Source organism: Pseudomonas sp. 31 R 17 (genome assembly GCF_900004915.1).
GTDB lineage: Bacteria > Pseudomonadota > Gammaproteobacteria > Pseudomonadales > Pseudomonadaceae > Aquipseudomonas > Aquipseudomonas orientalis_A.
Genome location: NZ_CVTN01000065.1, coordinates 230865 through 282934, shown reverse-complemented (window position 1 = coordinate 282934; position 52070 = coordinate 230865). Strand labels below are relative to the sequence as shown.

General features: G+C 61.9%; 27 protein-coding genes. 10 read left to right on the top strand and 17 right to left on the bottom strand.

What is annotated here, in order from left to right:
- Positions 1–289: 289 nt before the first annotated feature.
- Positions 290–1702 carry an amino acid permease gene (locus BFP89_RS13460; RefSeq protein ID WP_065885963.1) on the bottom strand — a complete coding sequence of 471 codons (1413 nt, stop codon included), beginning with the start codon at positions 1700–1702 and terminating at the stop codon, positions 290–292.
- A gap of 415 nt (positions 1703–2117) precedes the next feature.
- Between BFP89_RS13460 and BFP89_RS13455 the strand changes: the two genes are divergently transcribed.
- Positions 2118–5219, top strand: a complete 3102-nt coding sequence (locus tag BFP89_RS13455) for a transglycosylase domain-containing protein (protein ID WP_065885962.1) — start codon at positions 2118–2120, stop codon at positions 5217–5219.
- Here BFP89_RS13455 and BFP89_RS13450 read toward each other — a convergent pair.
- A complete protein-coding gene (locus BFP89_RS13450) occupies positions 5206–9852 on the bottom strand; it encodes a hypothetical protein (RefSeq protein WP_065885961.1) in 4647 nt (1548 codons plus the stop codon). The two genes, BFP89_RS13455 and BFP89_RS13450, sit on opposite strands and share 14 nt — an antisense overlap.
- Before the next feature lie 133 nt (positions 9853–9985).
- Here BFP89_RS13450 and BFP89_RS13445 point away from each other — a divergent pair, with 133 nt between their 5' ends.
- From BFP89_RS13445 to BFP89_RS13435, 3 genes are all read left to right on the top strand, one after another.
- The gene (locus tag BFP89_RS13445) at positions 9986–15064 is read left to right on the top strand and encodes a dermonecrotic toxin domain-containing protein (RefSeq protein WP_065885960.1); all 5079 of its coding nucleotides are present in this window, start codon (positions 9986–9988) and stop codon (positions 15062–15064) included.
- A gap of 216 nt (positions 15065–15280) precedes the next feature.
- Positions 15281–21064, top strand: a complete 5784-nt coding sequence (locus BFP89_RS13440; protein ID WP_065885959.1) for a membrane-targeted effector domain-containing toxin — start codon at positions 15281–15283, stop codon at positions 21062–21064.
- 115 nt (positions 21065–21179) lie between these two features.
- The gene (locus tag BFP89_RS13435; protein WP_065885958.1) at positions 21180–26360 is read left to right on the top strand and encodes an NEL-type E3 ubiquitin ligase domain-containing protein; all 5181 of its coding nucleotides are present in this window, start codon (positions 21180–21182) and stop codon (positions 26358–26360) included.
- Positions 26361–26373: 13 nt separating this feature from the next.
- Here BFP89_RS13435 and BFP89_RS13430 read toward each other — a convergent pair whose 3' ends face one another.
- The 5 genes from BFP89_RS13430 to BFP89_RS13410 all read right to left on the bottom strand — a co-directional run bounded on the left by BFP89_RS13430 (position 26374) and on the right by BFP89_RS13410 (position 32086).
- Positions 26374–26856 (bottom strand): CS1 type fimbrial major subunit, encoded by a 483-nt coding sequence (locus tag BFP89_RS13430; RefSeq protein WP_065885957.1) that lies wholly within the window; start codon positions 26854–26856, stop codon positions 26374–26376.
- A 5-nt stretch (positions 26857–26861) separates the two neighbouring features.
- Positions 26862–27620: a pilus assembly protein gene (locus BFP89_RS13425; protein ID WP_065885956.1), complete on the bottom strand. Its 759-nt coding sequence runs from the start codon at positions 27618–27620 to the stop codon at positions 26862–26864.
- A 72-nt stretch (positions 27621–27692) separates the two neighbouring features.
- Positions 27693–28937: a hypothetical protein gene (locus BFP89_RS13420; RefSeq protein ID WP_065885955.1), complete on the bottom strand. Its 1245-nt coding sequence runs from the start codon at positions 28935–28937 to the stop codon at positions 27693–27695.
- A 21-nt stretch (positions 28938–28958) separates the two neighbouring features.
- Entirely contained in the window at positions 28959–31481 is a 2523-nt protein-coding gene (locus BFP89_RS13415; protein ID WP_065885954.1) for a CS1-pili formation C-terminal domain-containing protein, read from the bottom strand.
- Between the two features lie 107 nt (positions 31482–31588).
- Positions 31589–32086, bottom strand: coding sequence for a CS1 type fimbrial major subunit (locus BFP89_RS13410; RefSeq protein ID WP_065885953.1), 498 nt, complete (start codon positions 32084–32086; stop codon positions 31589–31591).
- A gap of 506 nt (positions 32087–32592) precedes the next feature.
- On the opposite strand from BFP89_RS13410, the gene BFP89_RS13405 reads away from it, so the two are divergent.
- On the top strand, positions 32593–33102 hold the full coding sequence (locus BFP89_RS13405) for a PadR family transcriptional regulator (RefSeq protein ID WP_065885952.1): 510 nt from the start codon (positions 32593–32595) through the stop codon (positions 33100–33102).
- Positions 33099–33866: a siderophore-interacting protein gene (locus tag BFP89_RS13400; protein ID WP_065885951.1), complete on the top strand. Its 768-nt coding sequence runs from the start codon at positions 33099–33101 to the stop codon at positions 33864–33866. The genes BFP89_RS13405 and BFP89_RS13400 overlap by 4 nt, the downstream gene beginning before the upstream one ends.
- A gap of 122 nt (positions 33867–33988) precedes the next feature.
- Here the strand turns inward: BFP89_RS13400 and BFP89_RS13395 are convergent, their stop codons facing one another.
- Entirely contained in the window at positions 33989–34615 is a 627-nt protein-coding gene (locus BFP89_RS13395) for a Pr6Pr family membrane protein (RefSeq protein ID WP_065885950.1), read from the bottom strand.
- 4 nt (positions 34616–34619) lie between these two features.
- Complete coding sequence (locus BFP89_RS13390; protein ID WP_065885949.1) at positions 34620–34853, bottom strand: VF530 family protein; 234 nt, start codon at positions 34851–34853, stop codon at positions 34620–34622.
- A gap of 169 nt (positions 34854–35022) precedes the next feature.
- Here BFP89_RS13390 and BFP89_RS13385 point away from each other — a divergent pair, with 169 nt between their 5' ends.
- Both BFP89_RS13385 and BFP89_RS13380 read left to right on the top strand, forming a co-directional pair.
- Positions 35023–37041 carry a TonB-dependent receptor gene (locus BFP89_RS13385; protein WP_065885948.1) on the top strand — a complete coding sequence of 673 codons (2019 nt, stop codon included), beginning with the start codon at positions 35023–35025 and terminating at the stop codon, positions 37039–37041.
- A gap of 454 nt (positions 37042–37495) precedes the next feature.
- Complete coding sequence (locus BFP89_RS13380; RefSeq protein ID WP_065885947.1) at positions 37496–39913, top strand: glucose/quinate/shikimate family membrane-bound PQQ-dependent dehydrogenase; 2418 nt, start codon at positions 37496–37498, stop codon at positions 39911–39913.
- 116 nt (positions 39914–40029) lie between these two features.
- Here the strand turns inward: BFP89_RS13380 and BFP89_RS13375 are convergent, their stop codons facing one another.
- From BFP89_RS13375 to BFP89_RS13340, 8 genes are all read right to left on the bottom strand, one after another.
- On the bottom strand, positions 40030–41205 hold the full coding sequence (locus BFP89_RS13375) for an ABC transporter substrate-binding protein (RefSeq protein ID WP_065885946.1): 1176 nt from the start codon (positions 41203–41205) through the stop codon (positions 40030–40032).
- Positions 41202–42176, bottom strand: a complete 975-nt coding sequence (locus BFP89_RS13370; RefSeq protein WP_065885945.1) for a CobW family GTP-binding protein — start codon at positions 42174–42176, stop codon at positions 41202–41204. The genes BFP89_RS13375 and BFP89_RS13370 overlap by 4 nt, the downstream gene beginning before the upstream one ends.
- Before the next feature lie 114 nt (positions 42177–42290).
- Positions 42291–42593, bottom strand: coding sequence for a hypothetical protein (locus tag BFP89_RS13365; RefSeq protein WP_065885944.1), 303 nt, complete (start codon positions 42591–42593; stop codon positions 42291–42293).
- A gap of 13 nt (positions 42594–42606) precedes the next feature.
- Positions 42607–43356, bottom strand: a complete 750-nt coding sequence (locus tag BFP89_RS13360; protein WP_065885943.1) for an SDR family NAD(P)-dependent oxidoreductase — start codon at positions 43354–43356, stop codon at positions 42607–42609.
- Positions 43357–43493: 137 nt separating this feature from the next.
- Positions 43494–44255 (bottom strand): SDR family NAD(P)-dependent oxidoreductase, encoded by a 762-nt coding sequence (locus BFP89_RS13355; RefSeq protein WP_065885942.1) that lies wholly within the window; start codon positions 44253–44255, stop codon positions 43494–43496.
- A gap of 10 nt (positions 44256–44265) precedes the next feature.
- Positions 44266–45606: an MFS transporter gene (locus BFP89_RS13350; RefSeq protein WP_065885941.1), complete on the bottom strand. Its 1341-nt coding sequence runs from the start codon at positions 45604–45606 to the stop codon at positions 44266–44268.
- 143 nt (positions 45607–45749) lie between these two features.
- Complete coding sequence (locus BFP89_RS13345) at positions 45750–46628, bottom strand: polysaccharide deacetylase family protein (protein WP_003210406.1); 879 nt, start codon at positions 46626–46628, stop codon at positions 45750–45752.
- An 11-nt stretch (positions 46629–46639) separates the two neighbouring features.
- Positions 46640–47962, bottom strand: coding sequence for an amidase (locus BFP89_RS13340; protein ID WP_065885940.1), 1323 nt, complete (start codon positions 47960–47962; stop codon positions 46640–46642).
- A 334-nt stretch (positions 47963–48296) separates the two neighbouring features.
- On the opposite strand from BFP89_RS13340, the gene BFP89_RS13335 reads away from it, so the two are divergent.
- A complete protein-coding gene (locus BFP89_RS13335) occupies positions 48297–49286 on the top strand; it encodes a GntR family transcriptional regulator (protein WP_065885939.1) in 990 nt (329 codons plus the stop codon).
- A 118-nt stretch (positions 49287–49404) separates the two neighbouring features.
- Entirely contained in the window at positions 49405–51822 is a 2418-nt protein-coding gene (lon, locus tag BFP89_RS13330) for an endopeptidase La (protein ID WP_065885938.1), read from the top strand.
- Positions 51823–52070 lie beyond the last annotated feature (248 nt).

Here is a 52070-nt window from a genome sequence, read left to right as displayed (position 1 = left end):
GCTTACTTTTGCGCTTTTCAAAAGTGAGCCGCTGTAAAAGCGGAACCATTAGCAGCCGTTACCGCAGAAACGGATATGTACTCAACCCAATCCAGCATCCTGGTCGGCCCAGAGGCCGCCATCGGGAGCAAGCCCCCTCCCACAGTTGGGCCCGGATCGACCCAACATCCTGGTCGGTCCTGAGGCCGCCATCGGGGGCAAGCCCCCTCCCACAGGGGATCTGCGCTAACTGATTGGCATCAGGGCAAGCCTGCTCCCCTATTTCCCGGCTCCGGTTCAGCCTAAGGGTTCAGGCTGCGGAACGCGCCGCCGCATTGGTCGGCTGCAACTTGAACACGTAATACAGCACCGTCAACAGCACCAGAAACGCAGGCCCCACATACAACGCCACCCGTGTGTCCGGGAAGTACGCCATCAAGCCCACCACCAACAGCAAAAACGCCAGCGCCAGGTAGGAACTGACCGGGTACAGCCACATGCGGTACTGCAGACCGGCCCGCTCGGCAGGGCTCAGGCCCTTACGGAATTTGAGCTGCGCCAGCAGGATCATCAGCCAGGTCCAGATCGCGCCGAAGGTGGCGATGGAGGTCACCCAGACGAACACCTGGTCCGGCACCAGGTAGTTGAGCAGCACGCCCAACAGCAAGGCGAAAATCGACAGCAGCAACGCCTTGCGTGGCACGCCATTACTGGATGTGGTGCCGAACGCGGCCGGGGCCTGGCCATTCTGCGCCAGGCTGTAGAGCATGCGCCCGGTACTGAAGATGCCGCCGTTGCAGGACGACAATGCGGCGGTAATCACCACGAAGTTGATGATACCTGCGGCGGTCTTGATGCCCAGGCGTTCAAAGGTCATCACGAACGGGCTGCCCTGGGTGCCGATTTCATTCCACGGGTAGATCGACAGGATCACGAACAGCGCGCCCACGTAGAACAGCAGGATGCGCCAGAACACCGAACCGATGGCGCTGGGGATGGTTTTCTGCGGGTTGCGCGCTTCACCGGCGGTAAGGCCGATCATCTCCACCCCCAGGTAGGCGAACATCACCATCTGCAACGACATCAAGACGCCCTGTACGCCGTTGGGCATGAAGCCGCCATGGGCCCACAGGTTGGAAATGCCCACCGCCACGCCGTCATTGCCGAAGCCGAAGGCAATAATGCCGACGCCGCCGATCACCATGGCAATGATGGTGACGATCTTGATCAAGGCGAACCAGAACTCGAACTCACCGAACGCCTTGACCGCGATCAGGTTGATGGTGCCCATGCTGATCAGCGCCGCCAGGGCCCAGATCCAGCGCGGTGTGTCGGGAAACCAGACGCCCATGTACACCGCCACGGCAGTGATTTCCGCGACGCAGGTCACCAGCCACAGGAACCAATAGTTCCACCCGGTGAGAAAGCCCGCCAATGGGCCCAGATAATCCTGGGCATAACGGCTGAACGAACCGGCCACCGGGTTGTGCACGGCCATTTCGCCGAGGGCGCGCATGATCACCAGGATTGCCAGGCCGCCAATGATGTAGGACAGCATGATCGCCGGGCCGGCCATTTCGATGGCCTTGGCCGAGCCGAGAAACAGGCCGACGCCGATGCAGGCGCCGAGCGCCATCAGGCGAATATGCCGTTCACCGAGTTCGCGTTTGAGCGGGCCGCCTTGGACGGTCTCGCCAGGGGGCAGGGGTTTGCCGACAGGCATAGGGATACAACCTCATTTTGTTATTGGATTTGACCACCGAGCGTCGGCGTATCTGCAGGTAGGCAAATACACCGCCTTGACCGGGCCTGCCTCGTGGGCAAACCCGCCTGGCATGTGTCAGCGGCCAGGTCAGCGGGCATGCAGTATAAAAAGCGCGCGCCAGGGTATTTCACTCTATAAACAGGCAAATTTGGCGATATACCCCGAGAAAAAGCGCTTGGACGGAGCAAGCACCAAGCGTCTGGGACGGCCTTCTGCGCGCGAAACGGCGCAGAGTATTGCATAACGGGCCGGGGTCCAGACACCTCGGACAAACCCGTGGCATGCGGGCCCATCGACAAACTTCGTAGATCAGACAATTCGCGTCTACGCTTCAGACAAGTCCGATCAATCTGTAGGAATGGATCAATCGACTATGGGCGCACTGTGGCAGACCGACTCGCATCAGGCTGAAGCCGACAGCCCGTCACCCGCCCCATTGCCGAAAAAATCCAGACCGCCTCGGCCATGGCGTCGACTGTTCTGGCTGATCCTGCTGCTGGCGCTGGCCGCCCTGGGGTTCGCCGCGTTACGCGAGATGCACAGCGCCCGCTGGCAGGCGCGCATGCTCAGCCAATGGGCGTCACAATTGACCTATCGCGTGGAGCCCGGTGCCAGCGATGCCATCGTGTATCCCGGTGCCGGGCCGTTCGACCGGCGCCTGGGCTACAGCGCCCTGGGCGAATTCCTGCCGCGCCTGCTCAAGCGCAACTACGTGATCCAGTCTCAGGCGCGCTTCTCCACGGCATTGATGAACTACAGCGGTCACGGCCTGTTTATCCCCTATGCAGAAAAAATCCAGGCCGGGCTGAACATCACCGATTGCCGTGCCGCGCCGTTGTACCAATTCAACTACCCGACGCAGCTTTACGCGCAGTTCAGCGATGTGCCGCCGTTGATGGTGCGCAGCCTGTTGTTCATCGAAAACCGGGCGCTGCTCGACCCCGAACCGGCCCAGGCCAACCCGGCGGTGGACTGGCCGCGTTTTGCCAAGGCCGCCTGGTCGCAGGTGGCGCGCCAGTTGCACCTGCCGGGGCAGACCGCAGGGGGCAGCACCCTGGCGACGCAGCTGGAGAAGTACCGCCATTCACCGGACGGCCTGACCCTGTCGGGCAGCGAAAAACTGCGCCAGATGCTGTCGGCCAGCGTGCGCGCCTATCAACACGGTACCGACACGCTGCCGGCCCGGCAAAATATAGTGCGCGACTACCTCAACAGCGTGCCGCTGTCGGCAGTGCCGGGCCACGGTGAAGTGCACGGCATGGCCGAGGGGTTGCGGGTGTGGTACGGCGCAGACTTCGCCCAGGTCAACCAGGCCCTGGCCGACACCACGAACACCCCGGCCGGTCTGGCGTCACGGGGTCTGGCGTTGCGCCAAGTGCTGTCGCTGATGATCGCCCAGCGTCGTCCTTCGCATTACCTGAGCAAGGGCCGCGACGAGCTCGCGCAATTGACCGACAGTCACCTGCGGCTGCTGGCGCAGGAGGGGCTGCTGGAACCTGGTTTATTGAAAGCGGCGCTGGCCAGCCAGGTCAGCTATCGCGACTGGCAGCAGCAACCGACCACGCAGAAAATCGAGGCCAACAAAGGCATCGGCATGGCCCGCAGCCGCCTGGGCGCACTGCTCGATCGCCCGCTGTACGACCTTGATCGCCTGGACCTGTCAGCCACCAGCACGCTGCAGGGCGACTTGCAGGAACAAGTCACCGCCTACCTCAAGCAACTGGCGGACCCCGCCTACGCCCAACAGATCGGGCTGTTGGGCGAACGCCTGCTCACCCCTGCCAGCACGCCGCAGGTGCGCTACAGCTTCACCCTGTTCGAGCGCACCCGCGACAGCGCCCGCGTGCGCGTGCAGACCGACAACACCGACCAACCGTTCGACATCAATGAGGGCAGCAAGCTGGAATTGGGCTCCACCGCCAAGCTGCGAGTGCTGACCACCTACCTGCAAATCATCGCCGAGCTGCATGAGCGCTATGTCAACGTCGCGCCCGCGGCCTTGAGAAAAGTCGAGATCGCCGAACAAGACCGCCTCAGTCGCTGGGCCGTGGACTACCTGCTGCAAAATCCCGGCAAACCCTTGGCGCAGATGCTCGACGCCGCCCTTGACCGCACCTATTCCGCCAGCCCCGGCGAACGCTTTTTCACCGGCGGCGGCCTGCACCGCTTCCACAACTTTCGCAACGAAGACAACGGCCGCAACCCGACCCTGCGCGACGCCCTGCGTGAGTCGATCAACCTGCCGTTTATTCGCCTGATGCGCGATCTGGTGCGCTACACCACCTACACCGGCGCCGACAACAGCGCGCAACTGCTCAAGGACGACAACGAGCCCCGTCGCCAGGAATACCTGGCGCAATTTGCCGACCGTGAAGGCACCACGTTCCTGCTCAAGTTCTGGAAGAAATACCAGAAGAAAGACACCCAGGCGCGCCTGGAAACCTTTCTCGACAGCCTGCACCCCACGGCGATCCGCCTGAGCGCCGTGCACCGCTACCTGTTTCCCGAGGCTGACCAGGACACGTTCAACCGTTTTGTGCGCTCACGCCTGGGCGATGCCAAAACCCGTGACAAACTGACCGAAGAGCGCCTGCGGCGCCTGTACACAGACTACGGCCCCGGCGCCTATGATTTGCCCGACCAGGGCTATATTGCCAAGGTCCACCCGCTGGACCTGTGGTTGCTCGGTTACTTGCTCAACCATCCCGAGGCGACCTTCGGCGAGGTGGTCAACGCCAGCCAGTTCGAACGCCAGGAGGTGTACAGCTGGCTCTTCAAGAGCCGCCATCAGCGCGCGCGCGACAGCCGTATCCGCACCATGCTGGAGATCGAAGCGTTCCTGGAGATCCATCAGCGCTGGAAGGCCGTGGGTTATCCCTTCGATCATCTGGTGCCGTCCCTGGCGACCGCCATCGGCAGCTCCGGCGACCGCCCCGCCGCCCTGGCCGAGTTGATGGGCATCATCCTCAACGACGGCGTGCGCCTGCGGGCAGTACGCATCGACAGCCTGCATTTTGCCGCCGATACGCCTTATGAAACCCGAGTGATCAACGACCCGGCCGAGGGCAAGCGGGTGATGCCTATAGAAGTGGCGCGGGCCCTGCGGGGCGCTTTGTCCCAAGTGGTGGATGCCGGTACCGCGAAACGCCTGGCCGGCAGTTTCAAGCTGGACGACGGCACACCACTGGCCATGGGCGGCAAGACCGGAACCGGCGACAACCGCATCGAAGCCATCGGCGCCGGCGGCCGAGTGCTAAGCTCCAGGGCGATCAACCGCACCGCCACCTTTGTGTTCTATATCGGTGATCGCCACTTCGGCACGCTCACCGCCTTCGTCCCGGGCAATTCGGCTCAAAACTTTACGTTCACCTCGGCGCTGCCCGTGCAAGTGCTCAAAGGCATGGCGCCGATTTTGCTGCCTTACTTGAAGCCGGGCAGCCAGACCCTGTGTCGGCCCGTGGCTAGTCCACACTAAAAAACAGGCTTCGGGCAAAAGGCCGCGTAATCTTCGCCCGGTCAATTTCCAGGGTCTGGCGCACACGTCCGGTCTGGCCACTGCGCATACGTATGAACGCCTCGGCCTCGACCCGAGCCTGGGCCTGGCGTCCCAGTCGCTCCTGCTCGGGGCTCTTGAGGTGGGGATCGCCCTCGTAATGATCATCCGGCCCGTGGAGCCTTTTGTAGTGGAAGTGGGCATAGCACAAAACCCGGTCGGTATTGCTCGCGTCAACAACCACATACACCTGCAGGTAATCATCAGCCGTGTCCTTGAGGAGTACGCGCTGCCCCTTGCGGTAAATGAGCACTTCATTGTGGCGCTTGAGAAAGTCGACGTGATCCTGAGTGGTGGGTCGCAGTCGGGTCGCTTTAATCCGTGCCGCCAACCCGGCGGCCTTCAGTCGGGCCTCAGCCAGCCGTAGGTCACGCGCCATCGCCAGCGCCTTGGCTTGCTGCACAGCCACCAGTCGAACGGTTTCCATGCCCTGACGCCTGCGGTCAATCGCCTCGGCGGTCCAGCGTCGGGTATTGGCCTGCGCCTCAAGCAGGTACTCCAGGGAAGACGGATCGTTTGCCCGCTCGATCAACGCCTCCACCTGCTGGATCGCTCTACGTTCATCATCCAGCAGCGCCTGGCCCTTTTTCAGCAAGCTACCCAGCTGCGCATCAGGCTTGGGCGTCGACCTCACCGGTTCCCAAACCCCGTCCCGGGCCTCGGTAAACGTGCCGATCAGCTCGCCGCCAGCCTCGTGCAGCTCTGCGGTGGCGGGCGCCACTGCCGTGGCTTCATTGATCTGCGCCACATACATATCGTGATTACGCGTACGGATAATTTTTTTACGCCGGGTGCCCTGGGGCACTGGGGCGGGTGCAGCAGGCCGTTCTGTCCGGGGTTCAGGTTGCAAGAGGCTCACCAGTTCTTTTTCGACCTGTTGGTGCAGGCTGGCAAGCAGCTCCTGCAGTTTTTGCAGGTACTCCAAATCGAATTTTTCCGGTTCCATCGCACGCCAGAATTCAATTTGATCGTCGACTTGCGCATAGACGTGGTCAATATTCTTCAGCAGTTCAATGCGTTCTGCGTGCGTCGTTTGCAGCTGTTGCAAGTCCGCCAGAGAGCGAGTGGCACGGCGTGCACGCTTGACGGCTTCGCTGACAGCGTCGAAGAAATCGTCGCTGAGCTCAGGTCCCGCAACATCGATGGAAATTCCCCACAAGGTCGTCAGTTGCAAGACTTGCAGATCCTGAATCAAAGGGCGCCCGGCCGGCTTCAGCCCTTGGGCCTTATCCCGACCCAGCCGGGGAACACGGCTCAATTCTTCCAGATACCCGGCCTCCAGGGTGCGCCAGCGGATGCCCTGTTCCTGCACGGCCGCCAACTCACGCATGAGGCTGCCCAGCTTGGCGTGATCCTGACGGTTGATATCCGATTCGGCCTCCTCCGGGGTTTCCTCGCTCAGCCGGTCCAGCAGCGGCCTGAGCCTGGCATTGCAGTCCACTACGTGTCGTCGATACTGTGTATCCAATAACTGTGCGGTCAGAATCACTGACGCCAACACGTCGCAAAGTTCTTCCTCATAGCCAGGGCGCGGGGCCAATTCCCGCAGGCGCTTGAGCAGTTGCAACTCCCGCTGTGCATGCTGAAACTTGTTGCTCATTTCCCGACCGTAACGCTCCCACGCCTGGACACGTTGCGGGTCGGTGATTTGCCCGGCGGGCCGGGCTGCCAACGTGTGTGCCAGGTGCATCGCGGTGTCCGCCCTGGCGCGGTCGGCCTGCGCTTTTTTATAGTCAACCTCAAGGGCTGCAAGGGCAGCCGGCTGTGCCTGCAGGGTATGCTCAGCCGCGTCGTCGGCATTGCCGCCCGCAAGCCGAAGTTTCAAGTCAAAGTCCCATCGACCCTGGCCCAGATGCCTGAGCCAAGGCCCAAGAATGGTGCCATCGGCGCTGATCACCCGGACCTCGCTCTTCTTGACTTGCACCCGATACAACGCCCCCTGGACCAACGCCTGCCATTGCTGCGCAACATTCGACGTATCACGCCGCAAGCCCTGTAGCGGGCCACTGGACTCGGCGTTTTCCAGGGCCACAGGCCACGGCTTGGGGAACGTCTTCAGCCACAATTTCTGGATCAACGCCTGTTGTTGCGTGTTCAACACCTGGCGTCCATTGACCCAGAGCACGGGCGTTTGGAACTTCTCAGGCGTGGGAATCCGCTTGAGCGGCACGGTGATTGCGCCCGCGACCTGCGGTTCGACACGTGCCAGGGGCGCAAACACCGGGTGCTCCAGATTCAAAGGGTGCAGGGCATCCTGGGGCGTGGCCTGGTGGGCTACGATCACCATCAGATTTGCCAGCATGTCGATAAGCGCGGCGCTCCTCGCTTGACCATCGTGACTGCTTAGCCCTTCGATATCGCGCTGCATACTGTCCACCAACTGAACCAACCAACCGCCCAGCGCCAACGGCCCGTTCAGAAATGGCAGCAGAGTGCCGAACAGCAACCAACCGGCGCTCTTCAAGTTAGCCCATCGCTGCTCCGCATTCGACACCGATTGACGATCGGCCAGGGCCACCAGTGCACTGGCCGTGGCACTGAACACATGGTGCGCCGGGTCGGTGGCGACCACTTGTTTACTCAGTTGAACGGGCGCCGGTTTCTCATACGCGGTGAATTCATTGCCAGGCAAAAAGTGGCGAATATGCGGTTCGTGAAAGCCATTATTGGCATATACCCCCTGGCGTGCTGGCGCGATCCAGGTCAGTACGTTGTCCTGCAACGCGCCAGGGGTCTTGATCGCGGTGAACAGGGCCGCCAACGATTCATACTCCTGCAGCATCGGGCTGAACAATGGCCGGTACAACAGGTGCGGACCGCTTTGTCCCTGTAGCGGGCCGATGATGAACATATTGACGACCACATCCGGGTTGGCATCGGCCGATGCCTTGAACGCCAGCGGCCACAGCGCGACGGCCTTGCCCCCCGCCATGCGTTCCGAGGCCCTCGCCTGCAGCGCCGCCCGCACCCGCTGAAAGCCGCTGTAGGTCATACCGTGCTCGCCCTTGATCTTCGATCCCAAGGCCAACATCGGCAGTTGTACGCGCAATTGCCGGCTGAACTGTTGCCGACGACGGGCAGCCTCAGCGAGGTCGTCGATCAGCTTGTTTTTCAACAGGGCGGGATAGGTTTGCCCCACATCAGCCTCACCCACGCAGCGTTTGATCAGGCTGTACGTCAGCCAGGCCGGTGCCGCTGAGTCATTGAGCATGATGCGCCTGGGGGTGTGCGGGAAGCCGGAGAGGTTTTCCAGGGCCAACTCGGTCAGCGTCACAGTGACAGGGTCCACCTCGGCGGCAATGAACCCGCCCGGCAAGGGCACAGCTGCGGCGACCACTCGATCAAAGGTCAGCACAACGTCCCCCGGCTGGAGGTTCCTCGCCCCCGGTTGCGCCCTCAGACACTGCCGTAACTGGCGGTCGGCGTACCGGGTAATCGACTCGATACCCTCGAGAAAATGCGCTGCCCCGCTTTGATGCTGGAGCAACACCCACTGCTGCAACAACTGGGCGTAGGCGATGCTGTCCTCAGGGTCCGCCTGGGCCAACCACCCAGGCATGACCTGGCGTAAACGCTGCTGGGAGGCGCTCAGTTCACAGATAAACCAACGCCTGGGATCAATGATGTAATCAAGCAGCGCCTGGCACGCCTGCGTCGTGCGCGGCACAGTACGCTGGATGCTATCGATCTCCAGCAGTTGGCGTGCCAGGTAACTCGACGCCAAGGCATCGAGCGGGTCGCCTTGAGCCTCCAGGACGAACCACTGGTCAGCCGCCCCCGTCAACACCGGGCTCGTGTAAGCCGGCAACAGAGCGCCGATGTCGTCCAGGCTATCAAGCATGTGGAGACCGCTCGCTGGGCTGAACAGCACGGTGGTCGAGGCATGGCTCAAGACCAGCAGCGGCAGTATCTGCGTGTGATCGCCCCCTTGCAGGTGCACGGTATGCACCCGCAACGGCCCGCCATGCAGGCTCCATTGCGGTGTTGGCCGCACTGGGCGCAACAGGGTCTTGGGGAACAGCGCAGCGAAACGTTTTGCGTCCATGCCAGGGGGGGGCGGTGAGTCGTAGAGCAACTCCAGCAGGTGGTCGGACAGATAGCCCCAACGGACCATGTTTATCGGAAGGGGCTCACGCCACCACGTTTGCAGGCGATTGGAAAAAGACGACAGAAGCACGGCGCCGCACTCATTGATCAGCTTCTCCAACTCAGCCAGGGTCGGCCCACTCGACACAAACATCTCGCGAGCCCGCCGAACCACGACCTGATAGTGCTCAACCAGCAATGTCGGCGTGGCGTTGGCCAAACGCTGCACCAGTAACTCGGGCAAAGGCTGGTAAGCGTACAACGGCAGTGCAGCGGTGCTGCCAGCGGTGGGTGTGCCGATATGGATCAGGCCGGCGCTCCACTGTTGTGTCGCAAAATGTTGGTCCAGATAGGCCTGGGCAGCCTCTTGCGCCACCTCGAGCAATGACGGCGGATCGCGGAACAGCATCTCGATTTGGTCAATATGGGTCTGGCGCAGAGAGGCTGGGCCAGGCTCGGACGATGTCATGACAGGGTTTCTCGGTGTGATAGAGCCATCGACGCTACAGGCTGCCCGACACCCGGTGTCGATAGACTGATACTGCCCAGAGCGCCCTTGCGCGAGCCTAACCTGAGTGCCCTGCCCACGACAGAACTACGCCATGACAACCATTTCGCCCGCTATGCACGAAGATAAAGGCCAGCACTACGAAGTCATTCGGGAAGCCCTGCCCGACTGGATCACCAAGCTGTCGGTATCACGTGCAGGCGCCTTGAAATCCAGCCGCAAGGCTGTTCCGGCCTGGTACAAAAGTGCCTCGCCCCACCAGCATCAATTATTGAAAACCGCGATTGCCGAACAGTGGAAAACCCAAACCCTCATTGACCAGAAACTCGCCCCGGTCACCGACGTCAAAGGTTTCGCCGAGCCGTTGTTAAAAGCCGCGCTGAAACAGCAATACAACCTCGATGTCGATGTCCGCAGCACCTGCCTGCGGCTCTATGCCCCGGCCGACCGCGCATGGTGGGTCATGGATGTGGGCGGCGGTGTGCAAAGCCGCACGCTGTCGCTGCTGGACGCGGCACTGCACAACTTTGCCGACAGCGAGGCGTTCACCGCCGATTCGCAATTTATCACCCTGCCTGACGCCCTGGGCCATTTCGAAGTCCTCCCCCTGAAAGCCCGGCTGTCGATCCAGCAGTTCAAAGCGCTGGTTCGCGGCCTGGACATCGGTGCGCAGTATCAACAGCACCTTGAGCACTATCTCGGCCGAACCGCTCCGGTGGTCGAAGGTGTTCTACGCGCTCGGGTGGCGCTCAACCAGCAGGCCGCCCTCACGGTGGCCGCGCGCATGGCGTTGATCAGGGGCGATATCCAGGCGTTGGATCACGCGTTGATCACAGGTTTGGTCAAGGGCCAGCAACACCTGACGCTCGACGGCAAGATCGCGCACTGCCATGACCTGAGCCTGATGGACGCCACCTTGAGCGGCGTGATACTGATTGCCGCCGACCTGGAAGTCAGTCGCCAGGCATCGCCTGTGATCGCCTATATCCCGGACGACCCGCAGCACCCACTCAAGCGCTATGCCTCCACGGTCGCGTTCATGCAGGCACTGACGCGGCAATTGCAGCAGCTCGACTATCAGCAGTTCTTCAGCCGGTTTGTCGAGCACCAGTACCAGGGGCATTTCTTCAACCAGCTGGGCACGCGTTTGAGCCAGGTGAAATGGCATCAGCACGCACCCGGCGATCCGAAGCCAACCTGGCGTGAGACGCCCATCGACAACCCCAACCTGCAGTTCAGCGCAAAGCGTGTGCGCACGCCGCTGTGGGAACATCTGTATCGGCGAAGCCTCAATAAAATCCTCAACGACGCCCGTGAACTGGCCGTCTCCACCGCCTACGCCGACCGCATGGCACGCTGGGCCTGGTGGGACAATCTGGAAAAAGTCCTCGCGGATATTCTCAACGCAGCGCTATTGGTGGTGACCCCCTTCGCTCCGTTTCTGGGCGAACTGATGCTGGCCTATACCGCTTACCAACTTGCCGACGAGGTGTTCGAAGGGCTGTTGGACTGGACCGAAGGCCGAGGCGTAGAGGCCATTGAACATGTGGCCGGGGTGACGGAAAACGTGGTGCAACTGATCGCGTTCGGCGCTGCCGGGCAACTGGCTCACCTTGAGCTCTCCAGCTTTGTCGAGGGCTTGAAGCCTGTGACGCTGGCTGACGGCAAAACCCGTTTATGGCATGCGGACCTGAGCCCCTATGAACAAAGAGCCGTCACGCTGGCCCCTGGCTCGAAACCCGATGCCCATGGGTTTCACTCGCACGCCGGCAAAAAAATCCTGCGTCTGGAAAACAAACACTACGAAGTCAGCCAGTCCCCCGACACCGGCCGCCACCGGATCATCCATCCGCAACGCGCCGATGCCTATCGTCCTGAAGTGCAGCTTAACGGTCAGGGTGCCGTGGTGCTGGAGGGCGAAGAACCCAGGGCCTGGGACGACTCACAATTGCTTCAGCGCCTGAGCCCCATCACCGCCACCTGGCCGCAGGCACGCCTGCAACAGTTATGCGATATCAGTGGTACCGAACCCGGCGCATTGAGGCATATGTACGCCGAAAACCAGGCACCGCCGCCGCTGCTGGCCGATACCCTGAATCGCTTCGAACTGCGCCAGCACATCGACACACTCGGCGAACCCTCCGCCGACAACGGTGAAGCCGCCTATTGGTCCGCCGACATGGTTACGCGAATGCCTGGCTGGCCGGCCGATAAAGCCATCGCGGTGTTCGAAGCAGCCGACCTGAGCGGCGAGCCGATGCACCACGGCGCAATGCAGGCACCGCAGGAGTCGACGCTGGCCATCAGCCGTGAAGCGTTACTGGCAGGCCGGCTAACCCCACAAGTCGTCGACTTTCTGGACGAAGCCGAGCTTACCGCTCTAGTCGGCAAGCCTTTGCCCGCCGACAACGACGCGCGAGCGCAAACCCTGCGTGAACAGTTGAGCCTTTACGTCGCCACACGCAAGGACGACATCTTCGAGCACCTGTACGGTTTCAAACGCCAGTCAAACAGCGCCCACGGGTTACTGCTGCAACGCCAGTTCCCCGAACTGCCCGACACCCTGGCCAGCGTGATACTGAACCAGGCCCGCCCGGCGGAAGTACAGTTGATGAACGACGAGGAGCGCCTCCCGCTACGGCTCAAGCATCAGGCCAGGGAATTACAGTTCGAAGCGCGAACCACCCACGCCTACGAAGGTTTCTTCCAGGGTAACGCGCCCACACCCGATACCGAACGGCTGCTGCTCAACGCGTTGAGAATCCACAGTGATGCGTTCGGCGACCTGCGCCTGAGCATCCGCGAGCAAGTGCCCAATGGGCACCTGCGTTGCCGTGTAGGTTCGGACGAGGCGGCGACCGATACACTGCTGGTACGCACAGCGCCAGGGCGATATACCGTCCACGACGCCAGCGTCGATAGCACCCGGGATTTGTATGAAGCCGTACTGCAAGCCTTACCCCCTGGCACCCTGGGCTTTGCGCCGGGTGATGGCGAGGCGTTGCGCCAGTGGCTCACACGCACCTTGCAACCACCCGCCGAACGCCGCACGGTGCTGGCCGAACCGCCGGTCTTGCCAGTCGCCCCTCTGGAGATCCAACCGCTGCTGCAAAAACCAATGTTCAGCGCCCTGCGCCGTCGACTGGGCCGCGCCAGCGTGGACGAGCGCCTCAAGTCTCTGTATCCGACGCTTTGCGAAGAAGATATAACGGCCTATGCCCTGTCGCTAAACTCGGCCGAGGGGCAGCGTCTGCTCACTGAGCTTGAAACCCAGAAAAAAGACCTGCTCAAGGCACTCAAGAATTGGCAGGATCAGCCAGCTGCCGGCACCCGCAGACGTCGCGTAACACTCCCGGAGCGGTTATTCAGGAAGCGCGTGACTGCGCTCATACAGAGCAGCTGGGAGCAATCAGCCAGCGGGTACGAGACGGATTTCGGCGAGCGCCGAGTGGGTAGCGAACTGGACCTGCGCGGAGAAACCATCTACGGGTTTGTGCAAAACTTTCCCCGATTGGATACCGCGCTGAACCACATCACCAACCTCAACCTGGCAGGCACCGACTTCACTGATGCAGACAGCCCGTTCCTGCACAACTTCCCTAACCTGCGTACGCTGGATATCACCGGCAAGCACCTGAAGACTTTTCCATCGGCCATCAGCGGTATGCGTCGGCTCACCCATCTGGGCCTGTCCGAAAACCCGATTCGCTGGCGTGCGCAGAACCTGGAACAGCTCAGGCAATTGCACCACCTCAGGGTATTGATCCTTTCGCACAATGAACACTTGGTCACACCGCCGGACATTAGCCGCATGCCGGAGTTGCGCGTGCTGGCGCTCAACAACACGCAAATCCGCGATTGGCCCATAGGACTGTTCGAGCTACCCCGCTCTCCCGACTTCAACCTGAATTTGCTGAATACACCGATCACCCAAGTACCGAGCGTCGAGCCCGGCTCGGCGCAAGCCGAACTGGTGACACGTGCACGCCTGGACAACAACAAGCTGGAGCAGGACGCCGAGGATCGGCTGGTCAGTTACCGGCGCGCAGCGGGCCTGGATCCTTATCGCACCTATCCCCCCCGAGGCGAGCTGGACAGCCAATTCTGGTTCGAACACCTGACACCCGAAATACGCCCGGCATGGCAGGAAATCTGGGACGATCTCGAACGGGAACATGGCTCACAGGGTTTTTTTGAAGTCATCAGAAGCCAGCGACAACCCGCCCCCGACATCGTCCACGACCCGGCCGACCTGGTGCGCTACAACCAGAACCTCAGACAATTGCGCACCAATGTCTTGCGCCTGCTGAGGGCCGCCGACAGTGACGAGCAAACCCGCACCGCGCTGTTCAACCTGAGCGCCATGCCGACCCACTGCGCCGATGCGGGCGCCCAGCTGTTCAACGCCATGGGTATCGAAGCCATGACGCTGGAGGCATGGCGCGAGCCCACCCCTCGAGCCCGGACCAATGCGCTGGTACGGCTGGCCAGACAAAAGGCCCGGCTGGACAAGGTCAACCAGATTGCCAGACAAGATATCCAGACTCGCCTCAACACCCCCACACTCAATGAGGATGGCAGCGAAGGCCCGCCTTTGCGGCTGACCACCGATATCGTCGACGGTGTTGCAGGCACCCTGGATGAAGTCGAAGTGTACAGCGCCTACCAGACCGGCTTGAAGCAACGCCTGGATCTGCCTTGGTTGGCGGACCACATGCTGTACCGCGATGCCGGCAAGGTCGCAGCCTGGCAACTGGCAAATGCCTATGACAAGGTCATCAAGGAGGAGCAAGGCGACGGGCTGGTGAACCAAATGCTTGAGCAATATTTCTGGAGCGACTACTTGCTCAATACCCGGCCCGAGGCGTTCCGACAGATCAAATGCCAGCATGAACAGGCCAGTGAAAGCATCGACGACTTGCGCCTGGCTCAAAACGCTTGGGCCGCCCACGAACAACTGCCGCCGGAGCGCAAAAGTTCGGCCACCAGTACCCAACTCCGGCAGCGTCTGCTCTATCTGGCAGACGCGCTGGATGTACCCGATGAGCACGTCCTGACCGGCGAGCCCATGACGGAAGAAGTGTACTTGAGCCTGTTTCTCAAGAGCTTCTACGACGAACGGGAACTGGGTCGCCGCCTGACCCGCGAGGCCATGGTTGCCGCCGGGATTTAACCCTCACCCCCATTGCACACGCGAGCCGGAACCAGTCGTGCCCCTGGTTCCTGCCCCCGTGGGAGGCGCATTCCTCAGGCACAACCCTATTCATAGGGCGCGACTTGAGCGCCTGGGAATTCCCTCTACACCAACGCACTTTGAATAGTTACCGCCGACACAGCCCGCGCCCATCCCATGCTGATGGTCCACGCCATCAGCATGAGGACATTGCCAATGAGCACGTCGAACGCACCAGCAGCATCACCGACGCTTCAAGAAATACGTACTCACCTGCTTGAAATTGATCCAGCGCTGCGTACTCAAACCCAGGAGCCTGCCGTATTACCCGCTGAACTGCTTGCACTGGAAAAGCTCAATACCACCCTGATCGGCGCCAACAACGTCCTGCTGGAGAGGTCACGCAGTTTGTTTGGGGCATTGACGCAGGCGGACCTCACCCAAGCCGCCGGAAAAACACTGCTCGCCCAGCTCAAAACCGACCTGAACACACACCTGCGAGGCCTTGACGAAGCCAGCTCAGTCAGTGGTCTGGGCCGCAAGAGCTATCTCGCCCAGACGGCGGGTCTTGGCGCGCTGGAGCAGCAGGCCAGGCTTGATGTGCGCGATTACCTGCTGGCCCCGGCAGAACAACGCATGGTTGAAGACTGCTCCCGGGGCGCGGATTATCGGCCGGGGATGTACTCGCTCAACTTCAGCTACCAGGACAAAACCGTGGAGTTTGCCGGGGCCTTTGTGCTTACGCGCAAATCCAGCCCGGTTGTGGATAACCTGACCTCGGGAGAGGACCTCGGCCAGGTGCTGTTGTTCACCCCAAACCGAGGCCTGGAGTCCTTCGATTCGCTGGCGCAACTCGACCAGCGACTCAAGCCGACGCTAGCGTTGCCGGCAGGCCACGAGGAGTTCTGCCAACACCTGCCTGTGCATTATCAGGCGCTGGACGTCGACGATATCTGGCCACTGCAATTGCTGCCCATCCGCGGCGAGCCCTTGTTCGAACATACCTACAACGCGATCATCGACAAGCGCAGCGAGGACATCGAACGGGCATTGAGCCTGGTCGGAAACCCGCTGCACGAGGCAACGCTGCTCCAGTCGGCACTGGACGACGCGGTGAAGGCCGCACTGCCGGATTTGTCCTCGCGCCTGGCGTTCAGGCGCCAACGGCTGCTGGAGCGCAGCGTATACAACGGCCTGCCGGACTGGTACCGCAACGCGGCTGCGAGGGATCAGCAAACCCTGAGTCGTTGCCTGCAGGATTACAATCAGGCCCGGGCAACCTATATCGAGCTACTGGGGCCTGTCGCTTCGCCCCAGGCCCTGGCGCATTTCCAGTTGACCGAGTATCTGGACGAAGCGCTGGAAATCCACGACCTGGACCCGCTTCACCTGAACATCACCACCCGACGCCATGTCGCCCATGTCGGCACCTATGAGCAAACGCGCAGTCTGGTGCAATTAAGCCATGACGGGCTGCATGCGGGCGACGAGCTGCCCGGCTCAGATTTTTTGACCAACACTACCCTGACGTATGCGGGGGCGGCACTGCAAGGCGACCATGCCGTGCTGGATGCGCAGAGCCTGCTCGAGATACTCCGCGAACCCGGCCTGCAACCGCGCCTGGACTTTGCCGCGCTGCAAAAGCAAATGCAGACCGAAACCCGCTTCAGACAGGCGACTCGCGACCTGTTTGATCATCGCCTGGTGCTGCTGGCCTTTATCGCCCGCTTGCGAGGCGACCTGAGCCACGCGGACCATGCCTTGTTCGACACCTTGCGCGCCGGTACCAACCCGCTCCTGTGCGCACGCACCGTGCTGTTGCACGGCGCGCAACTCAAAGACCTGTGGCTATTGCGCGAGGTGGACGCCACCGGCCAAGTCCGGCGCTTGTTGCTGTGCACCCCGAACTCGCCGCGCGAGCGACAGTTCCAGGCATTCGCCACCGAGCGCGAATGCCAGGCGCATATCATCAGTTGGGCTGATGACCACACCCGGTCAGAGGGGCGCACCCTGCGCGACTACCTGTTGGAGCAATGCCCGCTGCGATTTCGGCCGAAGATGGGCACGTTCCTGGCAGGTCTGGGCTTCAAGCCCGACGCAAGGGAACACGAAGAGGTGACATTCGGCCCTGTGTGCTCGCACACGGTATGCCTGGACGCCATGGTCGTGCATTCGCAAAGCGCAGCGCAGGACGATTACGACTACAGCACCCCGCTCTGGTATCGCTCGGCCCAGTCGCCAGACCGAACCCGTTTGACCCGCCTTGCCGACGATGCCGCAGGTGCCTTAAGCACCTATGACGCCATGCCCGATTCGCACGCCAACTTCATCACCTTCGATGCCTACCTGCACGCCAAGGCCACACTCAGCCTGAACAGGCTGCTGGGCCGTCCTCAGAATGATGTCGACCCTGACAGCGTGTTCGTGTCGGCGCCCTGGCCGCTGCTGGGCGGCAAGCCGAAGCCCATTACCTATACGAGGCTGTACCGCGACGGTTACGCGGATAACGTCGGCTTCATCGATCCGAAATTCTCCACCTCGGCCACGTTCAGCGGGCCGGCGGGCGTCGACCTGAGCCGCCTGACCCCGCAGAACGTGTCAAGGTCGGTGACCGGTGTCTGGATCGGTCGACGCTACACCGACGAAGTGCGCGCCAAATTGCAAAGCGCGAGCAGCCCCGGTTATGCCAGACGGCGCGACGCCACGCTGGCGATCACCCAACTGCAGATGAAATACGCGGCGCTCGACTGCTGCCTGCGTGGCCATATCGCCCGGCTCGACCTGACCTGGCTGGAGCGAGCCATCGACAGCCTTGGCGACACGGCGGCTGCGACCCGCTCCACTTATCAGGTACACCGCCTGACGATTGACGGCGATTGGGTAATGGGCAACTACCTGTTCAGCCATGCAAACAACCCTGTCTTGCTCTACACCCCCAACGCACCCGACGGCATCGGCTTTCGTGAGGCGAAGCTGTTCAACTACTGGCTGAAAAAAGTCGACGGTGTGTCGGCTTACCTGCACGGTCGGGTGCCGGTCCAATCCCAGGCGCGGATCACCACGTTCCTGACGACTGCCCGCGATGGACTGCCCGAAACGATTGACCGCACGACCCCCAGCCCGGCGCGCTATGACAGGACAACGCCTGACACCACCCTGACCGACCTGCGCAACGATGTCTACAACAGGGTGCTGCAACGAAAAATAGACGATGTGGTTGCCACCACGGTCAATCGCACAGAGATGATCATGGGGATTGTCTGGACGTGCGTCGAACTGGTCACCACCCTCGCCACCATTCCATTTCCCGTGTTGAGCCTGAGCCTGGGTGGCTTGTTGGCCTTCAAGGACGCGATGCTCGCCATCAGTGCCTACCAGCAGGGCGACATGGCCGGCGCCTTGAGACACTACATCGGCTACCTGGCCAATGTGGGCGGTGCTGTGTTGTTCGACGTTCGCCAGGCCCTTAAAGGCCCCTTCAATACACTGTCGATCAGACCGGTGACCAAAGCGCTGACACAGTCCACGCTGATCAACGATATCGACCCCGGTATTGCTGCCGGCATGAAACCCGTGATGTTCGATACCCATCAGTTCTGGGTCAAACACACACCGGATTCTCTGGGGCGGCATCTGCTGTTTCGCCATGACCCCGTCACCGGGCAAATGCAGTCGACTGCACGCCTGGTCAACCGGAACGCCGATGGCCATTGGGTTCGTTCCGGGGTTGCGGGAGGTGGCCGCAGAAAGACCTATACGCTACTCCAGGAGGAGGCCGACCCGTCCCTGGCGCGCTATGAAATTGCACCCGAGCAAGGCAAGTACTTCAGATCAGCGCTCAACCTTGAGTACGTGCGCACCATCACCAGTCATCCGGATGACACCATTGCGCAGGGCGCACGTGAAGGGGCCTATATGGATTTGAAGCCTCTACGTGACAGCTACCGCAATCAGGTGAAACACCTGACTGAAGATACGCAGGCACTTTACGCCTCGCCTCCAGCACGCCCGGACCGCACCGGCTTGCCGGTACTGGCCCCCGACTCCAGCCCGTCTACCGTACTTGCCAGCCTGTTCCCACTCAAGAAGCGGCTGATCATTGGCGCCTCCAACACCAGCGTTGCCAGCAAGCAGTTACTGATCGAAAACCTGCCGGCCCTGGCAGCACAAGGACTCAAGCGCTTGCACATCGAAAACCTGCCGGCCGACGTTTTCCGCACCAAACTCAAAATCATCAATGGCGAAACCAAGGGCAACCTTGCGTACGCCTTGAATAAGGTCGGCGACCATCTGGCGCGCGTCGATGCGAGTTTGGGCTGGGGCGCGGATGCGCCGTTTACCTTCCGTAAACTGATGCTCGAAGCCCACAGGCACAAGGTCGCAATCGACGGCGTGGACGCCTCGAGTTCCTATCATCTGGAACACGCGCTGGAGCTGTCTGACAAAGAGCGGTTTATCCCGCGCAACAGCCAGCTCAGAAATTTCTATTCCCACAAAGCCCTCGCGCAAAACGATCCCGATGATGGCTGGATCGCCCTGGTAGATCACAGTCGCATAGGCAGTACCGACGAGGTGCCGGGCCTGGCTGACTTGCAGAATGTCATCGCCTTGCGTGTGGAGGATGCTACCCCTGGCCAGGCAGTGGGCATCCTGCCTGATACATCCGCCGCCGCGCTGTCGCGGGGCGATTACAGGCTGACAATGGCCACAACCGCCCAAACCTTGCCGACGGCCGGCCCCTCGAGAGCGGTACCGCCCCCCTCATCACCGTCTCATTACCATGAGTTTGATCTGCCCGCGTCGTTCAAACCGGACCTGGACGAGATGGTGCATAGGCATGACAGCCTTGACCCCCTCTACGGGCCTCGAACGGGAGACCCGTACCATCCGGCGCACCAGGCGTTCAAGCAAACACGCAGTCGCCTGGATGAAACCGCCAAACAGGCGTTGGCCGCCTACACGCCACTGCCACGCCCGGATTTCGCCGACCTTGCCACGGCGTCCAGCGAGGAGGCGTTCATCACGCAGGTGTATAAAAAGATACGGGGACTGGTTATCGGCGAGTCCCATCTTGATACCTACAGCAAACGATTCCTGATCAAACACATGAAGCTGTTGAAGCAGGAGGGCGTGGAGACCTTGTACCTGGAGCACCTGCTCACCGATCTGCATCAGGCAGAGCTGGAGGTTTTCTTGCGCACCAGCGAAATGCCGAAAAACCTCAAACGCTACCTGAGCGCGCAGGATGCCCGCCATATGCGCGGTTATACCGGGCCCGACACTTACACCAATGTGGTCAAAGCCGCGAACAAGGCGGGCATTCGGGTGCGGGCGCTCGACTGCACAGCCAGCTATCACGTCAAGCGCATGTACGGGGACAAGGCCCGCATGAACCTGTTCAGCTATTTCGCCAATGAGGTGATCAAGGCTGACCAACTGGCACAGGGCCCGCATCGATGGGTCGCGCTCATCGGGGATGCCCACTGTGACCTGCACCTGGGTGTCCCGGGCATTGCCCAATTGCAGGATGGCGTCAGCTTGAGGATACGCGATGTCCACCCCACCCAGGCATTGCCGCTGCAGCGGGGAGGATGGGAGCTCGTCGAAGGTCAGATCGGCTCCCCCGGAACAAAAACCCTGCGCAGTGACTTCACGTTGCACGCCGGTATTGCCGGTAAGCCCGTGCCGTTTCCCAAGGCGGTGCCGGACCGCGCATGGCTGAGAAACGTCGACGAGTTCCTGATCGAGCAGCCCTCAGCCGCCCACGCCAATGTGCTCCACCGTTCCGAGAGCGGAGCGATTGTGTCCACCCCCATTCAAATTAACGATACCGGGGAATTTTTTGTCGAGCGTTGGCCGCAGTTGCGAGGCAGGTCCTATATGACCCTGGAAAACCTGGCAGCGCAGCTTAAGGCAGAGGTGAAGCTGTCGCCTGTCTCCAGGGCGGCCCAGCCAAGCGAGCCACTGCGACAGGTGAAGGGGACGTTGCCTGCCCTCTGATCGCTAGCCGACGCCTGTCGGCTGAAGCACCACTCACTGTCAACTTCTCACGTTTATCCCTGCCCGGCCCAAGTGCCGGGCAGCCCTGGACTGATCCTCTAAAGGCAACCTGAACATGTTATTCGAGTCTCCTTATCAACACGCTGCAAGCCATGCAGAAAAGGGTATTCACTTTGACCTTATCAAGCGTGCACTACCCGATTGGCTCAGCTCGACAACGCTGGCCCGCGTTCGCGCGGTGCAGGCCGCGAGCCCCTGCGTCTACACACGAATCACGTCTATCGACAGAACCCTGAACACGGCGTCGAAAGAGGCCATGGCCGAGCATTGGACTGCCCGGAATACGGTGGATGAAACATTCAAATACGTAAAAGACATTTATACATTCGCTGAGCCCCTGCTCAAAAATGCCTTACGTGAATACGGCAACATTGATGTAAAAAACACCTTTATTCGTCTTTATGCCCCCGCTAAAAACAGCTGGTGGGCCATTGGCATACGCAAAGGCGTGACCAGCCGGACCGTATCGTTACTGGACGCAGCCCTGCATAATTTTTCTGCCGGCGAGCAATTTGCCGACTTTGCGTTCTTGTCCAGGGCGGACGCTCAGGGCCAGCAGAACATTCTCCAGCTCACCTCGCGAACCACTGGCCAACCCTTGACCGCACTGGGCTTCAAGAGCCTGTGCCGCAGCCTGAATATCGGCCTGCAATACCAGACGCGATTATTGAAAGTCCTGGGGTTCAACAATCAGGTGCAGGCCGATAAATTGCGCCGCAAAGTGATTGCCTGCGATAAGGCAGCGCTGAAAAACGCCGCCTGTATCGCCCTGTCGCAAGGGCATATCCAAGACGATGCCCGGCAATTGCTCTTGGATATCGCCGAGGGCAAGCCGGCCCCGGCCCTGGGTGGCATTGCGGTGCAGTACTACAACCTGAGCCTGCTGGATGCCCAACTGAGCGGCATTGTGCTGATTGCCGCGCCACAAGGCAGCGATAAACACATCGAGCGCTTGCTGGCCTTCATCCCCGAAGACCCCGAGCACCCGTTGAAGGAGTACGCCTCGCCGGTCGAGTTCATGAACGAACTGACACGCCAACTGCACGACAGCACCACGTCCCTCGATGAAAAAGGCCAGGCACTTTCCAAAGCCACCTACCGGCAATTCTTCAGTCAATTTGTGGACCATAAACAACGCGGACATTTTTTCGCCGAGCTGCAAAACCGCCTGTTCAAGGTGCAATGGCATCAGAAGAAACGCACCGACAGCGGCCCCAGCTGGCAAACCATCCCGGTTGACACGCCGCAGTTGCACTTCAGCGTGCAAAACATCTTTGACGATTACCAGAACCGCCCTCCCTCCGGCCACTCCGAACCCGATACGCTGTGGCATTACCTGTACCGGGTCAAACTCAACAAGATCGTCAACGATACCCGGGAAATTGCCATCACCACCGCCTATGCAGACCTGATGGCCCGCTGGGCCTGGTGGGACAACCTGGGCAAGATGCTGTCGGACATCCTTAATGCTGCGTTACTGGTGGTCACGCCATTCGTGCCGTTCCTGGGGGAGTTGATGCTCGCCTACACCGCCTATCAGGTGGCCAACGAGGTATTCGAAGGCATCGTTGACTGGGCACAGGGTGATGGGCTGCAAGCGATTGCTCACGCCATGGAGGTAGCTCAGGCGGTGGTGCAACTGGGGGTTTGGGCGGGGGCCGGCGCGGTAGGCCAGACGCTTGCACTCACGCCTTCGCCCTTCGTCGAAGGGTTGCACCCGGTGGAACTTGCCGGCGGCGAAAAACGCTTGTGGAACCCGGACCTTTCGCCGTACCGGCAGAGCATCAGCCTGCCCAAAGGCACCCTGCCTGACGCACAAGGCTTATATCAGCATGCTCAAAAACACTGGCTGGCACACGCAGACAACCACTATCAGATCGAACACGACCCTCAACTGCCTCACCAGCGCATCGTGCATCCCCGCCGGCCACACGCCTATCAACCGAAGATACGCTTCAATGGCAGCGGTGCCTGGGTGCATGAAGGTGAACAACCCCGCAGTTGGGACGATCACACGCTGATGCGCCGGATCAGTCCCGCCACCCAGGCGCTGAGTACCGAGCAGCTCGAACAGATCCGGGTCATCAGTGGCAGCGAACCGGACCATCTGCGCCACATGTACGTGCGCAACCGACCCTCTGCGCCGCTGTTGGCCGACAGCCTTGAGCGCTTTCAAGCGGGCCGGTTTGCCGAAGAATCAGCCCGCAGAATGCGCACAGGCCAAACACTCGAGCCGTATTCCTATTGGTTCGAACAGGCCGTCACAGAACTCCCCGGCTGGCCGCCAGACAAAGCCCTGGAGGTATTTCACAACAGCGACCTGAGCGGCGAGTCGCGTAAATATGGCAACGCCGACGCCGCACCGGCAGATACCTTGACCATCAGCCTGGCCGACGTAATGGCTGCCAGGCTGCCGGAGCGCGTGCTGGATTTTTTCGACGAACAACAGATCACTGCGTTACTGGGCGACAGCTTGCCCCCGGCCGAACAGGTGCAGGCGTTGCGCAATCGACTGGCGGACTACGTCGACGGCTTTGGCGGTCATATCGCCAACAGCCATTATCAACTGGGCCAAGTCAGCAGCGACCCGCACGTTGCCCTGCTGCGCCAGAACGTTCCCGAGCTGCCGCTGAGCTGCGCCAACGCGCTGCTCAGGCAGGCCTGGCCAGAAGAGTCCACGGTGATGACGCACGAGCAGCGCCTGCCCTTGCGTCTCAAAAGCCTGGCACGCGAGCTGGACTTCGACAACCAGGCCAGCCGCGCTGTCGAAGGGCTCTACCCGCATCATCAACCCTCGGTGCAAAGCGAACGGTTGGTGCTCAACACCTTGCGTCTGCACACAGATGCGTTCGCCAACCTGAAAGTCGACCTGCGCGACGGCAGCCCCAGCGGCCCTTTGCGCTGCAGCGTCGGCGATGCCAATGCGCTCCAGACCCGCACCCTGGTGCGCAGCACGGACGGGCACTATGCGGTGTTCGACGCCGATGCCAAGCCGCTGACCGCTGCCGCCACTTTGTACGAGTCCCTGCTCTGGACCCTGGCACAGGACCCGCAACGCGCGCCTCTCTTCGCCGTCGGCGAAGGTGAGCAACTGCGCCAATGGGTGATCGAACGCAATCAGACGCCCGCCGAGCGACGCCTGGCCCTGGCCGAACCTCCCGTGCGCAAACGACCTGCGCCCGAGACCGAAGTGCTGCTGGGCGGCGGTGCCTCGTGCAAAATGTCCCGCGTCGACAGCTATGACATGCAGCCCAAAACCATTGAAGAACGCATCAAGCTGTTACTTCCGGCAATGAGCAAAGACAGCGTTCGACGTCTGTCCATCACGCTGGGCACGGCCGAAGGCGAGCAAACGCTGACGCAGATGGAGTCGCAAAAACAGCAGTTGTTCCATCAGCTCGATACTTACATAAAAAGCCCGACGCGCTGGGAAAGCACCCTGCTGGAACCGCAAGTGCGCAAGCGTCGAGCGGAAGTCGCGACCCGCCTCTATGACGGCTGGAGCAACGGCCTGACGGTGCATCTGGACGACAGCTTCGAACACCGTGGCGGTATCGCCCTGGACTTGTTCAACACCCCTCTGCCCGACGAACTGCCCACCCTCAATGTGCCACTGAACCACATCAGCGACCTGGACCTGCGCGGTTGTGAATTTTCCGATAGCCACGCCGCATTTCTCGACAATTTCCCGCATCTGCGCGACCTCGACCTGAGTCGCAACAAACTCACCCGGCTGCCCGAGACCCTCGGCAAGCTCAAACGCCTGCGCCGTTTGTACCTGGAAGGAAATGCCATCGTGCTCGATGAGGCCGCCATGTCGACCCTCGCCCGGCTCAAGCGCCTCAAACAGCTTGAAATGGCCGGTAACCCGCTGGGGCAGGCACCGGACATCCGCCAGATGCCGACCCTGACCCTGCTGAACCTGCGCGATACACAGATAAACGACTGGCCCGCCGGGCTCATCGGCCAATCCCGCGCGCGCGGATTCCAACTGGACCTGAGCGAGAACCCGATCACCCGGTTGCCCCATGTCGCCCCGGGCTCGGATGAGGCCGACATCATCGCCCGCACACGGCTGGACCAAAGCAGACTCACCTCGGACTTTCAGGACTTGCTCGCCGAATATCGCGAGTCAGTGGGGTTGGACGCGCTGCGCACCTATGCGCCCAAAGGCCAGAGCGAACCCTGGCTGACCTACATCAAGCCGACAGAGCGCGAGCGCCATCGGCAACTGTGGGATGAGATTGAAAAGGAACCGGGCTCCCAGGGCCTGTTTGAAGTGATCGGATCGCTTGAGGAACCCGATGAGTTTCAAGCCGAAGAGGACCGCCTGGCCTACCAGAGCAACCGGCCTGAATTGAGCCAGAGGGTATGGCGCCTGCTGCGGGCGGTCGAAGCCGACAGCGACCTGCGCGAACGCGTATTCAAGGATACCCGCTACCCTGGATTGTGCCCCGACGCGGGCGCGTTGATCTTTCAGAAACTGGGTGTCGAAGTGCTAGCCAGTGAAGCCCATCGCACCAGCACATCACCAGAGGAACTCGAGGCCAGGCTGGTGGTGCTGACCCGCGGCGCCGCGCGCGATGCGTATATGGGCAAAGCCATCGGCGAAGATATCGCCCACCGCCTCAAGCCCAAAGACCAGGGCGGGCTGGGGCAACGGCTATGGTCGCAGGTCATCGACGGCGAGCATGGCGAGGTCGACGAAGCGGGCATTCATCTGGCCTATCGCAGCAGCCTGGCGGACCGACTGGACCTGCCCTGGCTCTCGTCGCATATGACTTACCGCACACTGGCTGACGTGACCCCCGAACAGATCGACAAGGTCGCCGCGGCGGTCGAAAGGCTCGAAGAAGGTGACGGCCTGGTCAATCAGATGCTGCTGGACACGCGTTGGGAGCGTTACCTTGAGCAGCACAACCCCACCGCCAAATGGAACAATGACACCGCCTTTGACCGCAAGTACCTCCAGCTCGATGAACTACAGGCACTGCAAGCGCAATACGCTCAGTCACAGGACCTGCCGCAGACCGATCGGCAAGCCCTGCTGGCAAAACTGCGCGACCTGGCGCAGGCGCTGGAACTGGATGAAGCCGGCGTATTATCCGGCAACCCCATGAGTGCGGCGCAATACGATACAACCCTGAACGAGCTGGGATACCGTCACAATCAGTGGCTGCGAGACTTGACCCGCGCCGCGCTGAACCGGGCAGGCGCACGCAAGAACCGCACTTGATGGAACCGAAGGCTCAGGGCGCCAGAAAGTCGAACATCAGGTGCACCGTGCCGTAGTAGGCACCGCCCTGGTAGCCACCCTCGGGCTCGATCGGAGCAATCTCCAGCTCGACGCGCCGGCCCATGCCCGCCTCGTCGGCGCTGAGTACCCGGGTCGAGTCCAGGGTCAGGGGCACCCGGTTGAACAGCACGCGCAAATCAATACGGTCGCGGCCGCTCACCAGATAGGGCATGTCCCCCAGGCGGGCGGCCACGCCGCCATTGAGGTTCTTCACGTCGAAGTTCTTGCGCAGGCGTCCGAGCCTGGAGGTGGCCAGGTCCCATGCCAGTACCTGGTCCTGCCCCATCCAGTCGGGTTCGGAGGGCAACACATAGGCCTCATGAACAGGGATAGTCACCGACACCTCAAAACTCTGGCGCTCCTGAAACGCCTGTGCCGGCCCGCCGATGGACAACGTTGCGATCAACGCCGCCCATACCGTCAGTTGCTTGAACATTGTCATCACCCGTTGCTGTTGACCGTCATCGGTTTTTTGTCGCGGCCTTCAATCATCTGGAAGCGGTACTCGCGGCCGGGTTTCTTCTCCAGCGTCCACTGACGGCCCGGCAGGATGTGGTGCTTGGTGGTGGCTTCGCAGTCGGTTTTTTGCGCCACCGAACAGTCCCGGAATTCGTCGAGCACCACCACACTGTTTCCGGCATTGCGCAGGGTGTACTGGCTGGCAGTCTCGCCGACCCTGGTATCGAAGCGGGTGTCCTTGGGGCGCACGAAGAACACGGTGCCGTAGCCCGCCATGATGTTGACCCCGGCCGCCAAATCCTTTCTGTACGCGTCACGCTCGCCATCGGTAACGGCAAAGTCGTCGTCCTTTTCCGGTATCACCGGGATGAAGCGCACCCGGAAGTAACGCTCTTTGTCGCGCTGGCCCATGTACAGCAGACGGGTGCCCTGGCGCCCGCCCGCCGGGACGATCAGCCGCGCCGGACTGGCCATCAGACCGTCGCGGCTGGTGGCGCCACCCTTGTCGTCGGTCAGGGAGGCGACCGGGACTTCCCTGGACGTGCCGTCGGCGCTGTAAACGATCTCCAGCACATTGACCTTGATAAAGGCGGTGCTGGTGCCCCCATTGAACACTCGCTTGAGATAAGAACTGCGGTCGCCTTCCAGGTAGTCGTACACCACACCGACATTGATCGCCGGCCCGGCCTGCGCCGCCCACGACATCAGCAACAGCCCAGCCCCTAACACTGCATGTTTCATGTTTGCTTACGCCTCATTGATTGAACGCGGCTCACCGCCCGCTGCGGGAGCCGATATGCGGGGCAATGCCCGCTAGACTTCCGAATCCCAGATCACCGTGGCCACGCCGGAATAGGTACTGCCGGGCTTTTTGAGCATGTCGGCGACGTCATCCCTGGCCACTTCGAAATGCAACTTGCCCTCGCGGTTGTTCACGTATTGCGTTGGCTGGAACAGTTCGGTGCCCACGCCGTCGAGACGCAGGGGCAGCTCGTTCACGCTCTGGTCGTGCTGGTCACGCAAGCCATAGGGCAGGCTCACGGCCACTTGCAGCGGCACTTCGTCACCGTCGCTGTTGCGCAGACCGCAGGTGTTGCCGATGACCAGGCCACACTCAAGGGTCATCTTGAAACGTGAGCTGGCGGAAATCGCAAAGGTCTGGTCGCGCCACAATCGCGACGGGCGCCGCCCCTGGTTGAGCCAGGCTTGCCAGCCGCCCTCGGGGAGCAGCTCGATGCGATTGGCGCCGGCCGGCAGGTCGACCTTGAGCACATGTTCCACCGACAGGATGAAATTGAAGGTCAGGACCGTTTCGTCGGGGATCATGGCGTTGCCGAAATCCATATCACCGCCCGGCCCCATGGTGTAGGTGATGGAGCCTTCATAGGTACCGGCGTCCATGCCCAACGGGTTCGGCGTCTTGAGTTCATAACCGTACTCAAGCGTGGTATAGCTCATCGCCGGAATATCCATACCGTTGGTGACGCTGCACGCATCGGCGTTCTCCGGCACGATCCAGAAAAACAACGCGAACGAGGTTCCTGACGCGATGTAATTGATCGGCTTGCACGGTGCGGGCGCCCCTCGCCAATAAGTGCTCCAACCCACACCTGGCGTCGCCCAGCCGGATACGCCCGGAGGGTAGGAAACATTCCACCGGCCACCGATACCGGCGATACGCATCTGTACCCTCTCCGTGCGGCCGGTGACGGTGTGCGTCACTGGCAGGTCGCGAAAGGCCGACGGCACCTTGAAATAGGCGCTCTGGCGCGGATCCTCGGGGAAAGCCGCGATTGGCCCAGTGGAATAGGCGCGAAACGCGGTGTTACGAATACTGAAGATATTCGCCGCCTCACACAAAGCCGGAACGTGCCAGGGACACAAGCCACTTTGCGGGGTGGTGTTGACGAATTTGTTATTCGTCGGGTTGGCAGGGTCGGGGCGAAACACCGCCGTGATCTGCTCGACAATCGCCAGCGCCGGCAGGCTGTAAGCGCCCAGGACCAGCGCTAAAGCAAACAGGCCCAGGCGTTTTTTGGTTGCGGTAATCAAGGTCATGAACTCCAGTTTCAACCGCCGTCAACCGGCGGTCTCGGCGTGATAGTTAGCTTCGGCCAAGGTGTCCGGCGTGCAGCGCAAGTCACCAATCATCAACACGTCGTTTTCGTTCGGCGCATTGCTTGGGTCCAGACGAAACTGGCAAAGCAGCTGGTTTTGGTAGCGCACTTGCAAGGTGGGCGCGCTGGAACTCATTTCCATCGAGAAAAATCCGTCCACCTCGCTGACCCCACGGCTGGCGTGATTGATCACGTGATGCCCCTTGAGCGGTGTACCGCGCTCGTCCAGCAACCGGCCAAGCACAGTGACGGTTTTCATTACGGTGATTTTTCGATAGTCCACACCGCCCTTGTTCAGGTGATAGCTGGCGCGGGTTGGTTGAATATTGGCCGCCGGCGGGTGGTTGCCTTCAAAGTCGAAACTCACGCTGCTGCTCTTGTAGGCCGAGACCGGCACGTAGTTGCGCCCCGGCCGCAGGATCGCACCGCCGCCACCGAGGTCGTCGGCGCGCAGTTCGATTGCGTCAAGGTCGGTTTCAACGTCGATGATCATCCCCGCACCGTTACCCTGGTACTGGCTGCTCAGCAACATCTTGCCGGCACCGGCAACGAAGGTGCTGTTGAGGTTCAAGCCACCACTGAGGTCACCGTTGAAGGAGCTGCGCTGCACAAAGCCGTCACCGCTGACCGCGCTGGTATTGAAGCTGGCCATGCCCGACAGGCCAACGCCGTAGGTATCGGTGATGGCGGTCGCGGAGACGCTTTGCAGCATGTGGTCGGTGAGGTCCTGGCGCACCGTCACCGAGGCATTGTTGTCGCGCCCGCCGTCTCGGGCGGTGCGGGTGCCGATGCTGCCGGAAATCTGCCGGCCTTCAGTGCCCAGGTTGACACTCACGCTCACATCCACGCCACGATTGCGCGCGTCGTTGGTGCCGGCGCTGCCGGGCCGGTCGAACACCGAGAATCGCCAGTTGGCGTCGCTGCCGAACAGGTTGTCGTGGCGACTCCAGCCCAGGTCCAGCCCGGCCCCCTCGATATTGCCCTCACTGTGGGACAGGCGCATGTTCAGGGTGTTTTTCGCGTCGAGCCGGTGGTTGACCGACAACGCGGTGTTGCTGGCCTCGCCCACGAAGGTATTGCGGCGCAGGCGCGTACCATCCGGCAGGGTTTCGTACGTGTCACGGGTGTCCAGCCAGCTGCGGTTATGGCTGAACACCAGGTTGGTCGAGCCCAGGGTGTAGAGCCCTTGCAGGTCCAGGCCGGTGCCATGTTCCTGGGTCTGGTACAGGTTGGCATAGACGCTGGTGTTGTTGGCCACCGTCCAGTCCATCGACCCGCCGTATTGCAGTTGCTCGCGCACCTGGCGGGCCGACAGGCCGAGGATCACGCGCGGGTGCACCAGGTAATTGAGCGACGCACCGGCCGTCACCGCGCCCGAGGCCTGCTCATCCCAGTTGCTGAGCAGTTTGGTCTCGCGTCCGGCAAATACGTTGTAGCGCCAGCGGTCTTCGGCGTTGCGCCAGTTGCTGGGTTTGTACACCAGTTCCTGGGTGGTGCTGGTCGTCAGGCCGTCCTCCACCAGGCGCACTTCAACCTCATAGATGCCGCCGGGCAGTGGCCGGGTATCCAGGGTTTGCAGCCCGGCCGCCACGGCCTGGGTGTTGATCAACAAGCCGTTGCGGTAGATCTCAACCGCTGCCTGGCGGTTGGCGGTTACGTAGATCGGATACACGCTGGGTTTGGAGTTGTTGATGGCCAGGCTGTCGGAACTGCCATACATCAGGCCCACCGCCGTATCGGGGCTGGCGCCGAAGCTGCGCAGTTGACGGGTCAGGCCATCGGAATTGGGGGTGAAGTGGCCGAGGCGGAAAAACTGCCCTTCCAGTTCACGCTGGGTATACAGCTCATGGATCGCATGGCGTACTTGCTCGTCATCGCCACTTTGCCGCGCCAGTTGCAGGTTGAGCACCTGGCTCCAGTTGCCGAGGCTTGAACTGGCTTGCAAGCCGTAGCGTCCGCCCAGGCTGTCTTCCTGGCTGCCGTTGAGGTTGAGCTGGTTATTGATGATCAACCCGAGGCTGCCGCCTTGCGGCTGGTCGTAGAAGCGCGGGGTGTCATCACTGCGTTCGACGTCCTGGGTGAGGATCGCGAGCTGGGAGTTTTCCAGATTGTAGAACGCCGAGATCATCTTCTCCGGGCAGGTCTGGGTGCAGGCGCCCAATGCCACGCCGTTCTCCAGCAGCGCCTGCCAGGTATCACGGGTGGCGGCCGGGACTTTGCTGTCGCCGGTATCGGTAAATTCGAGCAGGGTCACACGGTCATCCCGCGACAAGACGATCAGCGCCTCGCCCAGCAGTTGCCGATCGAGATCCACGCGCACCGCCAGCGGCACGTCGAAAAAGTGATCGCTGAAACCTGCGGGCAGGCCTTGGGCCTGGGCGATCAGACTGCCAGGGGTTGCAGCGCCGGAAGCAGCAGGTGCCGCCAACGCACTCGTACACATCAGCAGCGCGAGCGCAGCCGCGATAGGCGTCATCGGAAACATGAACGGATACCCTGAATGCCAAGAGAGAAAAAATCAGGCCGGCGGACAGAGGAGGAAATCAGCCGACCTGCAAGCAAGTGCCCGTGGTCAACGGGCATGCATTGGCATCAAAGCGTCGGCAATACGGCGTCGAATACCACCGGCATCACTGCGGTGTAGGAGCCGCGTTGAGTGGCGGTAGGCTTGGCCGCGACGATGCGCATTTCGGCGCCCACGCCTGGGGTGGAGTCGGCTTCGTTGACCACTTCCTGAGGCGTGCCGGTCAGGGTGACGCCGTTGAGGCTGGTGGTGAGCGCGATGTTCTGCGCAGCGTCACCATTGAACAGGACAGCCGGGCCGCCTTCGATGTAGGCGTGGACCGAACCGTTGGTGTTCTTGATGTCGTAGATCGCGCTCAGGGGCGCCAGCTCGCCGCTGACCAGGTTATAGGTCATGGTTTCGTCACGACCCCAGTTCGGGTCACGCGGTTGTGCGTGGAAAACGGTGGTCGGGATAGTCGCCTTGATGTTGACGGTATGGCTGGCTTCTCCGGCAGCAAAGGCTGTTACCGAGGAAGACAGGGCCAGGACAGCCAGAGGGGCAGCAACAGCAAACTTTTTGAACATGGAGTCAATACCTGTAGTTGGAAAACTTATTGATTTTTTCGTCGCCAAGAGCATCCTCGAACAACGAACAACCGCGCCGGTTAGTTGCACCGTGCGCTGCCAGGCAATAATCGACCCAAACTAAAAGCAGGTATGCAGGCGCATTCCAATATACGCGTAGCCCTTGTAAACAGGCGCCGCGTGAAAAAGATGGCATTTTGCCAAAACTTTAAAAGTGTCCGTAGGAATTGAACTACATGCGCATAATACAGGGCGCATGAAACATCGAAAGGACGTGCACTAGACAAACAAAACAAGTTTCAAATAATCAGGCACATCGGCACACATTCGAGCATCAGCTCTAATTAAAGTTATAACTCTAATTTGATTATCCTCCAAGCGGCTTTCAACTAAAGGCCGTTGCACCCCGTGCGCAAACCTGGCCCTGACCGCTGGTCGGCAGAGACTGGCGCACACCACAAGATATATCTTAAGTTATATCTAAATGAGCGCAGAGGAGGACCATCATGAAGCCTGAACATCGCGGTGACTTTGAAAAACGCGGCGGTCGCGGCCCACGGGTTTTCGCCCCAGGCGACCTGAAGCTGTTGCTGCTGGCGCTGATCGCCGAGCAACCCTGCCATGGCTACGACCTGATCCGCCGCATCGAAAACCTCTTCGACGGTGCGTACAGCCCCAGTCCCGGCGTGATCTACCCCACCCTGACCTTCCTCGAAGAAAGCGAGTTGATCAGCGGTGACGCCCAGGGCGGGAAAAAACATTACACAATCACCGACGCCGGTCGTCTCTTTATTAACGAGCAAGCCGTTGCCCTGGACGGCGTGCGCATGCGCATCGACGTCAGCAAACGCTCGCTGCGCGGCCACGACCGCCCACCGGAAATTCACGAGGCGGTGCACAACCTGCGCCATGCCCTGCATTCGCACCACGGGCGCTGGAGCCCGGAAGAAATCGTTCGTGTCGCGACGCTGCTCAATCGCACCGCTCAAGCCATTGCCGACGGGAGAGATCAATGAACACACACACCATCCATCGCGTGACCCACGAGATCAAACGCCGCCGCCTGCAGGTACTGCGAGTAGTGGATATCACCCCACGCATGCGCCGCATTACGCTGGGCGGGCCGGAACTGGCGGGTTTTGTCAGCCTGGGCAGTGATGATCACATCAAGCTGCTGTTCCCGCAGAACGCCGCCGAGCAAGCCGCGCTGGAAAGCCCGACCTTCAGCATCAAGGGCGACGGCCCGCAACCTGCAATGCGCGATTACACGCCACGGCGTTTCGACCTGGGCACTGGCGAACTGGATATCGACTTCGTGCTGCACGGCGACGGCCCGGCGTCGACCTGGGCCGAGCAGGCGCAAGTCGGCCAGCACCTGCATATCGGTGGGCCACGGGGCTCGATGATCGTGCCGGATATCTTCGACAGCTACCTGTTGATCGGCGACGAAACCGCCCTGCCCGCCATCGGGCGACGCCTGGAAGAATTACCCGCCGGGCGCAAGGTGCTGGCGGTGATTGAAATTGCCGACTCCGCCGAGCAACAGACACTGGAAAGTGCGGCGGATGTTGAAATCATTTGGGTGCTGCGCGGCCAGGACGACCTGCTCGACGTGGTACGCAACCTGACGCTGCCCGGCGGCACGCTGTACAGCTTTGTCGCGACCGAAACCAAGGTGTCGCGCCAGGTGCGGCGGGTATTACTGGAGACGCACAAGGTCAACGAGCAATACCTCAAGGCCGTGGGCTACTGGCGCGCGGAAGGCAGCGACGAAGATTAACCTGGACGCAATCAAACTGTGGGAGGGGGCTTGCCCCCGATGGCGGTGTGTCAGTCACTGTATGTATTGACTGAACCACTGCTATCGGGGGCAAGCCCCCTCCCACATTGACTATGCCCGCTTTAAATCGAGGCAGGTTTGAGAAGCTTGTCCAACCCAATCACGGCCAGCGCAATCAGTAGGAACCCCAGCAAAATCCCCCCGGCATTCACGAACACCTGTGGATAACCCAGCCTGTCCACGTCCATGAACGGGTACTGATACTGCCCAAGCAAATGCCCGCGCAGCAGCACATAACCAAAATACACCACGGGGTAAATCACCCACCCGGCGATGTACTTGAGCTGCAAGGTGCCTTTGGGCACGCAGCGCCACCAGTAGATCAGAAACAGCAGCGGCATCACGTCATGCAGCAATTCATCGGCGATGAACTGAAAGCCTTCGGGGCTCCATAAATGCCGTAGCAGCAGGTTGTAGGCCAGGCTCACCACCACGATGCTGGTGGCAATCGCGCCGCAGATGCCGGGCTTGAGGAAAAACCGTCTGGCGGCGGATTCGCGGGTGACCAGCGCGTAGCTCAGCACCACGACCACCAGCGTATTGGTCAGCACCGTGAAGAAACTGAAAAAGCTGATCAACCCGCCCAGCAGGCTCGCGCCGCTGGACCAGCGCGAATACAAAATCAGGTATTGCTGGATCGCCAGCCCCACCCAACCGGCGAGCGCGGCCGCCGCGACATAACGCTTCATGGGCTCAGTCCAACGGGCGTTTGGTGCGCATCAGCTTGACGTATAACCCTTCGACTTTTTCACGGGCCCAAGGGGTCTTGCGCAGGAAGGTCAGGCTCGACTTGATGCTGGGATCGCTCTTGAAGCAGCGGATATCAATACGCTCGGCCAGGCCGCTCCATTCGTAATGCGCCACCAGCGTGGTGAGGACGTGTTGCAGGGTCACGCCGTGGAGTGGGTCGTTGCTTGTCGCGGTCATGCCGGGCCTTTTGCAGGAGAGGAAACACAGCCGCGCACCTTAGCCGACGGGGCGTAACGGTGGAAGCACTGCATTGAATATAGCCGCTTGGCAAAAGTTCCCCTTCGCAGCCTAAAAAGAGATGTTATATTGTAACATCTCTTATCAAAATCCTGCCAAGGAATGTCCGATGTCCGTCTCCTGTTTCTGGCGTTTATCCCCCCTCGCTGCCGCCCTGCTGATCTGCTCCGAAGCCCACGCCCTGGAGCTGCAACCGCAAATCATCACCGCCAATCCCCTGGGCAGCGAACAGCTCGCCTCGCCCACCACCGTGCTGGAAGGCGATGAGCTGACCCTGCAGCAAAAAGGCAGCCTTGGCGAGACCCTGAACAGGCAGCCGGGGGTGTCGTCTTCCTACTTTGGTCCGGGCGCCAGCCGGCCGATCATTCGTGGCCAGGACGGTGACCGTATTCGCCTCCTGCGCAATGGCGTGGGTGCGCTGGATGCATCGTCGCTGTCCTATGACCATGCCGTGCCGCTGGACCCGATCAACGTCGAACGCATTGAAATCGTGCGCGGCCCGGCGGCCTTGCTGTACGGCGGCAGCGCCATCGGCGGCGTGGTCAATACCTTTGACAACCGCATCCCCACCGCCGCCATCGAAGGCATCCACGGTGCCGGTGAACTGCGCTACGGCGGCGCCGACACCACCCGCAGCAGCGCGGGCAAGCTGGAGGCCGGCGACGGCACCTTCGCCTTGCACCTGGACGCCAACGCGCGGGAATTCAACGACCTGAAAATCCCGGGCTCTGCGCGTAGCAGTCATGCCCCCGACACCGAGGATAGCCCCGGCAAGAACGGCCGCCTGGGCAACAGCGACGGGCGCCAGGACGGCGGTGCCGCAGGTGGTTCCTACACCTGGGATGACGGCTACGCGGGGCTTTCCTACAGCAACTACGACAGTAACTACGGCTCGCCGGCCGAGCAGGATGTGCGCATCCGCATGCAGCAGGAGCACTACGCCTTCGCGTCCGAGATCCGTAACCTGCAAGGGCCGTTCACCTCGGTGAAACTCGACGCGGGCTATACCGACTACGAACACCGCGAAATCGAAGGTGGCGAAACCGGTACAACCTTCAAGAACAAAGGCTATGAAGCCCGCGTTGAAGCCCGTCACCAGCCTGTCGGCCCATTCGATGGCGTGGTCGGCGCCCAGGTGACCCGCAACGAGTTCTCGGCCCTGGGCGAAGAAGCCTTCGTACCCCAGACCGACACCAACGCCGGTGCACTGTTTATCCTTGAAGAGATGCAAGCCAGCGAACGCCTGAAGCTCAGCCTCGGCGGGCGCCTGGAACACACCAGCGTCGACCCGGATGCCAAGGGCAACGCGCGCTTCGCCAATGCCGACAAGGCCAGTGACTTCACCGCAGGCAGCCTGTCCTCCGGCGCGGTTTACAGCCTGACGCCGATCTGGTCCCTGGCTGCAACGTTGGGCTACACCGAGCGTGCGCCAACCTTCTACGAGCTGTACGCCAATGGTGCCCACGTCGCCACCGGCACCTACGAATTGGGCGATGCCAACCTGTCCAAGGAAAAAGCCGTGTCCAGCGACCTGGCCCTGCGCTTCGACAACGGCACCCATAAAGGCAGCTTCGGCGTGTTCTACAGCCGTTTCTCCAATTACATCGGCCTGCTCGGCACTGGCCGTACGTTGAACGACGAAGGTGAAGAGGACGCCGGCGGTATTCCCGAGTACAGCTATTCCGGCGTGCGCGCGCGTTTCGCCGGTTTCGAAGCCCAGGATCACTGGAAACTCGGCGAAGGCGCCTACGGCAAGTTCGCCCTGGAGCTGTCGGGCGACTACACCCGCGCGACCAACCTGGACACGGGCGAAGCCCTGCCGCGCATTGCGCCGCTGCGCTTGAACAGCGGGTTGCTCTGGGAACTGGACCGCTGGCAGGCGCGTATCGATGTGGAACATGCCGCCGGTCAGGGGCGTGTGCCGAGCAATGAAAGCGGCACCGATGGCTATACCACCCTCGGCGCAAGCGCGGGTTACCACTTCAACGTCGGCAGCAGCGAGTGGCTGGCATTCGTCAACGGTGAAAACCTGACCAACCAGACGGTGCGCTATGCCAGCTCGATCCTGCGCGACATCGCGCCGGCACCGGGGCGCAGTGTGCAGTTCGGCATCCGCACCACCTTCTAACCCACACCACAAATCCCCCTGTAGGAGCGAGCTTGCTCGCGAAGACCGTCAACGATAACGCGTGCTTCCTGAACACACGCGCGGCAGTGGGTTTTTCGCGAGCAAGCTCGCTCCTACAGAGGCTATTCAGGCAGCGACTATCTGTCACTGTTACCAAATCTGAAATGATGCATCTTGCGATTCACCCTTCCTCAAACAGCCCCGCCGCATTATCCTTCGCAACAATCTGCAACGCTTCACTTCCCGGCCGACCTCAATTTGCCAAATCTCCCTGTACGTAAAGACAGCGCTGTCCGAAATCAGCCTGCGTCCGGGGGGGTGTTACCCGTCTGTGGATAACCCGTTTATCCACAGAAAAAACCAAAAAAACGATGAACCAAGCCCGCGCCCAATCGTCATCTACAGTGAGTGAAGCACGGGGTTACATAATTCCAACGTAACGGAGAAACACACTATGAGCACTGATGGTGCCTCAAGCCCAAGCCGCCTGCTGCCCAGGTTGCTGGGCGTCTTGCTGCTGATCATGGGGCTGGCCTTGCTGGCCGGTGGGGTCAAGCTGAGCATGCTCGGCGGGTCGTGGTACTACCTGCTGGCCGGTATCGGCATCGCCCTGACCGGCGTGTTGCTGCTGTCCAACCGCCGCGCTGCGCTGGGCCTGTATGCACTGGTGCTGTTCGCCAGCACCGTGTGGGCACTGTGGGAAGTGGGCCTGGACTGGTGGCAACTGGTGCCGCGCCTGGCCCTGCTGTTCGCCCTGGGCATCGTCATGTTGCTGCCGTGGTTCCGCCGTCCGTTGCTGCATGGCCAGGCCGCGCCGCTGGGCACCGGCGCGCTGAGCGCAGCCGTGGTGCTGGCGGGCGCTACCGCCCTGGCCAGCCAATTCACCAACCCGGGTGAAATGGTCAAGACCGGCCAACTGAACCGCGACACCGTGGCCGGCATGACCAACACTGCGCCGAGCCAGGCTGACGGTGACTGGAACTCCTATGGCCGCTCGGCCTACGGTGACCGTTACTCGCCACTGACCCAGATCACCCCGGCAAACGCGCACAAGCTGGTGCCGGCCTGGACCTTCCGTACCGGTGACATTCCCGGCGCAGGCGATCCCGGTGAAACCACTGCGGAAAACACCCCGCTGAAAGTCAACGGCATGCTGTACGTGTGCACCCCGCACAGTCAGGTGATTGCCCTGGACCCGGACACCGGCAAGGAAATCTGGCGTTTCGACCCGAAGATCAGCACCCAGGGTGCCGAGAACTTCAAGGGTTGGGCGCACATGACCTGCCGTGGCGTGTCGTATCACGATGACGCCGCCTACGCTTCCGAGCAGAAGCCAACCGGCAAGGCCATCCCGGCCGCCACCCCGACTGCCTGCCCGAAACGCATCTTCGTGCCGACCGCCGACACCCGCCTGATCGCCCTGAACGCCGACACCGGCAAGATGTGCGAAGACTTCGGTAACAAAGGCCAGGTCGACCTGCGCGCCAATATCGGCAGCTTCGCCCCAGGTGGTTACTACTCCACCTCGCCACCGGCCGTGACCAAGAACCTGGTGGTCATCGGCGGTCACGTGACCGACAACGTTTCCACCGACGAGCCAAGCGGCGTGATCCGTGCGTTCGACGTGCACACCGGCAAGCTGGTGTGGAACTGGGACAGCGGCAACCCGCACGACACCACCCCGTTGGCCGAAGGCAAGACCTACACCCGCAACTCGCCGAACATGTGGTCCATGTTCGCCGTGGATGAAAAACTCGGCATGCTCTACCTGCCGATGGGCAACCAGATGCCCGACCAGTACGGCGGCGACCGTACCGAAGACTCCGAGAAGTACGCGGCCGGCCTGACCGCCCTGGACATCGCCACCGGCCATGTGAAGTGGACCGTCCAGTTCACCCACCACGACCTGTGGGACATGGACGTGGGCGGCCAGCCGTCGCTGATCGACATCAAGACCGCCGGCGGTGTCAGGCACGCGGTGGTGGCATCGTCCAAGCAAGGCAGCATCTACGTGCTGGACCGCGCCACCGGCTGGCCGATTGTGCCCTTCAATGAAGTCCCGGTGCCGCAGGGCGCCGTCGCGGGCGATCGCACGGCCACTACCCAGCCCAAGTCCGAGCTGAACTTCATGCCACCGCCCCTCAAGGAGCGTGACATGTGGGGCGTGACCCCGTTCGATCAACTGATCTGCCGGATCGACTTCAAGTCGCTGCGCTACGACGGCCCGTTCACCCCGCCGTCGCTGCAAGGCTCGATCGTGTACCCAGGCAACTTCGGCGTGTTCGACTGGGGCGGCATTTCGGTTGACCCGGTGCGCCAGATCGCCTTCGTGAACCCGAGCTACATGGCGTTCAAATCGAAACTGATCCCGGCTGCCGACATTGCCAAGCAGGGCCCGCGCGTCAGCGAGACCCAAGGCGTACAGCCAAACAAAGGCGCGCCGTACGGCGTGATCCTCGAAGCGCTGCTGTCGCCAATGGGCCTGCCGTGCCAGGCACCGGCGTGGGGTTATGTCGCAGCGGTCGACCTGACCACCAACCAGACCATCTGGATGCACAAGAACGGCACCGTGCGTGACAGCTCGCCGATTCCGATCCCGTTGACCATGGGCGTGCCGAGCCTGGGCGGTACGTTCACCACCGCCGGTGGCGTCGCGTTCCTCAGCGGCACCCTGGACCAGTACCTGCGTGCCTATGACGTGAAAAACGGCAAGCAACTGTGGGAAGGCCGCCTGCCTGCAGGCGCGCAAACCACCCCGATGACCTACACCGGCAAGGACGGCAAGCAATACGTGCTGGTCGTGGCCGGCGGTCATGGCTCCCTGGGCACCAAGCAGGGTGACTACGTGATGGCGTTCAAACTGCCGGAATAAGCAAGACTGGCGGTATTAAAAAGGCGGTTACCTTCAACAGGTAACCGCCTTTTCTTTGCGCCGCTGAAGGCTCGTTCCCTTGCTCCGCGTGGGCATGCATCCCGTGACGCTGCGCGTCAGCCTCGCCGGGCCCGCATGAAATCCCCCCAGCGCCGCACCAGGTAGTTGTGCTCATCCATGACCGAATTCCATACCGCAATATGCCCCATGCGCTGTTCATAGGAGCCGCCGTCGCGCACTTCGCCAATATCGATCAGCGGCAGGCCATCGCTTCCCGGCAGTTGCTCCCGCGCAGGCTTGCCCGCGTACCAGTAATCCCATTCCGCACGGCTCAAGTGATCGCGACTGCGCGCCGGATTACCGATGTAATAGCCCTGCCGAGCCATCACCGCCCCGGGCCAGCCCGACAGCCACCAATTCAAGTAAGCATAGGCCGCGTCCAGCACCGCGCCCTGGGCATGGCGCGATAATGACAACCCACCAAACCAGGCCCGATAGCCTTCACGTGGCACCGCCAGACGGTATTTCACCCCGGCGCGGTGCAGGCGCATCAAGGTCGGCGACCACAGGCTCTGGATATCGATGCTGGGGCTGAGCATCAATTGCGCGGCTTCTTCGTCATCGGACCAGAACGCCGCAAAGTGGCCTTCCTTCTGCTTGCGCACCAGGACGTCGGCCAGCAAATCGATCTCTTCGATGCTCATGTTGCCGATGTCCTTGAAGCTGGCCAGCCCTGCCCCCTGCACCGCCAGCGCGGCGTCCAGGGCGCCGATGGCGGCGTCGCTTTGCAAGGCCGTGCGCGCACGCCACGCGGGGTCCAACAGCCAGCCCCAGCTTTCATTGCCGTGGCAAAACCCGTCGGGCATACGCTCGGGACGGTAGGCAAAGCTGTCGGCGTTGTGGGTCAGGGGCAGCATACTGATGCGCTCGGTAACCGTGCTGCCCAGGCTGCCATCGTGCTGCACGAACAACCGCTCGCTGGGCACGCTGCCGCTGCCCAGGCGATCATCGGGCGACAGGCGTCCGCGCTTGGGCAGGTCATTGATCTCGTGCCACAACGCGACGCGCCGGGTGTCGATGGGTTGGATCGCCCGGGCCGGCCACACGAAATCGACATTGTGAAACCACTGGTCGTACAGGTCGTAGCTTTCGGGCTGCATCACCGCGATGCGCTGGGCCTGTTCAACGTCGTGCACCTGATACACCAGGCGGATACCCAGTTCCTGCTCGGCCCGCACGCGCAGGCATTCGAGCAAGGTGACCGACGTGCCGAGGACCCTCAACGTGATCATGCTGCGAACCGCCGCGAGAACACATCGAAGGAGCGGCGCAACAGCGCAGGGTCGAGGCCGCGCAGGATAAACACCAGGCGCGATTGCCGGTCGCTGCCCGGCCACGCTGGCAGATGCACCGGCGCATGCAGGCAGTGCTGCACGCCATGAATGACGATGGGGGTGTTACTGGCGTTCACGTTGAGCAGTCCTTTGACACGAAGGATTCGTTCGCCGTGGCATCTTAACAGCATCGACAACCACACCCCGAAACCGACCCAATCCAAAGGCTGGTCGAAGGTCAGGCTGCACACTTGCGCGGTGCCGTGGCTGGCCGTGGTGGTCTGATGCAACTGCCAGCGGCTGACTTCAATGGCGGGTTCGGCGCTGCGCAGGCCTTCGCCAAGCAGCAGTTGGTCGCCGCTGTGAATGGCATGGGTATCGAGGATCGGCGTGCCGGCATTGAGCGCCCGCAAATGTGCGCGCAGTGCCGTGCAGTCGCCCGCCAGATCGGTCTTGCTCACCAACACACGATCCGCCGCCGCCACCTGGGCCAGCCACTCCGGATGCAGGCGTTCCTGCAGGGCGGCGTGGCTGGCGTCCACCAGGGTAATCACCAGGCCGATGTGCAAACGCCCGCGCAGTTGCACGTCGTTATTCAAGGTGGCGAGGATGGGCGCCGGGTCGGCCAGGCCGGTGGTTTCCAGGATCACCCGCTTGAATGCCGGGATTTCACCGCGCTCGCGGCGTTGCAGCAAGGTCAGCAGCGCCTCCTTCAGCTCGCCACGGATCGAGCAGCACACGCAACCGCTGGGCAGCAGCACCGTGTCGGGCGCGATGTCTTCCACCAGCAGATGGTCGATGCCGACGTCGCCGAATTCGTTGATCAGCAAGGCGGTGTCGCCCAGGCTTTCACCCTGCAACAGGCGCTTGAGCAAGGTGGTCTTGCCGCTGCCGAGGAAACCGGTGATGACGTTGAGAGCGATGCTCATTTTTTATACCTCCGCCCCTTGCAGGAGCGAGCTTGCTCGCGATGAACTCATGGACACCGCGCTTATCCAGGATGCACGCGTTAGCGTTGACGTTTTTCGCGGGCAAGCCCGCTCCTACAGTGGGTTGCATTCCAAATGGTCGAGCAGTTTGGGATCGAGGGGGTCCAACGGACGGCCGAGCATGTCCTGGGCCGCCTGCCACAGCTGATCCAGGCCGCTGGCCAGGGCCTGTTTGCCGGTGGCGCCCAACAACAGATAGGACGCGCCCTGGAAGTCTTCGACCTTGAGCCGGAACACCGCCAGCACCTGGTTGATCGCCGCGATCCGGCGCAGGCGTTCGCGGCGCCTGGGCAGCTCGTCGCCCAGGGGGTCGCTCCAGTGCAGGTCTTCGCCGAGCAATCCGCAGAGTCCGCACATGACTACACCCCGCTCATGGCATGACATCGCCGGAATTCGGGCCCAGGGTCTGGCCGACGAACAGGTTGCCGCCCGGCTCGCTGGCCAGCAGCACCGCCGTCGGCGCCACTTCGTCGGCCAGCCCGAAGCGGCCCAGGGGCAGCTCCCTGGCCTTGGCACGCTTCCAGTCAGCGCTGATACCGCTGACCAATGGCGTCTCAATGGGGCCGGGGGCGATGGCGTTGACCAGCACATTGTCCTTGGCCACTTCCAGTGCCAGGGACTTGGTAAAGCCGATCACCCCGGCCTTGGCGGCGGCGTAATGCGTCAGTTCGGCGCCGCCCTTGATGCCCAGTTGCGAGGCGACATTGATGATCCGCCCCCAACGCTGCGCAACCATGTGCGGCAAGGCGCGCTGGCTGGCGACGAAGACGCTGGTGAGGTCGACGCGCAGCATGTCGTTCCACATCGCGATGGACAGGTCGACGCAGCGCGCCTGGGTGAGCATGCCTGCGTTGTTGACCAGGATATCGATACCGCCGAACTGCTCGACGCAGCAGTCGACACTGGCCTGGGCGCCTTCGACGGTGCCGACGTCAGCCAGGCATTCGAACACCTCGGCACCGAGGTTGCGGCAGGTGATCGCGGTTTCGGCGAGGCTGGCGGCGTTGCGGTCGGCCAGCACCAGGCGTGCGCCTTCAGCGGCGTAGGCGCGGGCGATAGCGGCACCGATGCCGCTGCCGGCGCCGGTGATCACGGCGCGGCGGTGGGCGAGTTGGTTCATGTAGACGATCTCCCGAATAAACACAGTTCCAATGTGGGAGGGGGCTTGCCCCCGATGGCGGTGGGTCAGTCACAGTTGTTTTTCTGAGGCACAGCCATCGGGGGCAAGCCCCCTCCCACATTTTTGAGCCAGTACAGTCAGTCAGGCCAGCGTACGGTCAGGCCACCATCAATTACGATGCTCTGCCCGGTCAGGTAACTCGATGCATCACTGGTTAAAAACTGCACCAATGAAGCCACTTCATCCGCGCGCCCTACCCGCCCCAGCGGAATCGCACGCGCTGCTTTCGCCAGGCCCTGCGGCCCCAGCGAGTTCTTCGCATCCAGCGACTGCGGCGTCTCGATCAACCCTGGAATCACCGCATTACAGCGTATGCCCTTTGCCGCCAACTCCACCGCCAGCGAGCGGCACAACCCCGGTACGCCGGCCTTGGCGGCCGCGTAATGCGAATGCTCCTGCCAGCCATACACGCCTCCGGCAATCGACGAAATCGCCACCAACGCGCCGCCTTCGTGCATGTGCCGGGTCGCCGCGCGAAAGGTGCGCATGACCCCCGTCAGGTCGACATTGAGCATCTCGTCCCACAGCGCATCGGTCATCTCCAGCAACGGCGCGCGACGCAGCAAGCCGGCGTTGGCCACGGCGTAATCCAGCCGACCAAAATGCTGCACACCCTGCGCGGCCAGGGCATCCACCGAGGCGGTATCGCCCACGTCCAACGGCAACATCAGGCATTCGCCGCCCGCGGCCTGCACCAGGCTGACGGTGGCCTGCGGGTCATGGGGGTCCGCCGGGTAGTACCCGCCGACCACCGCCACACCGTGGCGCGCATAGGCCACGGCGAGGGCTTGGCCGATGCCGCTGGCGGCACCGGTAATCAAGGCAACTTTACGGCTCATCATTGACTCCTTACTGAACGGTTTCCGGACGCACATGGCGTGCGGCAAACATCAACAGACCGGACAAAAAGCACGGCACGGCGCCAAACCACAGTGCGGCGGTCTGCCAGTCACTGCCGGCGGACAGCACCTGGGTCGCACCAAAACCTGCGACCACCGCACCGATCGGGCCCATGGCATGGATGATCGCGCCGCCGGTGGCGCGGATGCTGGTAGGGAAACTCTCACTGATAAAGAACAGCGCCGCCGAATACGGCCCGATCAGGAAGAACAGGCCCAGGCTGTACAGCCCGACGACCATTGCCATATTGCTCGGGCCGAACAGCATTCCGGCAAACGACAGACCGCCGAGCATCCAGCCCAGGCCGATCACGTTGCGACGGCCGATCTTGTCGCCCATCCAGCCGTGGCTCAGGTAGCCGCAATAGCCCACCAGGTTCGACAGGACGAGGATGATCAGCGAGTTCTCGAACGAGATGTGGTGCACGCTGACGATCACCGACGTGCCCAACACGCTGAACACCTGGATCGCCGCCCAGTTGAGCAACAGCGCGGCGCCAATCACCAACGTGGCGCGGCGGGCCGGGCCACGGAAGGCAGCCTTGAGACCGGCCTTGCTGTGCTCGTCGTAGTCCACGCCGTAGGTCTGCGCAACGTTCTGCGCTTCGCTCACCGCGCCGCTTTTGCGCAGTTGGCTGATGCGTTCATGGATCTGGAACTGCGGACTCTCCTTGAGCTTGCGCGCCATGATCGCGATCACGACAGCCGGGATCGCCGCAAAAACGAAGCAGCCCTGCCAGCCGATGATCGGCAGCAACAGCGCGGTCAACCCGGCGGCGATCAACGCGCCGACCGGCCAACCGCCCTGCACCAGGCTGTAGATAAAGCCGCGACGCTTGGTCAACCGAGGATCTTCCGAGGCGCCGTACAGCTCGGTCAGATAGGTGGCGTTGACGGTCTCCTCGGCATAGCCCAGGCCGCCCAGCGAACGGATCAGGATCAACGGCGACTTGCCCCACGCTCCGCCAATCGCCGTCAGCGCCGAGCACAGCGCGGAACCGGCCACGGTGAAAATAATCCCTTTGCGACGCCCCAGCTTGTCCACGATCGGGCCGATAGCCAGGGCGACCACGGCGGTTCCCACCGCCACCCAGGTCGCGATCTCGGCCTGCTCCACTTCACCCCAGCCAAAGTGCCGGCCGATTTCCGGCAGCAAGGTGCCGAACAGGATGAAGTCATACACCGCAAACACCCAGGCGAAAAACGCGATCCAGGTGGCGAAGCGCACCTCCCGGGAAGTCAGCTGCCGGGGTTTCCAGCCAGTCAGGTCAAGCTTGTTGTAGATGGACATAGATCGCGCCTCAAGGGGATGGGTGGACCCTGTAGGAGCGAGCTTGCTCGCGAAAATCATCAACGATGACGCGGGCATCCTGGATGCACGCGGCGCTCTCCGGTTCTTCGCGAGCAAGCTCGCTCCTACGGGGTGACGCTGGTTCAGGTACGCGGTTGGCGGCGGATGAAGTCATCGGCAATTTCGTCAAAGGTGACGAAGCGCACGCCGGCATGGCTCTGGATGTGTTCGATCAGACGCTCGAGCATCAGCAGCACTTGCGGGCGGCCGGACACGTCGGGGTGGATGGTCATGGTGAACACGGCGTGTTCGTGTTCGCGGTAGACCCAGTCGAACTGGTCGCGCCACATTTCTTCCAGGTGACGCGGGTTGACGAACCCGTGGCTGTTGGGGGCTTTCTTGATGAACATCATCGGCGGCAGGTCGTCGAGGTACCAGTTGGCCGGGATCTCCACCAGGTCGGTTTCTTCGCCGCGCACCAGGGGCTTCATCCAGGTATCGGGGTGCTGACTGTAATCGATCTTGGTCCAGGTATCGCCCTTGCGCACGTAGTAAGGGTGGAAGTCGTTGTGCATCAGGCTGTGGTCGTACTTGATGCCCTTTTTCAGCAGCAGTTCGTTGGTGACCTTGCTGAATTCCCACCACGGCGCCACGTAGCCGGTGGGGCGCTTGCCGGTGACCTGGGTGATCAGTTCGATGGACTTGTCGAGAACGATTTCTTCCTGCTCGGCGGTCATCGCGATCGGGTTTTCGTGGCTGTAGCCGTGCACGCCGATCTCGTGGCCGGCGTCGGCCACGGCCTTCATCTGCTCGGGGAAGGTTTCCATCGAGTGACCGGGGATAAACCAGGTGGTGCGCAGGCCGTAGCGTTCGAACAGTTTGAGCAGGCGTGGCGCGCCGATTTCACCGGCGAACAGGCCGCGGGAGATGTCGTCCGGCGAGTCTTCACCGCCGTAGGAACCGAGCCAGCCGGCGACGGCGTCAACGTCGACGCCAAATGCACAGAGGATGTCTTTAGCCATGGTGTGTCTCCTTAGATAGTCAGTACGGATTCGACGGACAACGCCGCGCGCAGCAGGCGCGCGTCTTCTCCCATCGGGGCGCTGAGCAGCAACCCGGTGGGCAGGCCCTGGGCATCGAGGCCGCTGGGCAGGGTCACGCCTGGCATGTCGAGCAAACTGCCGGGCATGGTCAGGCGCAGGGTGGCGAGGTTGGTTGTGACGAACAGCTCATCGTCGGCTTCAAGCGCCGCCAACGCCGGGGCGACGTGGGCGACGGTCGGGGTGATCAGGACGGCGCCGTCGAGGTCTTCGATCAGTTGCTGTTGCAGGCGGCGGCGCGCCTCGGTCAGGTGGATCAGTTGGCTGGCCGGCAGTGAACGCGCGGCTTCCAGGCGGCGGCGCACGCGGGGGTCGAGTTGGTCGGCGTCGGGGCTGTCGAGCAACGCCTGGTGCAGGGCGAAGGCTTCGAAGGCGCCGAGCCAGCCATGGTCTTTGATCAGCTCCAGCGTCGCCTGGAAGGCCGCGCATTCGCGCTCTTCGACCAGCGCGCCGTGGGCCTTGAGCTGCTCCACCGCGCGCAGCAGGTTGTTGCGCACGGCGGGTTCGACCTTCTGCTGCGCCAGCACGAAACGCTGGCCCTTGAGGCTGCGGGCGACGTGGGTGTGGCTGCGGCCATGCAGCAAGTCGTCGACGGCCAGGGCATCACGCACGCTGCGGCTTATCGGGCCGAGGCTGTCGAGGCTGTGCGCCAGTGGAAATACGCCGTCGCGGCTGTAGCGCCGACTGCTGCTGCGGTAACCCACCAGGCCGTTGAACGCCGAGGGGACGCGGATGGAACCGGCCGTGTCGGTGCCCATGGCGATGGGCACGATGCCGGCGGCAACGGCCACGGCCGAGCCCGAGGAAGATCCGCCGGGGATGCGCGGTTGATCCGTGCCATGGGGATTGTGCGGCGTGCCGAAATGGGGGTTCAGGCCCAGGCCGGAATAGGCCAGTTCGCTGAGGTTGGTCTTGCCGACGCTGACCATTCCGGCACGACACAGCAGGCCGACGGTGGGTGCATCGAGCAACGCGACGGGCGCATGGCGGCGGTAGGCGGCGCCCGCCGTGGTGATGCTGCCGGCCACGTCGAACAGGTCCTTCCAGGCCAGCGGCACGCCATCGAACAGGCTCAACGGCTGACCGGCGCGCCAACGTGCGGCAGAGGCTTGGGCTTCACGACGGGCGCGCTCGGGCGTCAGGCTGATAAATACCGACGGAACCTGGCTGGCTTTGTCGAGTGCCTGTTCGAGGGCTTGCACTGGGTCGCTGCGACCGCTGGCGAAGTCCTCGGCCATTGAAGTGGCGTCTGACATCAGGATGACCCTCACAAACGTACATATTAATAAAATGTACATTTTATAAAGGCAGCTTTCGTGCCAGTCTGTGCTCAACGAAGTTTGCTCAGACAGCTGTTTTCGGCCATAACCGCGAGCTAGAGGGTGTTTGACCAGGTAAAAAATCCGGGCAGGCGGTGACTCAGGCGCCTCAACGAAATAATGTACTTTTTATTAATAAATACATTTTGGTGCAGAAAAGTAACAGGTCGACTTCCGAAGCCCCAAAAACGTGCCGCCGACGTGGCGCAGAGTGACAGGCGCATCTATGAGAGAATCCCCGGTCAACGGTCCCTCCACCTCTGAGAACGCAATGAAAGCAGTGTCCGCCTCGGCCTCCCGTTACGCGATGATTCACAAAGTGATGCGCGACGCGATCGTCAACGGCACCGCCCGCCATGGGCTGGTGTTGCTCGAAGCGCCGCTGGCCGAGCTGTTCGGCACCAGCCGCGTGCCGGTGCGCAAGGCCCTCGACCTGCTGCATGACGAAGGCTTGATCTGCCGCTTCAACGGCCGGGGCTACCTGATCAATCCGCAAGGCCTGGCCATGGAGCCGTTGCGCCTGCCCCTGAGCCATGCCCACCTGGGTCTTAACGGCGAGGACGAGTTGGTAGACACGCGGCCGCTGGGCGAACGCATCGTCGAGGAAATCGGCGCGGCGTTGTCCACCTGCATTGCCTTTGGCCACTACCGCCTGGACGAGCAAGCCGCCGCCGACCACTACGGCGTCAGCCGCGCGGTGGTGCGTGAAGCGCTGATGCGCCTGCGCGACCGTGGCCTGGTAGAGAAAGAGCCCTACTCACAATGGCTGGCGGGGCCCTTGACCGCGCGGGAAGTCACCGAAGACTACGAACTGCGTGCTTGCCTGGAACCCGAAGCCCTGCGCCAGAGCGCGCCCAACCTCGACCGCGAGCTGCTTGAAGCCATGTTGCAACGCGTGCTGGACGCCCAGGACAGCCCGCAGTGCAGCCTGGAAGCCATCGAGCGGATCGAGGAGGATTTGCACCAACGCTGCCTGGCCGGCCTGCGCAATCGCAAGATCGCGGCGCTGATTCGCCAGGGGCAGAGCCCGATGATCATCAGCCGGATCTTTTATCGATTGCTGGGGATCGGCGCCGATCCGGCGATGTTGGCCGAACATCGACTGATTCTGGAGTTGCTGCTGCACGGCGCGTTTGATGCGGCGGCGCTGAATCTGCGTGAGCATTTGCAACGGGCCAGTCAAAGGATGTTGCAGCGTTTGAAAGTGTTATCGGTGTTGCCGGAACAGCCTCTCCCTGCGTACCTGCACAAAATCAGCTGACCACTCGTCCAGCGTGGTTCTGAAAATCTCATTCAATATGTTGCTAACTCACCCCCACCATTGAAACCACCACTGCCCTGCCCCATCTAAGCACCATACTTCCTGATGCAGGTGCCCCATGAGCGACCAGCAAGACATCCCTGATTACGACCTGAACGACTACGCCGACCCCGAAAACGCTGAATCCTCGTCCAACACCGGCCTGGCCCTGCCCGGGCAGAACCTGCCGGACAAGGTCTACATCATCCCGATCCACAACCGGCCGTTTTTCCCGGCGCAAGTGCTGCCGGTGATCGTCAACGAAGAGCCCTGGGCCGAAACCCTGGAACTGGTGAGCAAATCCGACCACCACTCCCTCGCCCTGTTTTTCATGGACACACCGCCCGAAGACCCGCGCCACTTCGACACCTCGGCCCTGCCGCTGTACGGCACGCTGGTCAAGGTGCACCACGCCAGCCGCGAGAACGGCAAACTGCAATTCGTGGCCCAGGGCCTGACCCGCGTGCGCATCAAGACCTGGCTCAAGCATCACCGCCCGCCGTACCTGGTGGAAGTGGAATATCCGCACCAGCCGAGCGAGCCGACCGACGAGGTCAAGGCCTACGGCATGGCGTTGATCAATGCGATCAAGGAACTGCTGCCGCTCAATCCGCTGTACAGCGAAGAGTTGAAGAACTACCTCAACCGCTTCAGCCCCAACGATCCGTCGCCGCTCACCGACTTCGCCGCCGCGCTGACCTCGGCCACCGGTAACGAGTTGCAGGAAGTGCTCGATTGCGTGCCCATGCTCAAGCGCATGGAGAAAGTGCTGCCGATGCTGCGCAAAGAGGTCGAAGTTGCGCGCCTGCAGAAAGAGCTGTCCGCCGAAGTGAACCGCAAGATCGGCGAGCACCAGCGCGAGTTCTTCCTCAAGGAACAGCTCAAGGTCATCCAGCAGGAGCTGGGCCTGACCAAGGACGACCGCAGCGCCGACGTCGAACAGTTCGAGCAGCGCCTGGAAGGCAAGGTGCTGCCGGCCCAGGCGAAAAAACGCATCGACGAAGAACTGAACAAACTGTCGATCCTCGAGACCGGTTCGCCGGAATACGCGGTCACGCGCAATTACCTGGACTGGGCCACCTCGGTACCCTGGGGCGTGTATGGCGAAGACAAACTCGACCTGAAGCACGCGCGCAAGGTGCTGGACAAGCATCATGCGGGCCTGGACGACATCAAGAGTCGCATCCTCGAATTTCTCGCGGTGGGTGCCTATAAAGGCGAAGTCGCCGGTTCCATCGTGCTGCTGGTGGGCCCGCCGGGCGTGGGCAAGACCAGCGTGGGTAAATCCATCGCCGAATCCCTGGGCCGGCCGTTCTACCGCTTCAGTGTCGGCGGCATGCGTGATGAGGCCGAGATCAAGGGCCATCGCCGCACCTACATCGGCGCCCTGCCCGGCAAGCTGGTGCAGGCGCTCAAGGACGTGGAGGTGATGAACCCGGTGATCATGCTCGACGAGATCGACAAGATGGGCCAGAGCTTCCAGGGCGACCCGGCGTCGGCACTGCTTGAAACCCTCGACCCGGAACAGAACGTCGAATTCCTCGACCACTACCTGGACCTGCGCCTGGACCTGTCCAAGGTGCTGTTCGTGTGCACCGCCAACACCCTGGACTCGATTCCCGGCCCGCTGCTCGACCGTATGGAAGTGATTCGCCTGTCGGGCTATATCACCGAAGAAAAAGTCGCCATCGCCAAGCGTCACCTGTGGCCCAAGCAACTGGAAAAAGCCGGCGTCTCGAAAAACAGCCTGAGCATCAGCGACGGCGCCTTGCGTGCGCTGATCGACGGCTATGCGCGGGAAGCCGGTGTGCGCCAGTTGGAAAAGCAACTGGGCAAACTGGTGCGCAAGGCGGTGGTCAAGCTGCTGGATGAGCCGAACTCGGTGATCAAGATCGGCAACAAGGACCTGGAAAGCTCCCTGGGCATGCCGGTATTTCGCAATGAACAAGTGCTGTCCGGCACCGGCGTGATTACCGGCCTGGCCTGGACCAGCATGGGCGGCGCCACCCTGCCGATCGAAGCGACGCGCATCCACACGCTCAACCGCGGCTTCAAACTCACCGGGCAGTTGGGTGAAGTGATGAAGGAGTCCGCCGAAATCGCCTACAGCTTCATCAGCTCGAACCTGAAGTCGTTTGGCGGTGACCCGAAGTTCTTCGACGAAGCCTTCGTCCACCTGCACGTGCCCGAAGGTGCCACGCCCAAAGACGGCCCGAGCGCCGGTGTAACCATGGCCAGCGCGTTGCTGTCACTGGCCCGCAACCAGCCGCCAAAGAAAGGCGTGGCCATGACCGGCGAACTGACCCTGACCGGGCATGTGCTGCCGATTGGCGGAGTACGCGAGAAAGTCATCGCGGCGCGGCGCCAGAAAATTCACGAACTGATCCTGCCGGAGCCCAACCGTGGCAGCTTTGAAGAGCTGCCGGAGTACCTGAAGGAAGGCATGACCGTGCACTTTGCCAAGCGCTTTGCGGATGTGGCGAAGGTGCTCTTCTGACAGTTATGCAGTGCCTGAGCTGGCCTCATCGGGGGCAAGCCCCCTCCCACATTTTGACCGGACTTCAAAGGATGTACTCGGTCAAGTGTGGGAGGGGCTTACTCCCGATAAAGCATACTGCAGCGCCCAAACGTAACCACGATGCGAAGCGAGTCGCTCTTGATCTTGATCTTAGGCGCCCCGTTAAACCACGCTGGCCGAACGCAGGCTTGAATCCGTGGGTAACCCGGCAGGACGCCGGGTTAGCC

What these genes read in the sequence shown, in the direction of transcription:
- BFP89_RS13460 (WP_065885963.1), bottom strand. Translation starts at nt 1,702, where the DNA reads ATGCCTGTCGGCAAACCCCTGCCCCCTGGCGAGACCGTCCAAGGCGGC.
- BFP89_RS13455 (WP_065885962.1), top strand. Translation starts at nt 2,118, where the DNA reads ATGGGCGCACTGTGGCAGACCGACTCGCATCAGGCTGAAGCCGACAGC.
- BFP89_RS13450 (WP_065885961.1), bottom strand. Translation starts at nt 9,852, where the DNA reads ATGACATCGTCCGAGCCTGGCCCAGCCTCTCTGCGCCAGACCCATATT.
- BFP89_RS13445 (WP_065885960.1), top strand. Translation starts at nt 9,986, where the DNA reads ATGACAACCATTTCGCCCGCTATGCACGAAGATAAAGGCCAGCACTAC.
- BFP89_RS13440 (WP_065885959.1), top strand. Translation starts at nt 15,281, where the DNA reads ATGAGCACGTCGAACGCACCAGCAGCATCACCGACGCTTCAAGAAATA.
- BFP89_RS13435 (WP_065885958.1), top strand. Translation starts at nt 21,180, where the DNA reads ATGTTATTCGAGTCTCCTTATCAACACGCTGCAAGCCATGCAGAAAAG.
- BFP89_RS13430 (WP_065885957.1), bottom strand. Translation starts at nt 26,856, where the DNA reads ATGTTCAAGCAACTGACGGTATGGGCGGCGTTGATCGCAACGTTGTCC.
- BFP89_RS13425 (WP_065885956.1), bottom strand. Translation starts at nt 27,620, where the DNA reads ATGAAACATGCAGTGTTAGGGGCTGGGCTGTTGCTGATGTCGTGGGCG.
- BFP89_RS13420 (WP_065885955.1), bottom strand. Translation starts at nt 28,937, where the DNA reads ATGACCTTGATTACCGCAACCAAAAAACGCCTGGGCCTGTTTGCTTTA.
- BFP89_RS13415 (WP_065885954.1), bottom strand. Translation starts at nt 31,481, where the DNA reads ATGTTTCCGATGACGCCTATCGCGGCTGCGCTCGCGCTGCTGATGTGT.
- BFP89_RS13410 (WP_065885953.1), bottom strand. Translation starts at nt 32,086, where the DNA reads ATGTTCAAAAAGTTTGCTGTTGCTGCCCCTCTGGCTGTCCTGGCCCTG.
- BFP89_RS13405 (WP_065885952.1), top strand. Translation starts at nt 32,593, where the DNA reads ATGAAGCCTGAACATCGCGGTGACTTTGAAAAACGCGGCGGTCGCGGC.
- BFP89_RS13400 (WP_065885951.1), top strand. Translation starts at nt 33,099, where the DNA reads ATGAACACACACACCATCCATCGCGTGACCCACGAGATCAAACGCCGC.
- BFP89_RS13395 (WP_065885950.1), bottom strand. Translation starts at nt 34,615, where the DNA reads ATGAAGCGTTATGTCGCGGCGGCCGCGCTCGCCGGTTGGGTGGGGCTG.
- BFP89_RS13390 (WP_065885949.1), bottom strand. Translation starts at nt 34,853, where the DNA reads ATGACCGCGACAAGCAACGACCCACTCCACGGCGTGACCCTGCAACAC.
- BFP89_RS13385 (WP_065885948.1), top strand. Translation starts at nt 35,023, where the DNA reads ATGTCCGTCTCCTGTTTCTGGCGTTTATCCCCCCTCGCTGCCGCCCTG.
- BFP89_RS13380 (WP_065885947.1), top strand. Translation starts at nt 37,496, where the DNA reads ATGAGCACTGATGGTGCCTCAAGCCCAAGCCGCCTGCTGCCCAGGTTG.
- BFP89_RS13375 (WP_065885946.1), bottom strand. Translation starts at nt 41,205, where the DNA reads ATGATCACGTTGAGGGTCCTCGGCACGTCGGTCACCTTGCTCGAATGC.
- BFP89_RS13370 (WP_065885945.1), bottom strand. Translation starts at nt 42,176, where the DNA reads ATGAGCATCGCTCTCAACGTCATCACCGGTTTCCTCGGCAGCGGCAAG.
- BFP89_RS13365 (WP_065885944.1), bottom strand. Translation starts at nt 42,593, where the DNA reads ATGTGCGGACTCTGCGGATTGCTCGGCGAAGACCTGCACTGGAGCGAC.
- BFP89_RS13360 (WP_065885943.1), bottom strand. Translation starts at nt 43,356, where the DNA reads ATGAACCAACTCGCCCACCGCCGCGCCGTGATCACCGGCGCCGGCAGC.
- BFP89_RS13355 (WP_065885942.1), bottom strand. Translation starts at nt 44,255, where the DNA reads ATGAGCCGTAAAGTTGCCTTGATTACCGGTGCCGCCAGCGGCATCGGC.
- BFP89_RS13350 (WP_065885941.1), bottom strand. Translation starts at nt 45,606, where the DNA reads ATGTCCATCTACAACAAGCTTGACCTGACTGGCTGGAAACCCCGGCAG.
- BFP89_RS13345 (WP_003210406.1), bottom strand. Translation starts at nt 46,628, where the DNA reads ATGGCTAAAGACATCCTCTGTGCATTTGGCGTCGACGTTGACGCCGTC.
- BFP89_RS13340 (WP_065885940.1), bottom strand. Translation starts at nt 47,962, where the DNA reads ATGTCAGACGCCACTTCAATGGCCGAGGACTTCGCCAGCGGTCGCAGC.
- BFP89_RS13335 (WP_065885939.1), top strand. Translation starts at nt 48,297, where the DNA reads ATGAAAGCAGTGTCCGCCTCGGCCTCCCGTTACGCGATGATTCACAAA.
- lon (WP_065885938.1), top strand. Translation starts at nt 49,405, where the DNA reads ATGAGCGACCAGCAAGACATCCCTGATTACGACCTGAACGACTACGCC.